This window comes from Acidovorax sp. GW101-11A03 (assembly GCF_059424825.1).
The window spans coordinates 1-56,084 of record NZ_JBWKZU010000008.1; the positions used below are offsets into that span (position 1 = coordinate 1).

Here is a 56,084-nt window from a genome sequence, read left to right on the forward strand (position 1 = left end):
ACCGGGCAGTGTCACCCCCCTGAGGCGCGGGGCGCCTCCCCCCCCCCCCCGCTCTCGCAACGCAGCGCGCTGCGGGCAGGGGGACACAGCCCTCGCTGCGGGGCGGCCCTTGCTTGGCTGCCCTGGCACTGGCAAGCGCCCGCATCTAGCGCCTGCGCCTGCACAATACTCCCGATTTGATAGCAAAAAGCGCTTATTGGGCGCGTGGAAAAGCCCATTTTTTCCACAAAAAAAGCCGACCTCACAGGGTCGGCTTTGTCTTGAGGCTTGTTGCGCGCCTCAGTGCATCATCTGCGGCTGCCCTTCGAACAGATGTTCGAACTGTGCCAGCCAGGGTTCGGCCAGGCTGCGGATCTGTGCGTCGTTGCGCAGGATGCGCTGCATGATGCGGGTCTTTTCGCGGCGGTGCTCGGGCAGCAGCTCGTGCTCCTGCGACTTGAAACGCAACTGCTCGATCAGCACCGCACAGGCGCCTTCGTAGCGCACCACGCCGTCCCAGTCCTTGAGTCGGGCAGCCTCCAGCATCTTGGCGCTGCTGTCTTCAATCGCCTTGTAATAGTCAATCAGCATGTGGGACATGGTTCAGGCCTCCACCAGCACGGGCTGGCCAGTGGCGGCAGGCGCGTCGGCAGAAGCCGCTGCAGCGCCGGATTTCTTGATGTCATTCCAGCCCTGGGCCACGGGCTCGATCAGGCGCATGACTTCCTGCATCATCGCGTCGTCGTTGCGGGCATTGGCCAGGATCAGGCGGCGCATGCAGTAGTCGTAGAGCGCGCCCAGGTTCTCGGCCAACTCACCGCCGTCCACCTTGTCCAGCGAAGTGCTCAGGCCTTCTTCAAGAATGCGCACCGCCTTGGAGATGGCATTGACCTTGCCCAGCACGTCACCCCGTGCCATGGCGCCACGCGCCGTGGCGATGGAGTTCAGAACGCCTTCATACAACAGGCTGACCAGCTGGTGCTGGTCGATCGTGTGCATGCTGGTCTCTACATTGATGCGCTGGTACGCGTTGGCTGCACGGGGGCTGTAGGCGCTGAACATGCTGACAATCCTTCCGAGGTATTACCTAAGTTATCGGCTCGCGCCAGAAAAACTGAAGCCTCTGTTTATTTAGCCCGTCGATTTGTTCCAGGCCGCCACCTGCTGCGAGATATAGGCGTTCAGGCCGTTCAGGCTGCTCAACTGGGTGTCCAGCGCGTTATAGCGCCGCGTGATGCGTTTTTCAAATGCGTCAACCTTTTCGTTCACGCGGGTTTGGTCCTGGGCATTGCGCTTGAGGCTCAGCTGCAGGGTGTCGTCCTTGGATTTGAAGAAACCATCGTTGGCCAGCAAATTGGTGGTCAGCGCCTTCAGCTGTACCGCAATGCCGTCGGCCGATCCGCCTCCGGTGTTGCGGAACAGGTTCTTCACGTCGTCGGGGTTCTCCGTCAGGGCCTTGTTCAGCTTGGTGGAGTCCACAGCCAGGTTCCCGCCCAGCTGCTGCGTGATGCCGACATCTGCCAGACGCTGGAAGGCCCCGCCGCCCGTCGAGATCGACTGGATCGCGTTGCGCAGAGAGTTCTGCAGCGCCACAGCGGTCGAATCCCCTTGCAAAAGCCCCGCCGAACCGGTCTTTGCGTCGTATTTGGTCGCCTCTTGAAGCAGCTCGTTGACGGCGTTGTAGGCCTTCACGAACCCGTCGATGTTGGACTTGATGGCCGACTCGTCCTTGCCCACGGTGATATCGATCGGCGCCGTGGTGATTTGCTCCGCCTTGAAAGTCACACCCGAAATCGTGGAAGCAAAGGTGTTGGTGGCAGAAGACACCGCAATACCGTTGACCGTGGCCTGGGCATTGGCTGCCGCCTGCGTGACCGTGGCGCCATTGACCAAACGCGACAGGCCGGTCGCATCGGTGTTGCCTGCGCTCTGGGGATCGGTGTCCCCATCTTCCATCACGCTCAGCCGGAAGCCGAACTCCTCACCGGTGCTCTTGCTGCGCAGCAACAAGCGCTCGCCGGAGGCATCCGAGAGGATCGAGGCCGTCACCCCTGCGTTGGAGCCATTGATCTTGCTGGCCACGTCCGAGAGCTTGTCGCTTGCGCTGATCGCGATATCCACCGGCTGACCGCTGCCCGGCGTGAAGGACGAGGGCGCCACACTCCACTTGCCCAGTTCCAGCCGCAGCGTCCCGGAGCCCAGCGCGCCGCCTACAGGCAAGAGCGCCGCCGACGCGGTGGCCTGCGCCTTGGCCAGGCCCTGCACCTCCACACTGAAGGTAGTTGGCAGGGTTCCTCCCACAGCAGTGGCGGAGACAAACTTGGAATCAGAGGAGGTGGTGGTCACACCATTCCAGCCGGTCACGCTGGTCAGCTTGCTGGCGGCGTCCTGCAGCGTGGAGACCAGCGACTTGATCTGCCCAAAGGCAGATATCTTGGTTTTGACCGTCGCGGCCTGCACCGTGAGCTTGTTCAGCGGCTCTTTTTCCAGTTCGACCAACTTGGCAATGATGTTTTTGACATCAAGCCCGTTTGTGCCGACACCTACGGATGAAATCGTGGCCATACCAACCTCCTGAACTGGTTCAACGGAAATTATCGCGCCGAACGGCGATCAAGAACGTCCGTAAACACGCCAGGAAACCCGTCTTATCCAGCGGTCCTGGCACCCGCTGCTCCAAAAAGCCAAAGGGCGGCGACAGAAACCTGCCGCCGCCTGGGCCACTTCAGGGCGCTGCAACGCCCTGACTGCCTTGCCCGCTGCTTGTTAACGCAGCAGGGCCAACACACCTTGCGGCAGCTGGTTGGCCTGGGCCACCATCGCCGTACCAGCCTGTTGCAGGATCTGCGAGCGCGACAGATTGGCGGTTTCTGCGGCGAAGTCGGCGTCCAGGATGCGCGAACGCGAGGAGGACAGGTTTTCCGACGTCACTTGCAGGTTGCTGATCGAGGTTTCAAAACGCGATTGCAGAGCACCGAGCTTGGCACGCTCACCGTTGATGAAGGCCAGGGCCGAGTCCACGGTCTTGAGCGCGTTGGTCGCGTTGCTGAACGTGGTCACATCCAGGTTGGCCACGGTTTGCAGGGCAGAACCACCATTGTCGAGTTGGTTGCTGGCCGAGCTCACTGCGAAGGACTTTTCCGAGTCCAGCGTGATGTAGCCGCCCGTGTTGACGAACTCCACCGAGGCAGCGGCAGAACTCAGCGTGGTCGTGGCACCGTTGGCTGCGCCAGCTGCGTCGTAGCCCGTCACGGTCACGTTGGCCGCGTTGGCATTGGCAGTGTCGCCCACCACGATGTTGTTGCCGGTGGCGTTGGTCAGGATGATCTGGCTACCGTCGGAGCTGAGCGAGGCATTGATACCGGTCTTGGCGGACTGGTCATTGATCGCGGACACGGCAGCCGACAGGCGGTCCGTACCCGTGGCAGAGGTCAGCGTGAAGGACACGGTGCGGGCGGCGCCCACGTTGTCGCCTTCCAGCGTCAGCGAGTACGAACCCGCCGCCGCCATGCCGCCCAGACGCACTTCGGTGCGGGCCGTGGCGGTCACGCCAGTGTCGGCCTTCAGTGCGTTGATCTGGTCTGCCGTGGCCTTGGCAGAGGCGCTCACAGCCACCGTCAGGGTGCCGGTGCCCAGGTAGCCAGCGATGGCCACGGAGCCCGTGGTCACACCGTTGGTGCCCGCCGTGGCCTGGGTGGCCGATGCACCGATGCCCGAACCGTTGGAGGCGACGTTCTGGTTGTTGCCATACACGCTGGTGCGCAGGTTGGCCGTGGCCGCCACGATGGTCTGGTTGGCGTTGGCGCCCACCTGGAACTGTTGCGTACCGAACGTGCCGTCCAGCAGCTTGGAGCCGTTGAATTCCGTGGTCTGCGAGATCCGGTCCAGTTCGGACACCAGCTGACCCACTTCCTGTTGCAGGGCCTGGCGGTCGCCAGCGCTGTTGGAGGCATTGGCCGACTGCACAGCCAGTTCACGCACACGCTGCAAGATGTCGCCGGAAGCCTTCAAGGCGCCTTCTGCGGTTTGCGCCAGGGAGATACCGTCATTGGCATTGCGAACCGCCTGGTTCAGGCCGCGGATCTGGCTGGTGAAACGCTCAGAAATGGCCAAGCCAGCAGCATCGTCCTTGGCGCTATTGATGCGCAGACCCGAAGACAGGCGCTGGATGGAGGTGTTCAGCGAAGTCTGGCTCATGCCCAGGTTGCGCTGGGCGGTAAGCGAGCTGATGTTGGTATTGATGGTGGAAGCCATTGCAAATCTCCAGAAAAGAACTGACTGAATATGGCGTTGCCGCCAGCCGGGGCGCCAGCACCACGCTGGCCTCCTGGGTTCCCAGCGCTGCAGGCCATCTGGTGAACGGCGGGCCACTCACGGTCCGTTGAGAGTGTTTTCGGGTGGCCGCCGGAAAACTTGAGGGGCAAACGCACAAGTTGTAGGACTTTTTGGCCGCTTATCCACCCAACACCAAAAAACGGCATCTCCACAATTCATCCATCGTTCCCCCATTGACAGCCGGACGGGTGCGCTTGAACCGGCAAACAGATCCGTCTCGCGACGTTAAGGAGTTTCGCCATGGCAGCAACCATCAACACCAACATCAGCTCGCTGACCGCGCAGCGCAATCTGGGCACCAGCCAGATGTCGCTCAACACCGCCATCCAGCGCCTGTCGTCGGGCCTGCGCATCAACAGCGCCAAGGACGATGCCGCCGGCCTGGCGATCTCCGAGCGCTTCACCAGCCAGATCCGGGGCCTGAACCAAGCTGTTCGCAATGCGAACGACGGGATTTCACTGGCCCAGGTGGCGGAAGGTGCGATGGGGTCGGCGGGCAACATCCTGCAACGGGTGCGGGAGCTGGCCGTGCAGTCGGCCAACGCCTCCAACAGCGCCGGCGACCGCCAGGCCCTGCAGCAGGAAGTCGGCCAATTGGTGGCAGAACTGGACCGGATTTCACAAACCACCGAGTTCAACGGCCAGAAACTGCTGGACGGCACCTTTGGTACGCAGCAGTTCCAAGTGGGCGCCAACGCCAACCAGACCATTGTGGCCGCCACAGCCAACCTGCGCACCAATGTCTATGGTAACAACCAGAACATTGCGTCCAACGGCTCGGGCATCGGCGCATCGGCCACCCAGGCCACGGCAGGCACCAACGGCGTGACCACCGGCACGGTGGCCATCAGCGGCTACCTGGGCACCGGCACCATGACGGTGGCCGCCAGCGCCACGGCCAAGGCCACAGCCGACCAGATCAACGCCTTGCAGTCCACCACCGGCGTCACGGCCACGGCCCGCACCGAAGTGCGTCTGGGCGGCATGGCCGCGGCGGGTTCGTACTCGCTGACACTGGAAGGCGACAACGTCGCCAGCCCCCGCACCATTTCCTTCACGCTGGTGGCTGGCACCGGTACCGACCGCCTCTCCCCCGCCGTGTCGGCCATCAATGAACAAGCGGCCAAGACGGGCATCAATGCCTCGCTCAACTCCGACGGCACGCAGATCATCCTGACCAACGCCACCGGCAACAACATTGTGATCGGCGACACCGTGAACGCCAATGCGGGTGCGGTCACCGTCACCGGCTACGACGCGGCAGGTGCCAGCAACGGCGCGACCCAGACGCTGGCGGCCGATGCGAACGTGGAATTCATCAATACCGGCGGCTACATCACGCTGGACTCCGAAAAGTCGTTCGCCGTGACCTCGGCCAGCAACCAGCTGGACAACGGGGGCTCCTCGCTGCACACCGTGGCCAATCTGGACGTGACCACTTTCACCAACGCCACCGACGCGCTCAAGACCGTGGATTCGGCCCTGGCCTTCATCAACGGCGAACGTGCCAAGCTGGGCGCCCTGCAATCGCGCTTCGAGACCAGCATCTCCAGCCTGCAGATCACCTCTGAGAACCTGTCCGCATCGCGCTCGCGCATCCAGGACGCAGACTTCGCGGCCGAAACCGCCAACCTGTCGCGCGCCCAGATCCTGCAGCAGGCCGGCACGGCGATGGTGGCCCAGGCCAACCAGATCCCGCAGGGCGTGCTGTCGCTGCTCAAGTAAACCATCTGCCCGGCCCACCGCTGCGCAGTGGAACAGCAAGACAAAGGGGCCCATCGGGCCCCTTTGCACATGGCACACTGCCACCACACCCTGCCCCTCTTTTTGCTCGTAGATCGGCGCCAACGTGCAATCCAAACACACTGAACAGGACACGCCCCGCCTGCAGGCAGCGCTGGCCGCTGCCGACTGGCCCCTTCTCACCCGCCTGTGCCGCCAGGTGCTGCGCAAGAACGGCCGCCACCTCAGCGCCCACCGGCTGCTGGGCTTCTCCCTGAACAAACAGCGCGAGTTCGATGCAGCGCTCCAGGCCTACCGGCAGGCCTATGTGTACTGGCCGGGCGACGCCGAGCTGCTGGTCAACTACGCCAACGTGCTGATCGAGCAGGCGCGCAACATCGACGCCCTGCCCCTGCTCGAAAAAGTGTGCGAGCTGCGCCCCCAGCAGGCCATTGGCTGGATCAAGCTGGCCGAGTGCTGCTACCTCCTGAGCCTGCACGACAAGGGGTTTGAGGCCAGCCAGAAGGCCGCCGCCCTGGCCGAGACTCTGCACGACCGCGTGGCCGCGCTCATGCAAAGCTCCATCCACCGGCGCGAGCTGGGCCAAGTGCGCGAGGCCGTCAAGGACTGCGAAACCGCCATCGGGCTGCGCCCCAACGACCCGGGCAACTACACCAACAAGCTGCTGTTCATGCTGGCCGACCCCGAGGTGGACGCCGCCCAGCTGTCGGCAGCGGCACGGCAGTACGGCGCCACCTTCGAGCCCCCGCTGCAGCCCGAATGGCCCAGTTTTGCCGAGCACCGGGGATCGCCCTGGAAGCGCCTGAAGATCGGTTTCCTCTCGCCCGACTTCCGCGTGCATTCGGTCATGTACTTTGTGGAGGGGCTGCTGGCGCAGCTGGACCGGCGGCAATTCGAGGTGTTTGCGTTCTACCTCTTCCCCCGCGACGACCATGTGACCGAGCGTGTGCAGCGCCACGCCGACCACTTTGTGCCCCTGGCGGGCTTCAGTCCCCAGCACCAGGCCGAGGCCATCCGCGCCGAAGGCGTTGACATCTTGATCGACCTGGCGGGCCACACCGGCAACAACGGCCTGCTGGCCCTGGCGCACAAGGCGGCGCCCGTGCAGGTGTCGTGGCTGGGGTTCCCGGCCACCACCGGGCTCACGGCCGTGGACTACAAGTTCACCGACGAGATCACCGACCCGCCCGGCGCCGAAGCGCAGTACACCGAGCAGCTCTACCGCCTGCCCACGCTGTTTGCCTGCTACCGCCCCATGAGCCGCAACCCGCTGTGGCGCTACCAGCCGCGCTACCAGGTGCGCCCTGCGCCCGCGCTCGCCAATGGTTTCATCACCTTCGGCTCGTGCAACAACCTGGGCAAACTCACCGACGAGGTGCTGGCCCTGTGGGGCCAAGTGCTGGCCGCCGTGCCAGGGTCGCGCCTGCTGATCGAAGGCAAGAACTTCGACCGCCCCGATTTTGCGCAAGCCTACCGAGAGCGCTGCGAGCGCCTGGGCCTGCCCCCGGCACAGCTGGACCTTGTGGCGCAGCGCACCGACAACCAGTACCTCACCTACCACCGCATCGACATTGCGCTGGACCCCTTCCCGCTCACGGGCGGCACCACCACCTTCGACGTGCTGTGGATGGGCCTGCCCATCGTGTCGATGGTGGGCGAAAGCTTCAAGAGCCGCATGGGCGTGGGCCTGCTGGCCTACCTGGGCCGCACCGAATGGCTGGCCGAGACGCCCGAGGACTATGTGCGCATCGCCACCAGCCTGGCGGCCGACGCACAGGCGCTGAACACCCTGCGGCAGGGGCTGCGCGCCGAGGTGGAGGCCTCCGCCCTGATGCGCGAGGACATCTTCAACCACCACTTTGCCGAAGGCCTGCGGGTGATGTGGCTGCAATGGCTGGCCCGCGCCGAACACCCGGACGACCCCGCCGCCCAGGCCCAGGCGATCCAGGACTGGCTGCCCCAGCTGCCCGAGGCCTGGACCCAGCCGCCCGTGCCCGGCGTGGGCCTGAAACCCGGCCAGCGCGTCAGCCTGCACGAGGCCCACCAGCGCCTGCAGGAGCTGGTGGACAAGGCCAAGGCCGCCCCGCCGCCCACACCCGCCACTGACTCAGACACCAGCGCGGGCCCGGCCCTCAAGGACCGCCACTGGATCGCTGTGACCGAACTGGCCGAAACCGTGCTCAGCGCCATGCCCAACGACCCGGTGGCCCTGGCCTGCCTGGCCGAGGTGGAACATGCCCACGGCCACACCGAGTTTGCCGTGACCTACCTGCGGCACGCCACGCAGGCGATGGGCCTGGACATGGGGGCGAGCCCCGCTGCGTGATGCCTTGGTGTGCAGCCATCGGGCTGCACTGCGTCATATGCTACTAAAAATATAGCAATAAATGCAAGCCTACCGCGCGAAAGGCAGCATTTTTATCCATATTTCCTGTACCCATCACCCCTTGCGCCGCAGAAACCCGTGTGGCGCCACCGTGACCTGCAGGCGCTGCTCCATCTCGGTGTCGATCTCGAACTCGGCGTGCCCGGCCAGCCACTGGTGCACTGCCGTCTTGGGGTTGTTGCCCACGTCCCAGGGGCGGTCGGCAAAGAACTTGGGCGGCATGTCTTCCACGAAGGTGTCAAACACCACGCAGTAGCTGCCGGGCGTGACCAGCGGCGCGTAGGCATTGAGTTCGCCCAGCACATGGTCGTGGGTGTGCATGGAATCCAGGCACACCAGCACACGCTGGTAGCCCTGGGCAAAGTCGCGCACCTGCTGCACCACCTCGGGTGCAATGGCCGATCCCTGGATCATCGCGATGCGGCTGGCCATGGGGTGGGCTTCGATGGCGGCGCGGTTGTGTGCGCGGATGTCGATGTCCACACCCAGCACCTTGCGGCGCGAGGCGCGCGGGTCGAGCGTGGTGCCCGCCTCGATGGCGTCGCTCATGTCCAGCAGCGCCAGCAGCGAGGCGCTGAGCACCAGCGAGCCGCCGTGGGCAATGCCGGTCTCGATGATCAGGTCCGGGCGCACGCGCCACACCAGCTCCTGCATGGCCACCATGTCCTGCGGGTACTGGATGATGGGCCGCCCCATCCAGTCGAAGTTGTAGACGTACTGCCGCTGCATCGAGGCCTGCAGCCAGTCGCGCGACAGGGTCTGGAAGGCGGTGTCCTGGGCATAGCCCGCGAGGCGGTCGCGGCGTTCCTGGGCGAATTGGTCAACGGGGTTCATGGCAGGTACTCCAACGGGGTCGTCATTCATTCAATAGCAGCCAGCAAGCTGTCGTCCCAGAGGGGGCGGGGCACAACGCCCCACTCGCCCTGCAGGCGCGACACGGCAATCGGGGGAAACGGCTGCAGCGGCCCGCCGGGCAACACCTCTACCGCGCAGCCGGTGCGGGCCTGCAGCCAGTCCAGCCACTGTGCATGGGAGGTCTGGCAGCCACTGGCCAGGTTGTAGACCGTGGCCCGGCCTTGCAGCGCAATGCGCGGCAACCAGTCCAGAACATCGGCCACCTGCACGTAGTCCTTGGCAGACTGCGGATCGGAACGCAGCACCACCCGGCCCTGCCGCGCCTGGTGCAGCAGGTCGGCCACCAGGTTGCCCGATGCGGAGTCCAAACCCGGCCCCACCACGTTCGACAGCCGCGCCACGCGCACCCCGGCGCGGCCGCTGGCGTGGCACAGCGATTCGCCGGTGAGCTTGGTGAGGTTGTACAGGTACGAGGGGTCGCCCGGCAGCACGGACAGGGGCGCGTCTTCGTCGGTGCGGGTAGCGCCCATGTAGACCCGGGTGGACGACAGGTATAGCAGCGAGTCGAACTGCGCGCGCCGCAGCACCTCGGCCAGCAGGCCCACATGGGCGTCCACCGTGTCGAACGGGCGCGTGCGGAAGTCGGCGGTGAGCCCCACGCAATAGATCACATGACCCAGCGGGCGGGCGAACACCTCGGCATCGCCGCGCGCAGGCGCCCACACGGTGTGGCCCTGGGCCTGCAGGTGCGCCACCAGGCGGCTGCCGATGTAGCCCGAGGCGCCGAGCACGGTGAACGTTGAAGGGGGCAAGCCCGTCACCGGCGCTCCCCCACGGCCGCCAGCGGTTGGCCCGCGTACACGGTGTACGCCAGCAGCTCACCGCGCACGATGGAGCCCGCGCCCACCACACAGCCGCGCCGCAGCACGGCGCCGTCCAGCAGCACGCAGTTGGCGCCGATCCACACGTCGTCCTCGATCACGATGCCGCCCTTGCTGGGCAGAAAGCCCTGCTCACGGATCAGGCGGTTGCGGTCGGCATAGGCATGGTTGACGGGCGCGAAGGTGCAGTTGGCGGCAATCGCCACGTAATTGCCGATGTGGATGCCGTTGCCCGTGTAGAGCACGCAGCCCGCGTTGATGACCACATGTTCGCCCACCACCAGGTCGCCGCTCCCACCCGCAGGCTTGACCTTGACGAAGCTGTCGATCACCGAATGCGCGCCCACCACGATGCGGGAGCCGCGCACCGAGTCTTCGATGTCGGCCAGGTGCGAGAGCTTCGAGGTGGGATGGATCTCGATCACCTAGAACACCTCCAGCCGGGGCACGGCCACCACCATCTGCGCGCCCCAGCTGCGCGTGTAGTCGAGCTGGTCGGCCACCTCGCTGCGCAGGTTCCAGGGCAGGATCAGGATGCGCTGCGGTTTGTGGGCGCGCAGGTGCGCTTCGCTCACGACTGGGATGTGGCTGCCGGGCAGGTATTGGCCCTGCTTGGCGGGGTTCTTGTCCACCACGTAGGGCAGCAAATCGGGCCGCACGCCCGCAAAGTTGAGCAGGGTGTTGCCCTTGGCGGCCGCACCGTAGGCGCCCACGGTGATGCCGTCGGCCTGGCACTGCAATAAAAAGGTGAGCAGCTCGCGCTTGACCCGTATGGCCTGGGCCTGGAAATTGCTGTAAAAACCGGCGCCCAGCAAACCCGCCGCTGCCTCGGTGGCCAGCAGTTGCTGCACGCGGGCAGCGCCTTCAACCCTGGCCTGCGGATGGTCCACCGAGTCGGCGCGGGCGGCAAACACGCGCAGGCTGCCGCCGTGGGTGGGCAACTCCTGCACGTCAATCACCGCCAGGCCATTGGCCGCAAAAATGCGCTGCACCGCCGTGAGAGACAGATAGGAGTAGTGCTCGTGGTAGGCCGTGTCGAACTGGCAGCCCTCCACCATGCGCAGCAGGTGCGGAAACTCGAAAGTGACCACACCATGGGGCTTGAGCAGCCGGGCAAAGCCGCCCACGAAATCATTGATGTCGGGCACATGGGCCAGCACATTGTTGGCGGCGATCAGGTCGGCCTGGCGGTCGGAGGCTGCCAGCTCGTCGGCCAGCGCCACGCCAAAGAACCGATCCACCACCTCAATGCCCTTGGCGCGGGCTGCGGCTGCCGTGCTGGCGGTGGGCTCCACGCCATAGCAAGGAATGCCCACAGCTTGCACGTACTGCAGCAGGTAACCATCGTTGGACGCGACCTCGACCACGCGGCTGGCGGCGGTCAGGCCCAGGCGTTCACGCATCGCCTCGACATAGGCCCGGGCATGGGCGAGCCACGAGGAGGAAAACGAACTGAAATACGCGTAGTCGTCGGTGAACAGCGCCTCGCGCCCGGCGTGGTCTTCGGTCTGCACCAGCCAGCAGGTTTCGCAGACCAAGAGGCGCAGCGGGAACCAGGTCTCGGGCGCGCGCAGCGCGGCCTCGCTCAGGTAGGCGTTGGACGGGGGCGCGCTGCCCAGGTCCAGGAACGAGCGTTGCAGCGGGCTGCCGCAGTGTCGGCACTTCACAGGCGCACTCCTTCGAATTCTTCGGTCATCCAGGGCTGGCCCGCGTCGCGCGGCGACATCTGGCCCGCTGGCAACGGCCAAGCAATGGCCAAGCGCGGGTCGAGCGGGTGCAGCCCCGCTTCGGCGGCGGGTGCATAGGCCGCCGAGTGGCAATACAGCAGCTCGGCATGGTCGGTCAGCGCCTGAAAGCCGTGCGCAAAACCGGGCGGGATGAGCAGCGCGCTGCCGTTGTCGGCCGACAGGTGCTCGGCGTGCCAGTGCAAAAAGGTGGGCGAGCCCTGGCGCAGGTCCACGGCCACATCCCAGACCTCGCCGCGCAGGCAGCTCACGAGCTTCATCTCGGCGTGTGGCGGCTTTTGGTAGTGCATGCCGCGCACAGTGCCTGTGAGCGCTGTGTAGCTCTGGTTGATCTGGGCGATGGGGCCCGTCCAGCCTGCACCCGCCAGTTCGTCGGCGCAGAACAGGCGCGAAAAAAAGCCGCGCTTGTCCACCAGCGGCTGGCGTTGCACGCGGAACAGCCCCGCCAGTGGCAGCGGCGCCAGGGCGAGGCGGCTCATGGCCGCGCCTCCCAGGCGTCAATGTCGGCCAGGCACAGCGCGCGAGCGTCGGCGCCGCCATGTTGCTGGCGGTACCAGTTCATGGTGCGGGCCACGGCGGTGTTCAGCGACCAGTGCGGGGCCACGCCCAGCACCTGGCGGGCATGGGCGGTTTCGAGCGCGAGCCAGCCGGCTTCGTGCGGGCCTTCGCTCTCGTTTTCATAGCTGATAGCGCTTGCTGGATAGGCAGCGGAGGCCAATTCAATGACATTTTTGACTGTGGCGGCCTCGTGCGGCAGAGGGCCGAAGTTGTAGGCACCGGCCAAGGCGGCCGAATCCCACAGGCGCTGGGCCAGGCGCAGGTAGGCGGCCAGCGGCTCCAGCACATGCTGCCAGGGGCGCGTGGCCTGGGGACGGCGGATGTGCAAGGTGGCGCCCTTCTCCCAGGCGCGCACGGCGTCGGGCAGCAGGCGGTCTTGCGCCCAGTCGCCACCGCCAATCACGTTGCCCGCGCGGGCGGTGGCCACGGCCACGCCTTGGGCGGCCAGAAAGGAATCGCGGTAGCTGGCCGTGACCAGCTCGGTGGCGGCCTTGCTGGCGCTGTAGGGGTCGTGCCCGCCCAGGGGGTCGTCCTCGCGGTAGGGGTAGGCCCATTCGCGGTTGCGGTAGACCTTGTCGGTGGTCACCACCAGGGCCACGCGCACTTCGGGCAGGCCGCGCAGCGCATCGAGCACATGGGCCGTGCCCATGATGTTGGTGGCAAAGGTGTCGAGCGGCGCCGCGTAGCCCGGACGCACCAGCGCCTGCGCGGCCAGGTGCAGCACCACCTCGGGCCGGGCGGTGCGCACGCGCATGGCCAGGGCCTGGGTATTGCGGATGTCGCAGAAATGGCTTTCCATGCCCGGGCCGCCCTGCCCCAGCTGGGCCAGGGTGAACAGGTTGGGCCCGGTAGCGGGCGGCAGCGCCACGCCGGTGACCTGGGCGCCCAGGCGTTGCAGCCACAGGGCCAGCCAAGCGCCCTTGAAGCCGGTGTGGCCGGTGAGCAACACGCGCTTGCCGCGCCAGAAGTCGGGATCAGGGCGCATCGTGCTTACCAGCATTTCCAGGGCGCGCGGCCCGATTGCCAGAGGTCTTCGAGCAGGTTTTTCTCGCGCAGTGTGTCCATGGGCTGCCAGAAGCCGGTGTGCTCAAAGGCGCGCAGCTGGTCGCTGCTGGCCAGGCGGGCCATGGGTTCCAGCTCCCAGCTGGTGGCGTCGCCGTCGATGTAGTCGATGACCTCGGGCTGCAGCACAAAAAAACCGCCGTTGATCCAGCCGCCGTCGCCACGGGGCTTTTCCACAAATCCGTCCACCCTGTCGCCGTCACGCATCAGGGCGCCATAGCGGCCTGGGGGCAACACGGCGGTCACCGTGGCCTGACGGCCGTGGGCGCGGTGGAAGGCAAACTGCGCGGTCATGTCCAGGTCGGCCACACCATCGCCATAGGTAAAGCAGAAGGGCTCGCCTTCGGGCAGGTACTCCTGCACACGGCGCAGGCGCCCGCCGGTCATGGTGCTTTCGCCGGTGTCCACCAGCGTCACGCGCCAGGGCTCGGCGTGGCGGTGGTGCACTTCCATGCGGTTGTTGGCCATGTCAAACGTTACGTCCGACATGTGCAGGAAGTAGTTGGCGAAGTATTCCTTGATGACGTAGCCCTTGTAGCCCAGGCAGATGATGAAGTCGTTGACGCCATGGGCGGCATACATCTTCATGATGTGCCACAGGATGGGCCGCCCCCCGATCTCGATCATGGGCTTGGGACGCAAGTGCGACTCTTCCGAGATGCGGGTGCCCAGGCCCCCCGCGAGCAGTACGGCTTTCATGCCCGCAGCATAGTCCAGCCCCCGTGCCGCCAAAAGGCCCTGTGGCTGCGGAAAAACGGGCCAAATGCAGCGATTGCCCCGACTGCGCGGCGCTGTGCGCGATGCGTGCAGACACCAAATTGCTACACATTAAATAGCAACAAATTCTTTTCCGTCAGGCGCAAACGACCTATTTGATGCCGAAATTGATGGCATGACACACCCGCCACCCAGCGAGTGCAGCGCCAAAGCCATTCCTCCAAGAAGCCCTGGTTTGGCCGCTCTCTTGTGGCATTTCGCGCTCAGCAATCCGATACATTTGCAGTAACCTTCGGTAAACCCGCGACTGCGGTCCTGGAACAAGCGCTGCCGTTCTTGCTCCGGTTACCGCCCAACACGTCTAAAGCATGTTCGTCATCATCGGTTACGTCGTCTGCCTGGGCTGCATCTTCGGTGTGTACATCATGCACGGCGGGAATATCAGCGTGATCCTCAAGGCCCTGCCCTTCGAGATCGTCACCATTCTGGGTGGCGCGCTGGGCGCCTTTGTGGTGAACAACCAGCCCAAGGTCATCAAGGCCACCCTGGCCGCACTGCCCATGGCGCTCAAGGGGTCCAAGTACACCAAGGCCCGCTACATGGAGCTGATGGCCATGCTCTACGACATCCTGCAGAAGGCCCGCAAGGAAGGGCTGATGGCGATCGAAAAGGATGTCGAGGCGCCCCACGAGTCCGAGATCTTCAAGAAATACCCCACGGTGGGCAACGATCACCATGTGATCGAGTTCACCACCGACTACCTGCGCATGATGGTGTCGGGCAACCTGAACTCGCATGAGATCGAAGCGCTGATGGACAGCGAGATCGACACCCACCACCAGGAGGCCCACGCCCCCGTGGCAGCGCTGGCCCGGCTGGCGGGCGCCCTGCCCGCGTTTGGCATTGTGGCCGCGGTGCTGGGCGTGGTGAACACCATGGGCTCGGTGGGCCAGCCGCCCTCAGTGCTGGGCGGCATGATCGGCTCGGCGCTGGTGGGCACGTTCCTCGGGATCTTGCTGGCCTACGGTGTGGTCGAACCCCTGGGCGGTCTGGTCGAGCAAAAGACCGAAGACGCAGCCAAGGAATTGCAGTGCATCAAATCCACCCTGCTGGCCAGCATGCAGGGCTACAACCCGGCCACCGCCATCGAATTTGGCCGCAAAGTGCTTTTCTCAGACGTCCGCCCCAGCTTCACCGAGCTGGAGGGGCATGTGAAAGGCAAGAAGTAGCGCCGCCAGCGCCCCTTGGCCCGCAACACCATGGCAGAAAAGAAACTCCAGCCCATCATCATCAAGCGCATCAAGAAAGGCGGTCATGCCGTGCACGGTGGCGCCTGGAAGATTGCCTATGCCGACTTCGTGACGGCCATGATGGCGTTCTTCCTGCTGATGTGGCTGCTGGGCTCCACGGCCAAGGGCGAGTTGCAGGGGATTGCGGCGTATTTCGCGTCGCCGCTCAAGGTGGCGATGACCGGCGGCGACGGGGCGGGCAACAGCTCCAGCGTGATCCCGGGCGGCGGCAACGATCTGTCGAAGGTGCATGGGCAGGTGCGGCGCTCTGACGTGGAAGAGGCCAAGCAGCGCCGCATGAGCATCGACGCCCAGCGCGCCGAGCGCGCCAAGCAGGACCTGGACCGCATCAAGGCGCTCGAAGCCAAGATCGATGCGCTCATCACCGAAAACCCGCGCCTGAACGAATACAAGTCGCAGATCCGCATCGACATCACGCCCGACGGGCTGCAGATCCAGATCATCGACGACCAGAACCGCCCCATGTTCGACAGTGGCAGCGCGTTGGTAAAACCCTACATGCGCGACATCCTGCGCGAAATCGGCTCCGCGCTCGGCGGGGTGGAAAACCGCATCAGCCTGGCAGGCCACACCGACGCCGTGCCCTATGGCAACAGCGAGCGCGGCTACAGCAACTGGGAGCTGTCGGCCGACCGCGCCAACGCCACGCGGCGCGAGCTGGTCTCGGCCGGCATGCCAGACGCTAAACTGGGCCGCGTGGTGGGCCTGGCGGCCAGCGACCTGCTGGAGCCAAACAACCCGCGCGCACCCGCCAACCGGCGCATCACCATCACGGTGCTGACCCGCGAGGCCGAAGAACGACTCATGGGCAAAGGGATCCCCGAAATCACTTCCACAGAACTGCTGAATGAAAAGCGGGAAAATCCCCCCCCAAGCAGGTAACAGTTACGACTTGTCACCTAACCTGCCACCCATGACAATGCCTACAGTAATTCTCGACCGAAAGGGTCCCAAGTGACCACAGCCCTTCGTTTTCTGATCGTTGACGACTTCTCCACCATGCGACGCATCGTGCGCAACCTGCTCAAGGAAAGCGGGTTCTCCGATGCCGACGAGGCGGAAGATGGCGTGGCAGCCCTCAACAAGCTGCGCAACAGCAAGTTCGACTTCGTGGTGACCGACATCAACATGCCCAACATGAACGGGTTCCAGTTGCTGGCCGAGATCAAGAAGGACGACAAGCTCAAACACCTGCCGGTGCTGATGGTGACCGCCGAGGCCCGCAAGGAAGACATCGTTGCCGCCGCCCAGGGCGGCGCTGCAGGCTACATCGTCAAACCCTTCACCAAGGCAACTCTCGAAGAGAAGGTGACCTTGATTCTGAAGAAGATGGGGTTATGAGACCATGGACGCCACACCGGACAACAGCCAGCCGGCCGACGTACACCACAAGATCGGCCAACTGACCCGCCAGCTGCACGACTCGCTGAACGAACTGGGCTACGCCGACAAGTTGCGGGGATCGATGGGCGAGCTGCCCGACGCCCAGAGCCGCCTGTCCTACATCGCCCGCCTGACCGGCGAAGCGGCCGAGAAGGTGCTGGGCCGTGTGGAACAGGCCAAGGCGCAGCACGACTACATTGCGGCCGAGACGCGCCGGGTGGTCAGTTCGCTGGTGGCCGACCCGGTGGCCGCCGTGGCCAAGGGCGAGATCTTCAACTTCCTGACCGATGTGGAGCGCGTGACCAAGGAGGCCGACGCGCACCTCACCGAGATCATGATGGCGCAGGACTTCCACGACCTCACCGGCCAGGTGATTGCGCGGGTGGTGAACCTGGCGGCCACCATCGAAGAGCAACTGGTGCAGCTGCTCATCCAGACCGCACCACCCAACGCCCATGTACCAGCGGTTGAAGCCAAGCCCGCCCATCTGCAAGGCCCGGTGGTAGACCCCGAGAACACGCCCGACGTGGTCACCGACCAGTCCCAGGTGGACGACCTGCTGGCCAGCCTGGGGTTCTGACCGCCTGCGGGCTTTTGGCCCAGCCCTCATGGTCAAAATGGCTGCTTGCGCGCGCCCACCAAGCGCTTTCAGCTATCATTTTTGAGAAAACCCTCCCTGCTTGAGCACCCCGCTGCGGGTGCCAGTGCGCCGCTGAAAACGCTGGCGGCAGCAGGGAAAAGAGGGGGCCGCAGCCCCCTTATCCAGCTTTAGATTTCCGGGTCGCTCACGACAATGGCATGACACCAGCGCCGTCATGCCACCATGGAATCCAGCCAAGAAAAAAGTCTCCCCGCGTCAGAGCGCAAGCTGCAGAAAGCGCGCGAAGACGGCCAAGGGGCACGCTCGCGCGACCTGTCGCACCTGGCCATCCTGGGGGCGGGTGCGGCCTGCATGCTCCTGCTGACACCCCAGCTCATGGACCACCTGCAAAAGGCCATGAGCCAGCAACTGGCCTTTGACTCCGCCACCGTCATGGCGCCGGGCACCATGCTCCAGCGCCTGCAGAGCATGGTGGTGGTGGGCGCGGCGGCCAGCGTGGCGTTTGCACTGCTCACCAGTGCTGCCGCACTCCTCAGCGCCATTGGCGCGGGCGGCTGGATCCTCAGCACCAAACCCATCGCCCCCCAGTTCAACCGCCTGAACCCTATCTCGGGCCTGGCCAACCTGTTCTCCAAGCAGCAGATGGCCAACGTGGCCAAGATGGTGCTCATGAGCGCGATCCTGACCTGGGTGGCCTGGAGGTTCATCGGCAACAGCATCGAGGCCGTGGCCATGCTGGTGTTGCAACCCTCGCCCCTGGCCCTGCGGCAGGTGGCCGACTGGCTGACCTCGGGCATGAGCCTCCTGCTGCTGGTCGTGTTCCTGGCCGCGCTGGTGGACGTGCCCCTGCAGGCGTTCTTCTTCAAGGACCGCCTGAAGATGTCGCACGAAGAGGTCAAGCAGGAACACAAGGAATCGGATGGCAACCCACACACCAAGGGCCGCATCCGCCAGAAGCAGCGCGAGATTGCCGACCGCGCCAGCGTGGCTGCCGTGCCCAAGGCCGACTTCGTGGTCATGAACCCCACCCACTATGCGGTGGCGCTCAAGTACGACGACAAGACCATGAGCGCCCCCCAGGTCATCTCACGCGGCACCGACCTCATCGCCATGAAGATCCGCGACGTGGCCCGGGAGCACAACGTGCCCGTGCTGCAGTCGCCCATGCTGGCCCGCGCGCTCTATGCCCACGCCGAGCTGGACCAGGCCATTCCCGCCACGCTCTATACCGCCGTGGCCCAGGTGCTGGCCTATGTGTACCGCCTCAAGGCCGCGCTGCGCGGCGAAGGCCGCATGCCCGACAGCCTGGTGGAGCCCTATGTGCCGCCTGAACTCGATCCGCTGAACCGCACTTCCGTGCAAGGTGCTGCCGTATGAACACCTCCGTAAAGTCTTTGCAGCAATGGGCGGGCTCCAATGCCGGCGCCCTCCAGGGGCTGTCGGCCCCGTTGCTGGTGGTGGCCATCCTGGCGCTCATGGTGCTGCCCATCCCGCCCTGGATGCTGGACGCGTTCTTCACGCTCAACATCGCGGTGGCGCTGATGGTGATGATGGTCGCGGCCTACATGCTGCGCCCGCTGGATTTCGCCGCGTTTCCTTCGGTGCTGCTGCTCACCACGCTGATGCGCCTGTCGCTGAACGTGGCTTCGACCCGTGTGGTGCTGCTGGAGGGCCACACCGGACCGGGCGCCGCCGGTGCAGTGATCGAGGCCTTCGGCCACTTCCTGATCGGCGGCAACTTTGCCGTGGGCCTGATCGTGTTCGCCATCCTGGTGGTGATCAACTTTGTGGTGATCACCAAGGGCGCCGAGCGCATTGCCGAGGTGTCGGCGCGCTTCACCCTGGACGCCATGCCCGGCAAGCAGATGGCCGTGGACGCCGACCTGAACGCAGGCCTGATCGATGAAAAAGAAGCCAAGCGCCGCCGCGCCGAGGTGGCGGAAGAAGCCAACTTCTTCGGCTCGATGGACGGTGCCTCCAAGTTCGTGCGCGGCGATGCCATCGCGGGCATCCTGATCCTGCTGATCAACATCGTGGGTGGCTTTGCCATCGGCATGCTGCAGCACGGCCTGTCGGCGGGCAAGGCGGCCGACAGCTACATCCTGCTGGCCGTGGGCGATGCGCTGGTGGCACAGATCCCCGGCCTGCTGATCTCGGTGGCGGCAGCCATGGTGATCTCGCGCGTGGGCAAGGACCACGACATGGGCCGCCAGATCGTGCAGCAGCTGTTCATGTCGCCCCGCGTGCTGGGCGTCACGGCGGGCATCCTGGTGCTGCTGGGCCTGATCCCCGGCATGCCTCACGTGGTGTTCCTGACCATGGGCGGCCTGCTGGGCTACGGCGCCTGGCTGCTGCACGAACGCCAGAAGGTACCGCCGGAAGTCGAAGCGCCCCCGGCCCCCGTGGGCGACGGCGAAGCCACCTGGGATGACCTGCAGCCCGTGGACCTGCTGGGCCTGGAGCTGGGCTACCGCCTCATCAGCCTGGTGGACAAGAGCCGCCAGGGCGACCTGCTGACCCGCATCAAGGGCGTGCGCCGCAAATTTGCGCAGGAGGTGGGCTTCCTGCCCCCCGCCGTGCATGTGCGCGACAACCTCGAACTCAAGCCCAGCGGCTACCGCATCACGCTGCGCGGTGTGGTGGTGGGCGAAGGCGAGGCCTTCCCCGGCATGTTCCTGGCCATCAACCCCGGCGGCATCACCACGCCGCTGATCGGCACACCCACCACCGACCCTGCATTTGGCCTGCCAGCACACTGGATCGACGACCGGCAGAAGGAAGCCGCACAAATGGCGGGTTTTACGGTCGTTGATTCCGAAACCGTGATGGCCACCCATTTGTCACACTTGATGCAAGTGCAGGCCGCCAAGCTCCTCAGTCGCACGGAAACGCAGCAACTGGTGGAACACGTGGCCAAGCTGGCTCCCAAGCTCATCGAAGAAGTGGTCCCGAAAATGGTCTCCATCGCAACGTTCCAGAAGGTCCTCCAGCTGCTGCTGGAAGAGTCTGTGCACATCCGCGATATCCGCACCATCATCGAGACGCTGGCCGAGCATGCCGGTGCGGTCTCCGACCCGGTCGAGCTGGCCCGCCGCGTGCGCATTGCGCTCTCGCCCGCCATCGTTCAGCAGATCTACGGCCCCACGCGCGAACTCAACGTCATTGCCATCGAACCCGGCCTGGAGCGCCTTCTGGTGCAGGCCCTGGGCAACACGGCAGGCCCTGCGCTCGACCCCGGTGTGGCCGACATCCTCACGCAGAAGGCCGCCGAAGTGGCCCTCAAGCAGGAAGAGATGGGCTTGCCCGCCTGCCTGCTGGTTCCCGACCAGATCCGCAACGCCATCTCCCGCCTGGTGCGCCGCGTCGCACCCCGCCTGCAGGTGCTTGCGCACAGTGAAATCCCAGAGACCCACACCATCCGTATTGGGCCGATCCTTAAAGGTGCATCAGCATGAACATCAAACGCTTTACCGCCCCCACCTCCCGGGAGGCTCTGGCCAAGGCGCGCATGGCCTTTGGCGACGGCACACTGATCCTGTCCAACCGCCCGACCGCCAACGGCGTCGAAGTGGTGGCGACGGCCGAAGACACGCTCTCGGCGCTGGACGGCGGTGGTGCAGGCAACAACACCTCCAGCGCACCGCTGCTGGCACCCAGCGCCCCACGCAGCAGCGCGCAGCCCGCCCGCTCCAGCCTGGCGAGCCAGGCGGCGGCAGGCCTGGGCCGCAACCCGGTGGAGGAAGACACCGAGCAGCTGGCGATGAGCACGCTGTCGTTCCAGGACTATGTGCGCGAGCGCATGCTGCGCCGCCGCCACGAGGCCCTGCACGGCGCGGCGGAAGCCCCGACGCTGTCGGAGCGCAGCCGCGACCAGGAACCTGAACGGGAGCGCGAACGCATGCCCGCCCCGGCCGTGGCCGTGGCGCGCCACAACCCGCTGCGCACCATCCCCATGGACATCCCGCCCGAGCCCCCGCGCCGTCGGCAGGAAGCGGCCAGCGCCCACCTGATTCAGTCGAACAACCAGCAAAGCCTGATGAACGAGCTGCACTCCATGAAGGAGCTGATCGAAGACCGCTTCAACACGCTGGCCTGGCTGGGCCAGGCGCGCCAAAACCCGATCCAGTCCAACCTGATGCTCAAGATGATCCGCGCGGGCTACTCGCCCTCGCTGGCCCGTGCTGTACTCGAACGCATGCCCGAGGATCTGTCGGCGGGCGAATCGGTGCGCTGGTTGATGGAAGTGCTCGAACGCAACCTCAAGACCGACCAGGCCGAGCCCCCGCTGTACGAACAAGGCGGCATCTTTGCCATGGTGGGCTCCACCGGCGTCGGCAAGACCACCACCACGGCCAAGCTGGCCGCCATGTGCGCGCGCATCCACGGCCCCGGCAGCGTGGGCCTGATCACACTCGACACCTACCGCGTGGGTGCCCACGAACAGCTGCGCACCTACGGCCGCATGCTGGGCATCGTGGCCCACCTGGCGCACGACCGCGCCGCACTGCAGGACCTGCTGGGCCTGCTCAGCGGCAAGAAAATGGTCCTGATCGACACCACCGGCGTGGCCCCCCGCGACCCGCGCAAGCGCGACATGCTGGACGTGCTGGACCTGCCCCACGTGAACCGCCTCCTGGTGCTCAACGCGGGCTGCCATGGCGACACGCTGGACGACGTGCTCACCGCGTTCAAGACCGACGGCTCGCAGCAGGCCATCCTGTCCAAGGTGGACGAGGCCGTGAAGCTCGGCCCCGCGATCGATGCGCTGATCCGCCACCAGATGGTGCTGCGCGGCGTGACCAACGGCCAGCGTGTGCCCGAGGACTGGGAGCGCGCCAATGCGCACCAGCTCATCAGCACGTCGATGCGCGCCCCTGCCAAGTCGGCGTTCGACCCCAAGGCCACCGACCTGAATTTCTTCTTCTCGCACTCCCCCGACACCATCACCGAAGGGGGGCTGGTCGATGCTTGATCTGGGTTTTCACCAGGCCGCTGGCCTGCACAGTTTCACGCCACAGGCCGAGTTGCGCATGCTGGCGGTGGTGAGCCAGGGCAACGCCGGCAGTGGGCTGGAAACGCTCTGGCAGATCTGTGCCAGCCTGCAGCGGCTGGGCTACCCCGTGGTGGTGCTGGACGGCACGGCGCAGGAGACAGACAACAGCCCGGGCCTGTTGCACCTGCTGCAGCACGCCTCGTGGAACGACGGTGCGCAACTGAACCTGGGAGCCACCGCGTCCTCGCTGGCCGTGATCCCAGCCGCCAAGGGCCTGCAGCACCTCAGCCGCAAGGCGGGCGACACCACGCGCTCCCCTATGGAGAACCTGCTGCCCTACTTCAGGACCTACGGCCTGATGGTGATCCACGCGCCCGCTTCCACACTGGGGCCCTTGCTGACCCATACGGCCACAGTGCCCCTGGTGGTCATGGGTGGCGGTTCCGCGGGCGTGATGACCAGCTACAAGAGCCTCAAGCAGATTGCCCTGCACACCGGGCTGCCCTGCATGGTGGCCGCTTTGCTGCACAGCAACACGGCAACCGAGCGCCACAAGGCCCAGTCGCAGTTGATGGCGCTGCAGGCCTGTGCCGAGCGCCATTTGGGGGGGCCGGTGCGGACCACCACCATCGCCACGCAGAACCCTCAGGAGCTTCAGCGCCTGGCCTTGCAACTGCTGGAAAATGCGGGCACCATGAACGGATCGCTGAGTGCGCTGCCATCCAGCACCTTGGCAGACATGCCTGCACATTTTGTCCGGAGCCATTGAGTTGATTTTTCCGGAGAAGTTGATCTGATGTACACCGCCAAAGGCCAGCTCGATCGTGACGCGATGATCCGCCAGCATGTGCCGCTGGTCCGGAGAATTGCGCACCACATGATCGCCAAGCTGCCGCCCAATGTGGAGCTGGACGACTTGATCCAGGTCGGGATGATGGGCCTGGCCGATGCGCTCTCGCGCTATGAAGTGGCCCAGGGTGTGCAGTTCGAGACCTTTGCCACCCAGCGCATCCGGGGCGCCATGCTCGACGAGCTGCGCGAGGGCGACTGGATGAGCCGCAGCTCGCGCAAGAGCCAGAAAGACATCGAGCATGCCGTGCACCGGCTGGAGCAGAAGCTGGGCCGCAGCCCGCTCGAATCAGAAATCGCCAGCGAAATGGGCATGAGCCTGCCCGACTACCAGAACCTGCTGGGGAAGGTGCGGGGCACCCAGCTGGTGTACCTGGAGGACATGACCCACGGCAACGACGACGAGGACGGGTTTCTGGACCGCCATGTTGCCGACGCCGACGCTGATCCGGTCGAACTGCTGCGCGACCACCGCCTCAAGACCTCACTGGTCAATGCCATCAAGAGCCTGCCCGAACGCGAGCAGCACATCATGGGCATGTACTACGAGCACGACATGAATCTCAAAGAGATCGCGGCCGTGCTGGGCGTGACGGAGTCACGGGTGTGCCAGCTGCACAGCCAATCCATCGCCCGCCTGCGCGCCAAGATGCGCGCGCATTGACCTTGCATTGACCTTGTTTTCCCGCCGCCCTACAAGGCGCGCCGGGCCAAGGTCTCCCCCCAAGTCAGCCTGCAGAACGGTAGATGCGCGCCACGCCCGGTTTGGCCGCGCGCGTTGACAGCCCGTCGCCGTAGGTCGATGCGGCATTGGAGGGCGGCAGCAGGCCCGCAGCCTGGCGGTCAGTCACGGCCGACAGGCGAGCAAGGTTGTCGCGCTGCACCGCCAGCATGCCGCTGATGGTTTCCACCCGCTTTTGCACCGCAGCAGGCAAAGGCATCCCGTGCGCCGTGGATTGCTCCAGCGCGCGCGCAAACAGGGCCGCTGCGTCACGCAGGGCCACACTGTGTTGTTCCAGGGATTGGGGGTCTGCCGCGAGAAGGGCGGCGGTGACTTTATCGATCAGCTGCTCGACAGCCGAGAGGGATTCTTCCAGCGACATGGCGCATTGTGCGATGGATCGCGCCAGTCTGCAAAGCGGGTTCAACCCCGCGAACGGGTCAGGATCTCCTGGGCGTTGGACAGCATCTTGTCGGCGATGGCTTCGGCATCGACAGAAAACTCACCCTTTTCGATGGCAGCGCGGACTGCCTTGACCTTGCCGGCATCAAAATCACCAGCCACACGGGAGGCAGGGTTCAGGCTTTGGGCGGCGATCGAGACCGTGACGGGCACACCGGCGGTTGACGCTGCAGCCAGGGCGTCCTTGGTGGCTCCTTCAGCAGCGCTGGCAGGCGTCTTGGCTTGCTTGGCAAGCCCCGTCTGCGGCAATGCGCCCGGGAGTTCCGGTTTTTGACCTATCTTCATCGCTCTCTCCACCACCCCGCATGATGTGGGGCACAGTAGCAATGTTTTCGACCCGTTTGGCCCGGACTTTAGCCATTTATCACCAGGGCGTCATCAAAGAGTGACGTCTACTGCTCCGCTTTCGTTCACTATTCCACTGACAATACGACCATTATCCATGCGGATACGCACAGTTTGCCCTACGGCCCCGGCCGACAGCGCCTGCCCTGCCGACGTGACCGCGTAGCCGGGCCCCTGGGCCACCACCTTCACCTGGGCCCCTGCGCGGAACAGCTGCGGGGCCCGCACCATGCTCTGGCGCAATGCCTGGCCCGCCACCAGCTGGCGCGCGGCTACCTGCCCGACCCACAGGTCTGGGTTCGCCATGACAGGAGCGGTCTCGGCGGCCCAGTCCACCTCGGCCTCGGTGGCATCGCTGGCGGTCAGGACAGCGCCGGGCGCCAAATTGCCGGTCAGCACCCAGGCCGGGCCAAACGCCTTGACGGTGACTGGCAGGAACACATTCCAGGCGGTGGGCCCCTCAACACAACGCAGCCCGAGGCGGGTGCGGCCCCACAGGCGGGAACCCACCGGCAAATAGGGCTCCACGCGCGCGCAAGGCGCCAGCCGCAATCGCGAATCCAGTGAGCCAACACTCACTTCCATGCGCAAGGGGAGCCCGGTGGGGGCGCTGCGCGCCAGGGTGTCATCCAGCCAGCGCTGCGTCAGCGGACCCAGGTCCACCGAGGGATCGCCCGCCGCCTGGGCCCGGGCCGTGCCACTGGCGCCCACAGCCAGCGCGCCCAGCACCACCAGGCACAGGGCCCGCCAAGCGGCACCTGCGGGGCGCTGCGCGGGGGAGCGGCCGGACACAACCGGGAGGGAAAACAAGAAACGGGGGGAAGTGGACATGGGACCTCCTGGGCATCGGGTGGCTGGCCCGCAGGGGGCAAGGGCCATTTCACACCAATAACTATAGGCAGGCAGCGCCCGCCCAAAACCCGGAACTGCCCATCCATTTCCACGCTCTTTGCGCTTTAGAAAAAAGCAGCGGTTTCCATAATCAGGCAACGCCAAAAAAGCCCCTGGGGCTGGCGACTTTGCAAACAACGGTGTGAGGCAAACATGCTTGACAAGATGACCAACCAGCTGAGTTTTCACAGCAACGCCTTGGTGCTGCGTGCGGAACGTCAGCGCGCCATCGCCAGCAACATTGCCAATGCCGACACCCCCGGCTATGTGGCGCGCGACTTCAAGTTTGGCGATGCGCTGCGGGAAGCCACAGGCATAGGATTCTCGGGCACGGGTTCGGGTGTCACCCGCCTGGCCACCGGCGGGTCGCATGGCACGGCAGGCACCACCGATCCGCGCCACATTCCCTTGCCCACGGTGCCCACCACCGCCAGCATCGACCGGCAGGGCGCCCTGGGCTACACGGTGCAGACGCAGCCCAGCCTGGACAACAACTCGGTGGACCTGGACCGCGAACGCGCGAACTTCGTGGACAACTCCGTGCGGTATGAGGCCACGCTGCGCTTCATCAACGGCGGCGCCAAAACCATGCTCAGCGCCATCCAGGGGCAGTAAGCCAGCAGCGCAGCATAGAAAGCGAGCCACACCATGTCCATGTTCTCCATCTTCAACGTCTCCGGCAGCGCCATCAGCGCGCAGTCGCAGCGGCTCAACGTGGTGGCCAGCAACCTGGCCAACGTCGATGCGGTGGCAGGCCCCGATGGCAAGGCCTACAAGGCCCGCCAGGTGATTTTCCAGACGGCCGAGATGGGTGCAGAAAGCGCTGCCGGCGTGCGCGTGAGCGGGATGAGCGAGAGCAACGTGCCCGGCCGCCGTGTGCACGACCCCGCCCACCCCTCGGCCGACGAGCAGGGCTATGTCACGCATTCGAACGTGAACGCGGTCGAGGAGATGGTCAACATGATCTCGGCCTCTCGCTCGTACCAGAACAACGTCGAGGTCATGAACACGGCCAAGTCGCTGCTCCTCAAGACCCTGCAGATGGGCCAATAACTTCAGGACGGACTCCACCATGATTCTCAACTCCGCCACCAGCGCCCCCACGGTCACGGACGCGACCGGCACAAAAGCCAACGCTGCCACCGACCCCGCTGCCGCGCAAGACCGGTTCCTGAAGCTGCTCGTTGCGCAGCTCAACAACCAGGACCCGATGAACCCGCTGGACAACGCCCAGATGACCTCGCAAATTGCGCAGATCAACACGGTGACCGGCATCCAGCAGCTCAACCAGACCATGCAGAGCATGGCCGAGCAGTTCAACTCGCTGCAGGTCATGCAGGGCACGGCACTCATCGGGCGCAATGTGATGACCGAAGGCTCCAGCCTGGCCGTGGCCGACAAGGCGGGCAAGGGCGGCTTCGAGCTGCCGTCTGCCGCCACCAACGTGAAGATCGAGGTCACGACCGCAGGCGGCCAGGTGGTGGACACCATCGACCTGGGCGCCAAGGCCGCAGGCCGCCACACCTTCGAGTGGGACGCCAGCAAGTACACCGGCACCACCGATGCACTGCAGTTCCGCGTCACAGCCGTCAACGGCTCCACCAAGCTGTCGAGCACGCCGCTGGCCCTGTCCAAGGTCACGGCCGCAGGCGCCGAAGACGGCCAGCTCAAGCTGACGCTGGCCAACGGCAAAACCATCAACTACAGCCAGATCAAGGCCCTGGTCTAAACCGGCCGAACCCTTTCCTCGCCCCCATCAGGAGAACACCATGAGTTTTCAGCAAGGCCTGTCGGGCTTGAACGCCGCCAGCAAGAACCTCGACGTCATCGGGCACAACATTGCCAACTCCAACACCGTGGGGTTCAAGGCCTCGCGGGCCGAGTTTGCGGAGATGGTGGCCTCGGCCATTGGCTCCTCCGGCGGCACCAACGCCGGCATCGGCGTGGAAGTGGCTGCGGTGGCGCAGCAGTTCACCCAGGGCAACCTCACGATCACGGGCAACAGCCTGGACGTGGCCATCAACGGCAACGGCTTCTTCACGCTCACGCTGCCCGATGGCACGCCTGCCTACACCCGCTCCGGCAACTTCAAGCTGGACAAGGAAGGCAACATGATCACCAACGACAACGCCTCGGTGATGGGCTACCCGGTGGACCCCGTCACGGGCCTGCGCACGGGCACCGACCCCATCCCCATGGTGTTCCCGACGGCCGAGCCCATCCCCGCCAAGCAGACCACCACCATCACGGCGGCGTTCAACCTGGATGCGCGCGCCACCGATGCAGCGGGCGACCCCACGGCCACGCCCCCCATCCCGGCCACCCCCCGTGCCACCTATGGCACCTCGATCAACGTGTTCGACAGCCAGGGCGTGGCCAAGCCTGTGAGTCTTTACTTCCAGAAGACCGCCACCGCCAACACCTGGGACGTGTACGACCAGCTGGACGACCCCACGGCCGTGCCGCCCGTGGTGGCCACGCCCATCGGCCAGATCACGTTTGACAACAACGGCGCCATCACCGGCCCGGTGGCCACGCCACCTGCCACAGGCTTCTCGCTGCCACTCACCGTCAACCCCACGCCGCCCAACCCCAACAACCTGCCCACCTACACCGTGGACGTGAACCTGGACAAGGTGACGCAGTTCGGCACCAAATTTGCCGTCTCCAACCTGAGCCAGGACGGCTACACCTCGGGCGAACTCACGGGCATCAACATCGAGAACAACGGGATGATCATGACCCGTTACTCCAATGGCGTGACCCGTGCCGAAGGCCAGCTGGCGCTGTCGAGCTTCCGCAACACGCAAGGCCTGGCCTCGGTGGGCAGCAACAACTGGGTGGCCACGTTCGAATCGGGCCAGCCCGTGGCGGGCACCGCCACCGACGGCAACTTCGGCTCGCTGCGCTCGGGGGCGCTGGAGGACTCCAACGTGGACCTCACCGCCGAGCTGGTCAACATGATGACCGCCCAGCGCGCCTACCAGGCCAACGCCCAGACCATCAAGACGCAAGACCAGGTGATGTCCACCCTGGTGAACCTGCGCTGATGCGCGCCTGAATCTTCACTGACCCCACCCAGGACCCCGGAGAGCCCCCATGGACCGCATCATCTACACCGCGATGACGGGCGCAAACGCTGCCGCCCACCGGCAGGCCGTGCTGTCCAACAACCTGGCCAACGCGTCCACGGGCGGGTTCCGTGCCGAGATGTCCACCTTCCGGTCCGTGCCGCTGCAGGGCGACGGCGCCAAGACCCGCGTGTTCGCGCTGGAGGCCACCTCCGGCTACGTCAACACCCCCGGCCCCGTGCAGCGCACCGGCCGCAACCTCGATGCGATGGCTGCGGGCAACGCCTGGTTTGCCGTGCAGGGCCTGGACGGCACCGAGGCCTACACCCGCGCGGGGAGCTTCGAGGTGTCGGCGGGCGGCCAGCTGCTCACGCCCACCGGCCTGCCGGTGTTGTCCGATGGCGGGGCCCCCATCGATGTACCCCCCGGGGCCGATGTCTCGCTGGGCTCCGATGGCACCATCACCGCCAAGACTGCAGGCCAGCCTGCGCAGGCAATTGGCCGCCTGAAACTCGCCACCCCCACCGCCGAAGACCCGCTCAAGCGCGGCGACGACGGCCTGTTCCGTACCGCGTCGGGCGACCCCATGCCCAACGACGCCAACGCCCGCATGCTGTCGGGCGCGCTGGAGGGCTCCAACGTGAACCCAGTGGAAAGCATGGTGGGGATGATTGCCGCAGCGCGGCAGTTCGAGCAGCAGATGCGCCTGCTGCAGAACGCCGAGACCAATGACAAGACCGCCAGCCAGTTGCTGAGCATGAACGGCTGAGGCCGCGCCCCACGCTGCCACGCCAAAAGGAAGCACCATGATCAACTCCCTCTGGATCGCCAAGACCGGCATGTCTGCGCAGCAGACCCAGCTCGACGTCATCTCGCACAACCTGGCCAACGTCTCCACCACCGGCTACAAGCGCAACAACGCGGTGTTCGAAGACCTGATCTACCAGAACCTGCGCCAGGTGGGCGCCAACACCACCGAGCAAAACCAGCTGCCCACCGGCCTGCACCTGGGCCTGGGCGTGCGCACCGTGGCCACCAGCCGCAACTTCGTGCAGGGCAGCCTGCAGGAATCCAAGAACAACCTGGACGTGGCCATCAACGGCAATGGCTTCCTGGAAGTGACCATGCCCGACGGCACCATCGGCTACACGCGCGACGGATCGTTCCAGGTCGATGCCCAGGGCCGCCTGGTCAACTCCAGCGGCCTGCCCGTGGCCAACGGCATCACCGTGCCCGCCAACGCCACCAGCGTGAGCATCAGCGCCGACGGCGTGGTGTCAGCCACCGTGCCGGGCAACACCCAGCCCCAGCCGCTGGGCAACCTGGCCATGTCGTCGTTCATCAACCCGGCGGGCCTGGAGCCCATCGGCCAGAACCTGTTCAAGGAATCGGCCGCCTCGGGCCAGCCCCAGCAGGGCACGCCCGGCACCAACGGCCTGGGCATCCTCAAGCAGGGTTTTCTGGAAGCCTCGAACGTGAACGTGGTGGAAGAGTTGGTCACCATGATCCAGACCCAGCGCGCTTACGAGATGAATTCCAAGGCCATCCAGACCTCGGACCAGATGCTGGCCAAGCTGTCGCAACTGTGATGGCCAGGAAGGACACCGCCATGAAGCACCTGATCGCCTCTACCGCCCTGGCCTTGCTGGCCACGGGCTGCGCCACCCTGTCGCCGCCGCCGCCCGTGGACATCCTGCCCACCACGCCACCCCCCATTGCCACCACCACGCCGCGCACACCACCGCCGGTCACCGGCAGCCTGTTCCACAACGCCAGCTACCGCCCCGCATTCGAGGACCGCCGCGCGCGCATGGTGGGCGACAACGTGACCATCAATATCGTGGAGAACGTCACGGCCAGCCAGAAGTCTTCGTCCACGGTGGACCGCACCTCCGAAGCCTCGGGCGGCATCACCAGCCTGCCGTTTGTGAAACGCTCGCTGGCCGACCGCACCACCCTCGCGGCGGGCTCGGAAAGCACCTTCTCGGGCAAGGGTGGCACCGAAAGTACCAACACTTTCACCGGCTCGATCACGACCACCGTGGTGGACGTGCTGCCCAATGGCCACCTGGTCGTGACCGGCGAGAAGCAGATCGGCGTGAACCAGAACGTGGACGTGCTGCGCTTCTCGGGCACCGTCGATCCGCGCGTGATGCAGCCCGGCAGCATCGTCAACTCCACCCAGGTCGCCAATGTGCGGGTCGAGTCGCGGGGCCGGGGCGCCCAGAACGAGGCCCAGGCCATGGGCTGGATGAACCGGTTCTTCAACACCATCACGCCGTTCTAGGCTCCCCCCTGAGGCGCTGCGCGCCTTCCCCCCCGAGGGGGGACGCCGCCAGCGCGGCGGGGCGGCCCTTGCGCGGCGGCCCGCGCCGGGGCCGCGCCAGTTTTGACGGACACCGGGCTCTGGGACGGTTGTGGCTGCAGTAGCAGCCTGAGTCAATTGCTATATTGTTTATAGCAATAAACACTTACCGATAGCGCGGTAACGGCCATTTTTGCTTATATTTTTCGCAGCAGAACAGCCTTGACGCCTGTCCGGCGCGCTGCAGGCTGCCGGCCGCTTTCCCTCTGCCCCGAAACTCACGCAATAAGCTGGTGAACCGGCTGCTTTTCGGGTTTTAGTTTCTGGCGGGGCCGCCCACAATCGGTGCCATGAAAGCCTTGTCCCACTCCCCCCTGCAGCGCATGGTGCGCGCGCTGTGGCTGCTGCTGGCCCTGGGGGCCGCCTGCCTGGCCGGGCCCGCACAGGCCCTGCGCATCAAGGAAGTGGCGGCCGTGCAGGGTGTGCGCTCCAACCAGCTGACGGGCTATGGTCTGATCGTGGGCCTGGACGGCACGGGCGACCAGACGACGCAGATGCCCTACACCACGCAGGCGATGTCGAACTACCTGCAGCAGATGGGCATCAGCCTGCCGCCGGGCTCGGCGAACCAGCTGCAACTCAAGAACGTGGCGGCGGTGATCGTCACCGCCCAGCTCCCCGCATTTGCCCAGCCCGGGCAACTGATCGATGTGAACGTGTCCTCCATGGGCAACGCCAAGTCGCTCAAGGGCGGCACGCTCATCGTCACCCCGCTGCGCGGCGCCGATGGCGAGATCTATGCGCTGGCCCAGGGCAATGTGGTGGTGGGCGGCGCAGGCGCGTCGTCCGGCGGCAGCAAGGTGCAGATCAACCACCTGAGCGCAGGCCGCGTTCCGCAGGGCGCGCAGGTCGAGCGCGCCGTGCCCACGCCGCTCAACGAAGGCGACACCATCAGCCTGGGCCTGAACGCCTCCGACTTCCAGACCGCGCGGCGCGTGGTGCAGGCCATCAACACCAAGCTGGGCAATGGCGTGGCCACCGCGCTGGACGGCCGCACCGTGCAGGTGCGTGCCCCCACCGACCCCGGCGCCCGCGTGGGCTTTATCGCCGACCTGGAGGAGCTGCAGCTGGACGCCATGACCCCGGCGGCCAAGGTGGTCATCAATGCCCGCACCGGCTCGGTGGTGCTGAACCAGGCCGTCACGCTGGGGCCGTGCGCCATTGCGCACGGCAACCTGTCCATCACCATCAGCAGCACGCCCGTCATCAGCCAGCCCGCGCCGTTCTCGCAGGGGCAGACGGTGGTGGCGCAGCAAAGCGACATCCGCATCAACCAGGAGCCGGGCAACATCATCCAGGTGCCGGCCTCGCCCCAGCTGGCCGACGTGGTCAAGGCGCTCAACGCGCTGGGGGCCACGCCGGGCGACCTGCTGGCCATCCTGCAGGCCATCAAGGCCGCCGGCGCGCTCAACGCCGAACTGGAAGTGATCTGACCCGGAGGCGCAACCATGGCCCTCACCCTGCCTTCATCCAGCACCACCAGCAGCACCTCGAATGCGCTGGCGGTGGACATCCGCTCGCTCAATGCGCTCAAGTACGACGCGGGCACGGCCAACAACGCGCAGACCACGCGCGAGGTGGCCAAGCAGTTCGAATCGCTGTTCATGCGCGAGCTGATCAAGAGCATGCGTGACGCCACGATGAAATCCGGCCTCATGGAAGGCGAGCAGGCCAACCTGGGCCAGGACCTGCTTGACCAGCAGCTGTCGGTGAACATGGCGGGCCAGCAGGGCGGGCTGTCTGAAGCCATTGCACGCCAGCTCTCGCGCCAGATGGGCGGTGCGGACACCACGTTCTCGGTGCCCTCGACCCTGAGCCTGCAGTCCGCCCTGCCCCGCGCCACGGCACCAGCGGCCAGCGGCAGCGCGCTCCCCGAAGCCACCCAGCAAGCCCCCAAGGGCCGCGACGGCTTTGTGCAGCACCTCTCTGGCACCGCCGAACGGGTGGCGCAGGAAAGCGGCATCCCCGCCAGCTTCATGCTGGGCCAGGCGGGCCACGAAACCGGCTGGGGCAAGAGCGAGATCAAGCACAAGGACGGATCCAACTCGTTCAACCTGTTCGGCATCAAGGCGGGCAAGGGCTGGACGGGCAAGGTGGCCGAGATCACCACCACCGAGTACATCAACGGCAAGGCCCAGAAAGTGACGGCGAAGTTCCGCGCCTACGACTCGTACGAGGATTCGTTCCGCGACTACGCAAAGCTCATCAAGGAAAGCCCGCGCTACGAGCAGGCCGAATCCGTCGCCCAGTCCGGCTCGGCCATGGCCTACGCCTCTGCGCTGCAAAAGGCGGGCTACGCCACCGACCCCGAATACGCCAAGAAGCTCAGTGGCGCCATCAACAGCGTGCTGCGCACCCAGCGTGCGCAGGCCTGAGAACGCGAGGTAAGCCATGAGTCTCCTCAACGTCGGCGCCCGCGCCCTGCTGGCCAACCAGGTGGCCCTGCAGACGGCAGGCCACAACATTGCCAATGTCAACACGCCCGGCTATTCGCGCCAGACGGTGGTGCTGCAGACCGTGCAGGGCCAATTCACGGGCGGCGGCTACATCGGCCAGGGTGTGGATGTGCAGACCATCCTGCGCAACCAGAGCGAGCTGCTCACGCGCCAGTCGGCCGCGGCAGGTTCGACCCAGGCCGCAGACATCGTGCGGTCCGAGCGCCTGCGGCAACTGCAGGAGGTCTTCAGCGGCGGCACGGCCGGGCTGGGTGCGGCCATCAACGACATGATGAACGCGTTCTCGGACGTGGTGAGCTCGCCCACCGACATCACGGCACGCACGGTGGTGCTCACCCGCCTGGACGAAACCGCCGCCCGCATGCGCACGGCCGGGGAACGCCTCAACGAGCTGCAGTACACCGTCACCGAGCAGCTGGAAAGCAGCGTCACGGCCATCAACAGCCTGGCCAAGCAGATGGCGAACATCAACGAGCAGATCGCGCGCGCCAACGGCAATGGCCAGAGCCCCAATGATCTGCTGGACCAGCGCGACCAGATCATCCGCGAGATCAACCAGTATGTGCAGACCACGCAGATCCCCGCCGACGATGGCACGGTGGGCCTGTTCGTGGCAGGCAGCCAGCCGCTGGTGCTGGGCACGACAGCCTCCAGCCTGTCCATCGACGATGCCACCCAGTTCCCTGCCAGCGGCCAGATCAAGCTGTTCTTCAACCGCCCGGGCGCGCCTCCGGTGGAGATGGACGAGAACGTGCTCGGCGGCGGCTCGGTCTCGGGCCTGCTGCGCTTCAACAACAACGACCTGACCGAAGGGCGCAACCTGCTCGGCCGCATGGCCATGGCCATTGGCATGACCATGAACGACCAGCAGAACCTGGGCCTGACGCTCGACGGCGTGCCGGGCAAGGACCTGTTTGCGCTGCCCACCAGCATGCCGGGCTACACCAATGGCGCGGGCGTTGGCACCGTCTCGTTCACGGGTCCCACGCAGTTTGCAGCCTCGGACTACGAGATCCGCTTCACCACCGGCACGGCAGGCCAGGTCGTGCGCCTGTCCGATGGCAAGGCCACCCCGTTCACCAGCGCCGCCAACCTGGCCACGCTGCAGATCGACGGGCTCAACTTCAACCTGACCACGCCCGGCAACCCGGGCGAGCGCATGCTGTTCAAGCCGTTCAGCACGGCGGCCAACAATATCCAGGCGCTGGTGTATTCGCCGCGCGACCTGGCCGTGGCCAACCCCATCAACGCGGCCATGGGCACCGCCAACGGCGGCACCATGCAGCTGGCAGGACTCAAGGCCACGGGTTTGCCCAACCCGCCCGGCCTGGTGCTGCCCGCCAATGCCAACCCCGCCGCCCTTCCGCCCATCCTGGGGGGCGTGCAGCTGCAGTTCACCGCCGGCCCACCCACCACCTACGACGTGCTCGACCGGGGCACGGCACCGCCAACCGTGCTGGCCGCCGCGCAGCCCTATACCTCGGGCGCGCCGATTTCCATCAACGGGTGGGAGATCAAGCTGCAGGGCAGCCCCAAGACGGGCGACACCGTGGTCATCGGCAATGCGCTGGACCCCCAGTACGGTGACGCCTTCACCCGCAACGCGGGCAATGCCAGCGCGCTGATGAGCCTGCGCGACGTGAAGATGTTCGACGAGTCCACGCTCTCTGACGGTTATGCCAGCGCGATTGCCCAGGTGGGCACACGCACGCAGAGTGCGCTGTTTGCGGCCGAAATGTCCACCACCATCGCCGCCAACCTGGAGCGCGACCGCACGGCCGTGTCGGGCGTGAACCTGGACGAAGAGGCCGCCCGCCTGATCCAATACCAGCAGGCTTACCAGGCATCATCCAAAATGATCCAGATTGCGCAGAACATCTTTGACTCGCTGCTGCAAGGCATGGGCCGCTGACCGCCGTTCAGGCGCTAGGAGTTCGACATGAGCAACAGCATCTACCGCCTTGGCACTGCCAATATGTACGACAACGCCCTGCGCAACCTGGGCGCGCGGCAGACCAACCTGTCCAACCTGCAGGAGAACCTCACCTCGGGCAAACGGGTGGTGCGGGCCAGCGACGACCCCGTGTCGGCCGCGCAGGCCGAGCGGGCGCTCAACCGCCTGGCGCGCATCCAGACCGAGCAGCGTGCGCTGGAGACCCAGCGCAACGCCATCGTCCAGGGCGAATCCTCGCTGGGCGATGCGGTGGACCTGGTCCAGAGATTCCGCGAGCTGGTGGTGAGCGCCGGTGACGCCGCCATGACGCCCAACGACCGCGTCACGGTAGCCAACCAGTTGCAGGGCCTGCGCGAGCAGCTGCTGGAGGTGGCCAACCGCAAGGACACCAATGGCATTCCGTTGCTGAGTGCACTGGGCAGCGCGCTGGCCCCCTTCCTGGGCCCGCTCAGTGGCTCGCCCGACTACAGCTTCCAGGGCCTGCCCGGCCAGACTGCCAGCACCGGCGTGACCGTGCCCGGCGCGCTGGATGGCGATTCGGCCTTCATGTTCGACCCCAACCGCGATGGCGTCTACACCGCCGGTGTGAGCGCCATTCCGGTAGGCCGCCAGCTCACCACCACCGCCATCACCCCGGCCAACCTGGCCCTGGTGACGGGCGACAACTACAGCATCGCCTTCAGCGCCGTGGGCCCGGGCGCCACGCCCGGCACCAGCACGGCCACCTACACCATCACCAACACCACCACCGGCGCCGTGTCCGCCCCTGTGGTGGTGCCTGACTACCCCAGCGACAAGCCGGTGACCATCTCCGTCGCGGGCATTCCGGGGCTGACCTTCGACATCAAGGGCAACCCCGCCAACGGCGACACCATCACCCTGCAACCCAGCGCCAGCATGTTCAGCACGCTGGACAGCGCGATCAACGGCATCCGCAATGCCCCCAACAACAACGCAGCCATCCAGGCTGTTGGGCAGGCGCTGGCCAATATCGATATCGGGCTGGAGCGCGTGCACAACATGCGCAGCTATGCCGGTGAGCTGCTCAACCGTGCCGACCGCATCACGGGCGACCAGGAAAAGCGCTCCATCCAGCTCGAAGGCGACCGCTCGCGCGCCGAGGATCTCGATATGATCAAGGGCATTTCGGACTTCCAGAACCAGCAGGTGGGCTACGAGGCAGCACTCAAGTCCTATGCCCAGGTTCAGAAGTTGTCGCTGTTCAATTTCATCAGTTGAAGCGGGTCTTCCCACGCCGCGCAGCCCAGGCGGGGCAGGCCCTAACGACGAGACAACCGCCTGAGAGCACATGGTCCAATCTGTCCTTGGCAGCCTGATTCTGGGCTACCGCCCTTTGTGGAACCGGGCCCGCAAGCTCGCGGGCGTCCAGCTGTATGCGCACAACGAGGCCACAGCGGTGGTCGATGCCGGTCACCTGCTGCGCACCCTGCAGGAGCTGTGGTCTGCCAGCTCCCCGCCCCTGCTGATCTCGGCCCAGACGCGCCAGCTGCTGTGCGACCTGCTCGAACACGCACCACGTGGCGCGCCCTGGATCGAGGTGCGTGGCGACTGGCTTTCGGACTCGGCCATCTATGCACGCGTCAAGGCCGCGCACCAGCGCGGCCTCAAGCTGGTGTGGCGCGGCGATGCCAGCAAGCTCCCAGAACCCGAGATTGCGCGCTGTTTTGACAACAGCCTGCTGACCCTGCGCCCCGAAGACGCAGTGGCGGCCCTGCAGACAGCCCCCGCGCGCCCCGGCGCCCCGGCCACCCCGGCGCCCCGAGCCACCAGCCCCGTGCTGGCCGGGCAGATGTACGAAAACGTGGCCAGCCGCGCGCTCATGGAACATTGCCTGGACCAGGGCAACGCCATGGCCCTGGCGGGCTGGCCGTCGGAAGACGTGCTTTACAGCCTCCGCCACCATCCACAGCAGCCCTCGCACGCCGTGATCTTCAAGCTCATGAAGGCCATCGATGCGGAGCAGTCGCTGGAGACCTTCGAAGACATCATGGGCGAAGACCCGCTGCTCGCCTACCGCTTCATGGTCTATACCAACTCGGCCGCTCTGGGCCTGCGCACCGGCATCGACTCGCTGCGCCGGGGCCTGGTGATGATGGGCTACAGCTCCATCAAGCGCTGGCTGTCCGACCAGTTGCCGCACGCCAGCACCGACCCCAACATGCTGCCCGTGCGCGCCGCCATGCTGATCCGCGCGCAGCTCACCGCCCACCTGCTGGACGCAGGCATCGAGAACGACTTGCGCCGTGAGATCTACCTGTGTGGCCTGTTCTCGCAGCTCGATGACCTGCTGGGCGAGCCCCTGGGCACCATCCTGCGCCGCCTGCCGCTGTCCGAGCGCATTTACGACGCCACGGTGCTGCGCACCGGCCCTTACACCAGCGGCCTGCAGATGGCCTGTGCGCTGGAAACCGACGACGCCAGCGCGATCCGCCAGCTCTGCGAGACCTATGAGATGGACCTGGAGGAGGTCAACCGCGCGCTGCTGCGGGTGTTGGCCGACCTGGAAGTGGAACGCCCTGCTGCCGGGCGCTGAGCCCCCTAGTCGCCGCGCCTGCTCACCGCTCCTGCTCAGCCCGCACGCGCTCAAAGATGCGCCAGAACGCTGCGTCCTGCGTGGTCGCAAAGTTGATGCGCATGAGCGTGCTGGGCTTGCGCTCGGCATGGAACAAGGCGCCGGGCGCGAGCAGGTAGCCCTCGTCCAGCATGCGCTGCGACAGCGCATCGGTGTCCACCCCCGTCTCCACCCAGCCAAACAGGCCCACGGGCTCGGCCGCGAAGCTGCAGCCCGCAGCCAGCGCCAGCTTGACGCTGCGCGCGCGCGCCGCATCCAGCCGGGTGCGGATGCGCTCGGAATGGCGGCGCAGCTGGCCCTGCTCGATGCACAGGGCCAGGGCCTTTTCGAGCAGCGCGGGGGTGGTGAGCGTGGCCAGCAGCTTGGTGTCCAGCAACTGCTCCACCAGCGTGGGCGGCGCGGCCAGGTAGCCAATGCGCCAGTTGGGCGCGAGGATCTTGGCAAAGCCGCTCACGTAGATGGTGCGCTGCAGGCCATCGAGCGCGGTGAGGCGCGTGGCATGCTCGGGCGCGATGTGGCTGTAGGTGTCGTCTTCCACCACATGGAAGTTGTGCTGGTTGGCCAGTTGCAGGATGCGGTGGGCGCTGCCCGGCGTGAGGCAGTAGCCCGTGGGGTTGTGGAACACGCTCACGCTCACATAGAGCTTGGGCTTGTGCACCTCGCAATACCGGGCCATCACCTCCAGATCCGGCCCGTCCGCGCGGCGCGGCACGGGCAGGATGTGCATGCCCAGGGCGGCCAGGCGCGCAAACTCCACGGCCCAGCCGGGCTCTTCCACCATCACCGGGTCGCCCGGGCGCAGCAAGGTGCGGCTCACGATATCGAGCGCATGCGTGGCGCCCACGGTGGTGATGATGTGCTCGGGCGCAGTATGCACATTGAGCGTGGCCAGCTTCTTGGCCAGCAAGCGGCGCAGGCCTGCGTCGCCCAGGGGTTCGCCGTACTGCAGTGAAAAATCCTGCAGGCTGCGCGAGCTGGTCACCTTGCGCACGGCTGCGGGCATGAACGTGGACTCCAGCCAGTCCGGCGGAAACACGCCCATGCCGGGCTGGGGCTTGTCGCTGACCTTGTGGAACATGCCGCGGATCAGCGCCGTGGCGTTGACGGGCGACACCCCTCTGCGCCCAGCGGCCCGCGCGGCGAACCAGTGGGCCGTGCTCCAGTTGGCGGCGGCGCTCTCCAGCCCGGGGTCCACGGGGGGGGCGTCCTCTTCGTCTGCAGCAGCGGCCGAGCGGCCACTTTCGCGCACGAAGAAGCCCCGGTTCTTGCGCGCCTCCACCAGCCCCTGTGCCAGCAGCTGGTCATAGGCCGCCACCACGGTGGACGGGCTCACCCCGTTTTGCTGCGCGCACTGGCGCACCGACGGCAGGCGCGCTCCCGGCGCCAGCAGGCGGTTGCGGATGCGCTCGGAGATCCTGGCCGACAACTGCTCTGTGAGCGACTGGGTAGAAGATTTCATCAGCATGGCAAGGCCCTGGGCGGTGTACTGTCTTCGCAACCAATACAGTTTCAACACTGCGCTGACTGACTGTACTGGTGATGTACTGGTTTGCAAGATTACATTGAACCCACACAACCGACAAGAACCCCCTGCAAATCCCCATGAGCGCTGCCGAACTCACTGCCCTGCTGCTGTTTTGCACCGCCATGAGCTTTTCGCCGGGGCCCAACACCACCCTGTCGACCGCGCTGGCCGCCAACCTGGGCCTCAAGCGCGCGCTGCGCTTTTGCTTCGCCGTCCCTGCGGGCTGGACGCTGCTCATGCTGGGCAGCGGCCTGGGCCTGGGCGCCCTCATCACCGGCGTGCCCGCCCTGCGCTGGGCCGTGACATTGCTGGGCGTGACCTACATGCTCTGGCTGGCTTTCAAGCTCAGTCGCGCCGGGCAGCTGACCGAAGTGGACAGCAACCGCCTGAACGTGACCTTCTGGCAGGGCGTGGGCCTGCAGTTCGTGAACATCAAGGCCTGGATGCTGGCGCTCACGCTCAGCGCAGGCTGGGTGGTCAATGCCGCCGGACAGCCCGCCGCCAACCCGGGCGAGCGGCTGGCCATCATCTGCGGCGTGATGATGGTGTTTGCCTTCACCAGCAACTTTGTCTATGCGCTGGTGGGCTCGCTGCTGCGCCAGTGGCTGGCTCAAGGCGCACGCCTGCTGTGGTTCAACCGCGCGCTCGCGCTCGTGCTGGTGCTCACTGCGTATTGGATGCTCACCCTATGAACCGCTCACAGGAAAAAGAAGCCCTGCTCTGGGGCCTGGTCGGCGTCACGCTGTTTGCCGCCACCCTGCCCATGACACGGCTGGCGGTGGGCTCCACCGACGCGCCCCAGCTGTCCCCCTGGTTCGTCACCTTCGGGCGCGCCGCCGTGGCGGGCTTGCTGTCCATCGGCTACCTGTGGTGGCAGCGCGCGCAAGGGCGTCTGAACCTGCCCACCCGCGCCGAATGGCCCCTGCTGGGCATCACGGCCTTTGGCGTGATCGTGGGCTTCCCGCTGTTCCTGGCGCTGGCACTGCGCCATGTGCCCAGCACCCACGGCGCCGTGGTCACCGCCCTGCTGCCGCTGTCCACCGCCCTGCTTGGCGCGCTGTGGTACCGGCAGCGGCCCTCGGCAGGCTTCTGGGCCTGCGCCGTGCTGGGCAGCGGGCTGGTGGTGGGTTTCATGGTGTGGCGCGCGGGAGGGCTGTACCTGGGCGCGGCCAACATCTATCTGCTGATCGCCATGACCACGGGCGCCCTGGGCTACATCGGCGGCGCCCGCCTCACGCCCCGCCTGGGGGCTGAGCAGGTCATCTGCTGGGTGCTGGTGTGCAGCCTGCCGCTGACTTTGCCCGTGGCTTGGTGGTTTGCCCCGGCAGAGCCGTCCCGCATTGGCGCGATGAGCTGGGTCGGCTTCCTGTACGTAGCCCTGTTCTCGATGTGGATCGGCTTTTTTGCGTGGTACCGCGCCTTGGCGCTGGGGGCCGTGCGGGTCAGCCAGATCCAGCTCATCCAGCCTTTTTTGAGCCTGCTGTTTGCCGTGCCGCTGCTGGGTGAACACCTGGATGCGGGCACCCTGGTGTTTGCTGTGGCCGTGATTGCCACGGTGTTCGTTGGGAAGCGCATGCCCATTCAACAAGGAGCCCCCGCATGAATGCCACCACCCCGGAGCAGCGACTACAACAGCTGGGCCTGGTACTGCCCGCCGTGGTTGCCCCGCGCGGCAACTTCGATGCCTATGTGCTGGACGGGAATACCCTGTACCTGTCGGGCAAGGGGTCTCCCCTGCGCAACGACATGGCGGTGGTGCCCAAGGTGGGCCGCGAGATCAGCGCCGACGAGGCTCGCCAGCATGCGCGCGACGTGGGCCTGCACCTGATTGCCACCATGCAGGCAGCACTGGGCGACCTGTCGCGCGTGCGCCGCGTGGTCAAGGTGCTGGGCATGGTGAACGCGGTGCCCGACTTCATGCAGCACACCGAGGTCATCAACGGCTGCTCCGACCTGTTGGTGGAAGTGTTTGGCGACACGGGGCGGCATGCGCGCTCGGCCGTCGGCGTCGGCTCCTTGCCGCGCGGCTTCGCGGTCGAGATCGAGGCCGTGGTGTCGATCAAGGACTGAAAACCATGCATTTGCAGAACATCCCCTTTGCCACCACCGACTGGGCCAGCATTCCGCGCGAAGAAAAAAGCGCCGAAGCGGGCCAGGCTTTCTGGCGCACCCAGACATTTGGTGACGTGCGTGTGCGCATGGTCGAGTACACGCCCGGTTACGTGTCAGACCACTGGTGCGTCAAAGGCCATGTGCTGCTGTGCCTGAGTGGCGAGCTGCACACCGAGCTGCAGGATGGCCGCCAGTTCACCCTGACGCCCGGCATGAGCTACCAGGTGGCGGACAATGCGGAACCCCATCGATCCACCTCACCACAGGGTGCCACCCTGTTTGTGGTGGACTGAAGGAACCCCATGCACACCTCTGTGGAACGAGGAATGCGGCAACTGCCCGGCCCGGACGGCGAACGCTTTGCAGCGCTGATGGCGCATGGCAGCATGCGCACCGAGCTGTATGCGCCGCGCGGCCACGACCCGCAGCAGCCCCATGCGCAGGATGAGCTGTATTTCATCCAGTGCGGCCAGGGCGAGTTTGTGCAAGGCGACACACGCCGCCGCTTTCAGGCGGGGGATGCGTTTTTTGTGCCTGCGGGGCAAGTGCACCGCTTTGAGCATTTTTCGGACGATTTTGTAACGTGGGTGGTCTTTTGGGGACCATCCGGAGGAGAACGAGAGTGAAACTGAACGACCTTCCACAGACCAGCACCTGGACCCTGGCACGCCGTGCCGAGCGCATGAACCCCTCGGTCATCCGCGAAATCCTGAAGGTCACGGAGAAGCCCGGCATCATCAGCCTGGCAGGGGGCCTGCCCTCGCCCAAGACTTTCCCGGTGTCGGCCTTTGCCGCCGCTTCGGCCGCCGTGCTGGCCCAGGACGGCCCCGGCGCCCTGCAATACGCCGCCAGCGAAGGCTACGGCCCGCTGCGCCAGGCGATTGCCGACTTCCTGCCCTGGGATGTGAACCCCGACCAGATCCTGATCACCACCGGCTCGCAGCAGGCGCTGGACCTGATTGCCAAGGTGCTCATCGACGAAAACAGCCGCGTGCTGGTCGAAACCCCCACCTACCTGGGCGCGCTGCAGGCCTTCACCCCCATGGAACCCAGCGTGGTGGCCGTGGCCAGCGACGACGAAGGCGTGCTCATCGACGACCTGCGCGCCAAGGTGGGCACGGGCGCCGACAAGGCGCGCTTCCTGTACGTGCTGCCCAACTTCCAGAACCCCACGGGCCGCACCATGAGCGAAGCCCGCCGCGCCGCGCTGGTCAAGGCTGCTGCCGAGCTGAACCTGCCGCTGGTGGAAGACAACCCCTACGGCGACCTGTGGTTTGACAACCCGCCGCCCGCACCGCTCACGGCCCGCAACCCCGAAGGCTGCATCTACATGGGCTCGTTCTCCAAGGTGCTGGCCCCCGGCCTGCGCCTGGGCTTTGTGGTGGCCCCCAAGGCCGTGTACCCCAAGCTGCTGCAGGCCAAGCAGGCGGCCGACCTGCACACCCCCGGCTACAACCAGCGCCTGGTGGCCGAGGTGATGAAGGGCAACTTCCTGGACCGCCATGTGCCCACCATCCGCGCGCTGTACAAGCAGCAGTGCGAAGCCATGCTGGCCGCGTTGACCAAGGAAATGGCGGGCCTGGGCGTCGAATGGAACCGCCCCGACGGCGGCATGTTCCTGTGGGTTCGCCTGCCCGAAGGCATGAGCGCCATCGAGTTGCTGCCCAAGGCCGTGGAGCGCAACGTGGCCTTTGTGCCCGGCGCGGCCTTCTATGCCGACAACGCCGACCCGCGCACCCTGCGCCTGTCATTCGTGACCTCCACCGTCGAGCAGATCGCCACCGGTATCGCCGCGCTGGCAGCAGCCATCCGTGAGAGCAAGGGCTGATTCACCATGCTGAGGCTCTGGGGTCGGCTGTCGTCCATCAACGTGCGCAAGGTCGTGTGGGCCGTGCAGGAGCTGGGCCTGCCTTCTGTGCAGCGTACCGACGCGGGCGGCCAGTACGGCATCGTGCGCGAGGCGCGCTTTCTGGGCCTCAACCCGAACGGCCTGGTGCCGCTGATCGAGGACGGGGACACGGGCGTGACGCTGTGGGAGTCCAACGCCATCGTGCGTTACCTGTGCGCCCGGCATTCGCTGGGCAACCTGTACCCCGAAGACCTGCCCACGCGTTTTGCCGCCGAGCAGTGGATGGACTGGCAGCAGACCACGCTGAACCCCGCCGGGCGCGACGCGTTCCTGCAGTGGGTCCGCACGCCTGCCACGCAGCGCAATGAGGCGCTCATCGCCGCATCGGTCGCCCTGACCGAGCCGCTGATGGCGATGCTGGACGCGCACCTGGCGCGCCAGCCCTTCATGGCGGGCGAGCGCTTCACCATGGCCGACATCCCGGTGGGCTGCGAAATCCACCGCTGGTGGGGTCTGCCCCAGGCGCGCCCGGCAAGGCCGCACCTGGAGCGGTGGTACAACACGGTCAGCACCCGTCCCGGCGCCCGGGGCGTGTTGGACCAGCCCCTTGCGTGAGCCTCACCATGCACCAGCGCCCCTTCAAGCAGATCGACGTTTTCAGCGACCGCCCCGGCTACGGCAACCCTGTGGCCGTGGTGCTGGATGCCGATGGCCTGAGCGACAGCGACATGCGCCGCTTTGCGGCGTGGACCAACCTGTCGGAAACCACCTTTCTGATGCCGCCCACCGACGCAGGGCGCGCTGCCGGAGCCGACTACCGCCTGCGCATCTTCAGCCCCAATGGAGAGCTGCCTTTTGCGGGCCACCCCACCCTGGGCACCTGCCATGCCTGGCTGCAGGCGGGCAACGCCCCCCGCCAAGGTGGCATGGTGATACAGGAATGTGCACTGGGCTTGGTACGCATTGCACATGCCAACGGCACCCTGGCCTTTGCCGCGCCGCCGCTCAAGCGCAGCGCCCCCAGCCCTGCGCTGGTGCCGCTGATCGCGAGCGCCCTGGGCCTGCGCCCGCAACAGATTCTGGGCGCGCAGTTGCTCGACAACGGCCCCGTGTGGCTGGGCCTGCTGCTCGACAGCGCCGACACCGTGCTGGGCCTGCACCCCGACCACGCACGCCTGAAGGACCTGGGCCAGGACGTGGGCGTGATCCACGTGAGCCCCACGGCCAGCAACACCAGCCAGCCCGGGGCCGTGGTGCGCGCGTTTGCCGCGCCCATGGGCAACCCCGAAGACCCGGTGACGGGCACCCTCAACGCCAGCTTGGCCGAATGGCTGATTGCCGACGGTCTGGCCCCCCGCAGCTACCTGGTGGCCCAGGGCGAATGCCTGGGCCGCGCGGGCCGCGTGCACATCCGCCAGGACGACGACCACCAGCTGTGGGTGGGCGGGCACGCAGTGACCTGCATCGAAGGCACGGTGCTGCTATGAACCTGCGCTGCCCTGCCCCGCGCCCCAGCGGCTGATTTCCCCCTCGGCCTCGCCAGAGCGCCGTGCCACAACAACCCATTTACCCACCGGTCCATACCCCGGTGAGCCCCCGGCGTGCCCAACCGCCGCCACCTTCGCCACCATTTTTGACCTCAAGGACCTAACCACCATGCACCAGCGCCCCTTCCAGCAAGTCGATGTGTTCACCGCCACGCCCTACCGTGGCAACCCCCTGGCCGTGGTGCTGGACGGCTCCGGCCTCAGCACCGAAGCCATGCAGGACTTCACCAACTGGACCAACCTGTCCGAAGCCACCTTCCTGCTGCCCCCCACACCCGAAGGCCGCGCCGCCGGGGCCGACTACCGCGTGCGCATCTTCTGCCCCGGGCGCGAGCTGCCCTTTGCAGGCCACCCCACACTGGGCAGCTGCCACGCCTGGCTGAAGGCCGACGGCCAGCCCCAGGTGGCGGGCAGGGTCGTGCAGGAATGTGGCGTGGGCCTGGTCACGCTGCGGCAGGACGGCGAGCGCCTGGCCTTTGCCGCGCCGCCCCTGATCAAGAGCGGCCCCCTCGCGGAAGAGGACGTCGTGCTGATCGCCAAGGGCCTGGGGGTGGCACGCAGCGACATCCTGCACCACGCCTGGTGCGACAACGGCCCCAACTGGCGCGGCGTGATGCTGGCGAGCAGCGAGCAGGTGCTGGCGCTCCAACCCGACGCCAGCATCCTCGGCCAGCTGGACGTGGGCGTGGTGGGCCCGCGTGGCAAGGTGGGCGTCATCGGCAGCACCGATGCCGACGGCATTGCGTTTGAAGTGCGCGCCTTTTTCCCCGGCAACAACGGCCTGGCCGAAGACCCCGTGACCGGCAGCCTGAACGCCGCGCTGGCCCAGTGGCTCATCGGCGCCGGGCTGGCCCCCACGCAGTACGTGGCCAGCCAGGGCACCCGCCTGGGCCGCGCGGGGCGCGTGTTTGTGGAGCAGGACGGCGACACCATCTGGGTGGGCGGCAGCAGCGTGACCTGCATTGCGGGCGAGGTGCTGCTGTGACCAGCGCCCCCCACGCGCCCTGCGTGGACCACCTGGTGGTGCTGGCGACCGACCTGGCCAGCGGCGTGGCCTGGTGCGAACGCATGCTGGGCGTGGCCCCCACCGCAGGCGGCGAACACCCGCTGATGGGCACGCACAACCGCATCTTCAACATCTCCGGTCCCGCGCACCCCCGCGCCTACCTGGAGATCATTGCTATTAACTCAATAGCTACCCCCGCAATACCAGCAGGCGCAAGGCGCTGGTTTGACATGGATGATGCCGCCCTGCAGCAGCAAGTGGCGCAGCACGGGCCCCAGCTCATCCACTGGGTGGCCAGCGTGCCCGATGTGGCCGAGCGCTGCGCCGCCCTGGCGGCGCTGGACGTAGAGCGCGGCGCCGTGATCACCGCCAGCCGCCCCACGCCGAACGGCCTGCTGCAGTGGCAGATCACGGTGCGCAGCGACGGCCTGCGCCTGATGGACGGCTGCCTGCCCACCCTCATCCAGTGGGGCCCCGTGCACCCCTGCGACAGCCTGCCCGCCAGCGGCGTGCAGCTGCAGCGGCTCGCGCTGCAGCACCCCCAGGCCGCCACGTTGCTAACGGTCTGCGAGGCCATCGGCGTAGCGGACAAGGTGGCCATTGCGGCGGGCGACGCCCCCAACCTCACCGCACAGCTCATCACCCCCCGCGGCCCTGTCGCCCTGTCGTCACGCACCCCGGAGTAAGCACCATGCTGTTTTCACCGCAAGAACTGGCCCTCTTTGCCATCGCCGCTCTGGTGCTGGTGCTCACCCCCGGGCCCAACATGGTGTACTGCGTCTCGCGCAGCCTCACCCAGGGACCACGCGCCGGACTGATTTCGCTTTCAGGCGTGGTGTTGGGTTTTGTCGTGCACCTGCTGGCGGCAGCCCTCGGCCTCACCGCATTGCTGGCGGCCGTTCCGCTCGCGTTTGACGCCATCCGCTACGCCGGCGCCGCCTACCTGCTGTGGATGGCCTGGCAGGCCGTCAAACCCGGGGGCGCCGCGCCGTTTGAAGCGCGCAACCTGCCGCACGACAGCCCGCGCACGCTGTTCCTCATGGGCTTCATGACCAACCTGCTCAACCCCAAGGTGGCCATGTTCTACCTGTCGTTCTTCCCGCAGTTCCTGCACCCCGAGCGCGGCCAGCTGCTGCAACAAAGCCTGACGCTGGGCGCCGTGCAGATCAGCACCAGCGCCGCCGTCAACGCCCTGCTGGTGCTGGGCGCCGCACGTGTGGCGCTGCTCCTCAACCGCAATGCCGCATGGATGCGCGCCCAGCGCTACTTCATGGGCACCGTCCTGGGTCTGCTCGCCCTCAAACTGTTGACTGAAAAGAAAGCCGCCGCATGAACACCCGCCTCGACCCCACCGCCCTGCTGCCCACCCTGGCCGACATCGAAGCCGCTGCCGAGGTGGTGTACCGCGACTTCGCCGCCACGCCCCAGTACCGCTGGGGCCTGCTCAGCCAGCGCCTGGGCACCGACTGCTGGCTCAAGCACGAGAACCACACCCCCGTGGGCGCATTCAAGATTCGCGGCGGCCTGACCTACTTCGACCAGCTCGCCCAGCGCGGTGCCCTGCCCATGGAAGTGATCAGCGCCACACGCGGCAACCACGGCCAAAGCATGGGCTGGGCTGCGCGCCGCCACGGCGTGGCCTGCACCATCGTCGTGCCGCGCGGCAACTCGCTGGAGAAGAACGCGGCCATGCGCGCTTTAGGCGTCACGCTCATCGAACACGGCGACGACTTCCAGGAAGCGCGCGAACACGCCATCCAGCTCGCGGCCCAGCGCGGCGCCCACATGGTGCCCAGCTTCCACCCCGACCTGCTGCGCGGCGTGAGCACGTATTGGTGGGAATTTTTGCGCGCCGTGCCGCAGCTCGACGTGGTGTACGTGCCCATCGGCCAAGGCTCGGGCGCGTGCTCGGCCATTGCGGCCAAACTGGCGCTACAGCACCCCGTGCGCGTGGTCGGCGTGGTCAGCCGCCACGCCACCACCTATGCCGATTCACTGGCCGCTGGTCATGTGGTGGAAGCACCCGTCACCACCCAGCTCGCCGACGGCATGGCCTGCCGCGTGGCCGACGCCGAGGCGCTGGCCGTGATGGCCCCGCACATCGACCACATCGTGCAGGTGAGCGACGCCGAGGTGGCCGACGCCATGCGCGCCCTGTTCACCGACACGCACAACGTGGCCGAAGGCGCGGGCGCAGCTGCCCTGGCGGCGGCGCTGCAGGAGCGCAATGCCCTGAAGGGCCAGAACGTGGGCCTGGCGTTGACGGGTGGCAACGTCGATGCGCCCATGTTTGCAAACACTCTCGCCATGCACTGACAGTCTGCTGGACAATGCCCCTCGCACGGCCACCACCACGGCGGCCGTGACAACACAAAAAACTGAGGGAGTGTCCATGGCAAGCCAAGCACCGTCCGGCTACCGCTGGGGCCTGCGCGCAGTCATCGCGTTGCAGTGCCTGCTGATTCTCGCGTTCGTGTACCGGGGGCTGTCCGCCCCCGGCCCTTTCGGGCCCCGCCTGCCCGCCGTGCAGGGCGAGACGCTCTGGCTCGAAAGCCATGGCACCCTCCACCAGTTCGATGCCGCAGGCCGGCGGCTGCAGCAGATCCCCCTGGGCGCGCTGAAGATTTCCGACAGCCCCACCAGCCTGCAGTTCACGCAGGAGCAGGTGGCCTGGGTGCACGACGAAAGCCGCGTGGTCCGCTGCGACCTGCAACAGCGCCAGTGCCTGCCGATAGAGCTGGAGGGGCTGGACACCCGCCGGGGCTACCGCTGGGTGCGGGTGAATGCGGACGAGTCGGAAATCACCGTCTCCGATGCCTCGGAGCACCGCGTGCTCGTGTACCGGCGCGACCCCATCACCGCGCGCTACACGCTGGCACGCACCGAGGCGCAGGGCATGCGCTTCCCCAACCAGACCTTGCAGGTGGGCGACGCGATGTGGGTGGCCAACACCAACCGCCACCAGATCGTGCAGCTGCGCACCGGCCCGGACGGCAAGACCGTGCGGCAGCAGCACCCCATCGCCCACCCCGACCTGCGACCCGGGCGCGCGTTCCCATTCGCCATGGCGCAGGACCCGCGCGGGCAGCTGTGGGTGCTGGTAGCCAGTGTGGACATGCAAAACGCCGACCTGTTGTTGATGAGCCCGCAGCTCCAGCCCGACCGCGTGATTCCTCTCGCCGCCAAACAGGACCCCAACGCCATCACCCTGTTCCAGCAGCACATGCTGCTCACCGACATGAGCAACTTCCTGGTGCGCAGGCTGGACCTGCATGGCCGCGTGCTGGGGCCCTTTGGTGACGCGGCCTTCCAGGCTGAACTGGCGGCGGCACGCAACCAGGCCACCTGGTCGCGGCGCATGCCCGCGCTGCTGCTGGGCAGCGTGGCCGTGCTGATGCTGGTGGCCCTGTGGCTGGCCTGGAAGGCGGGCGAACTGCGGCAGCTGCGCGGCGCCGCATGGCGGGCCGAGCCCGAGGACAGCCCGCAGGACGAGACGGCCCCTGCGCCTGCGCCCACGACCAACTCCACTGCCGCCAAGGATGCAGCGGCCGCCGCTTTCGCTGGCGCGGCACTCCCCATCCCGCCCGGCCGGGTGACCATGGTCAAAGCGCTGCCCGGCAGCACCCGCACGCGGCGGCGCCTGCTGCTGGCCACCAGCGCCCTGGCGCTGTTGGTCATGAGCGCCCTGCTGTACTGGATATGGCCCATGTTCTACCAGCACGACTGCGCCCCGGGCGCCGCCTGCCCAGCGTGGCTGCCGTATGGCCTGGCAGTGCTGGCCCTGGTGCCGATGATCCTGCCCCTGGTTCTGTGGCGCAGGCTGAAGGCGCTGGAAAACATCCGCATCGGCACCGATGGCCAACAGGTGCAGGCCCGGGTGGGCAACAGGCGCTACCAGGCTCCCGCGCACCAGGTCACCTGCACGCGCCAGCAGCTGCTGATCGGCCTGGGGGTGGTGCCACTGCGCCTCAACGGCGAAGCCCTGTTTGACGAAGCACTGCTGCGCCGCGACTTCATCCACCGCTTGCCCCAGATGCAAATGCACAACAGCCCCTGGAGCGCCGGGCTGCTGGGCCACTGGTGGAAAAACGGCGGCTGGCAGGGGCGTGCCATCGTGATCGGGTTCGGCGCTCTGTTTGCGCTGCTGGCGTGGTTGCTGGTAGGGCTGCTGGTGCTGCGCGGGCTGTTCTTCTGGCTGACAACGCTGGTCTGAGCCAAACACCGCCCCGCTGCTGCAACGCTGCATCATCAACTCTCAAATTGATAGCGCCGGTCGCACTAGCGACAAGCGCGCTGCGCCGGGTTGATCACAATCCGGCGCATGGGAACCCTCTACCTCGTGCGCCATGGCCAGGCCTCGTTTGGCGCAGAAAACTACGACCAGCTCAGCCCCGTCGGCCACCAGCAGGCGGTGCGGCTGGGCCAGTTCTGGCGCGAACGTGGCCAGCGCTTTGACGCCGTGATCACCGGCACGCTGCAGCGCCATGTGCAGACGTTGGACGGCATCGTGGACGGCCTGGGCGCGGCCCCCGAGGCGCTGCGCCTGCCCGGCCTCAACGAGTACGACAGCCACGCGCTGATTGCCGCCATCCACCCCCAGCCGCTGGGCCCCGCCGACACACCCGAGCGCTACCGCGCGCATTTCCGCATCCTGTGCGACGCGCTGGCGCAGTGGATGGCCGGTGTCATCAGCCCCCAGGGCATGCCCAGCTGGAACGATTTTTCCGCCGGTGTGCGCAGCGCGCTCGACCATGTGCGCCACCACCACGCAGGCCAGAACGTGTTGCTGGTGAGCAGCGGCGGCCCCATCTCCACGGCAGTAGGCGAGGTGCTGGGCACCGCGCCCGAGGTGACGATCGCGCTGAACATGCGCATTCGCAACAGCGCGGTGACCGAGTTCTCCATCTCGCCCAAGCGGTTGATGCTGCAGACGTTCAACACGCTGCCGCACCTGAACGAGGTGGAGCATGCGGACTGGGTGACACACGCCTGAAAATTTGAGATTTTTTGGCCGTTACCGCTCTATGGACAAGCCTTTATAGCTATATTTTTATAGCAAATCAACCATTCACTGTGCAGCCACCGCCCGAACGCGCGGCCGCCGATGCCGTGGCGGCGGTGGCATGACCCCACCGTGCGCTATGGTGGGTGTTTTAAGCCGCTCGCTGCCACCCCATGCGCTTCACCACCCCACCCGTTCTCGCCCTGCTGGCAGTCCTCTGGATGCCAGCGCCAGCACTCGCGCAGGATGAACCTCCGTCCAAGGCCGCGCAGAACCTCCTCTGGAAAGGCATGGACGCAGTGCTGGCAGGCTGCGTCGGCGCCCGCCCCGCCCCGCAGCAGTGCCCGGCCGGGCGCGTTGCCAAGGCATCCAGGCCCCAGACAATGGAGCGCTCCGATGGCAGCGGCAAGATCACCCTGCAGGCGGTGGAGTACCCGGGCCTGTCCATGTCGCTGCGCAACCGGCAGGTGGTGGGGCTGGAGGTCACCCAGGCATCTTGGCCCGTGCCCCACGATTTGCGCGTGGGCACGGCCGCATCCAGGGTGCGCCAGGTGTTGGGCGCCCCCACGATGGAGGGCCCGGGGCCGGACGGGGTCCAGGGGCTGTCGTACTGCGAGAAGGAAAATTGCGTGCAGTTTCTGGTGCACGTCCCTACCGGGACAATCCGCCGGGTCCGGTGGAGCTTCTACTACGACTGACAGCGGCTGACCGCCACTGACAGGACGGTGGCCACCGGCACCGCTGCCAGGGGCGAACGGCTCAGCGCAGCGGATGCTCGCGCAAGGTGCTGAGCGGCAGCGCCTGCAGCTCCTGCAGCAGCGCCACCAATTGCTGCGCTGCGGCCTGCACCACCGCCTGCCCCTTGCTGGCCGTGGCGGCGGCGGCATCGCCCACGGCACCAGCCGGGTGGTAGTCCTGCATCTGCCAGCCCAGCTTGGCGGTCTTGCCGTTGCCCAGGATGGCGTAGCGCTCGGCGCGGTCCTGCGAGGCGGAGCGGAAGTTCTGCGCATGCGCCATGTGCACCGTGGCGGGCGCGAGGTGCAGCATCATGGATGTCTCGATCTCGCCCGCGTGGATGCCAAAGCGGTGCTCCTGCGCGCTGAACTGCCCCGCCACCGCGTCGGGCAGCGGCAGGCTGAACCAGCTGGCGCTGTAGACGATAAGGTCGCAGCGCGTGCGCAGCTCGCGCGCCACGATGTCCATCACACTCACCTGGCCGCCGTGGCCATTGAACAGCAGCAGCTTCTTGACGCCCGCACGGGCCACACATTCACCGATCTCGGTCCACAACGCGATCACCGTGGCGGGCGACAGCGTGAGCGTGCCGGGGAAACGGATGTGCTCCGGGCTCAGACCCACGTTCTGCGGGGGCAAAAACAACACAGGCAAATCGGCAGGCAGCTGCGGCAGCGCGGCGTCGATCACCCCCTGCAGCAGCGTCGCATCCACCGACAACGGCAGGTGCGGGCCATGCTGCTCAACGGCCGCCACAGGCAGCACGGCCACCACTTGGTCGGCCTGGCCCGCGCCTTGCAGCGCGGCAAAGTCGCGGGTGGAGAGGTCGGCCCAGAAGCGCGATGGCAAGGTGGGGCTGGCGGGTGGGGGCGCAATGGCAGCGGTCATGGCGTGATGGTAGTCGCAGCAGGCCGCACCACCCAGAGGCACCTAACGCAGGACTGTATTGACCAGCCAATAAAACACATGCCCGGCGCCCATCAGCGACATCAGTGCGAACGCCAGATCGCTGGCACGGGTCCCGAGGCCACGGCGGCGCTGCCACACGCGCACCACCAGCGCTACCAACCAGCCCACGGTGGCAAACACGGCCCACAGCATCCACATCAGCCCCACGCCGATGCAGCCGAAGCTCTCGCAATGCAGCGTGAAGCTGTAGTACGACAGTGCCACCAGCAGCGCGCACAGGCCCAGCAGCAACACGTTGAACAGGCGCGATGCCCAGACCGCCGCGCGCGAGATCGGTGCCGGAGATGGCAACAACGAAGATGAAGGCAAAGGCGTATCCATGGCAAGCCGTGGGCAGAGTAGTGCGGGATGGGAAGCTGGACCTCAGCGGCCCAGCATAGCGCCCGCCCCTGCCTCGCGAGCTGCCGTCCATCCCGCTACCATCACCGCATGACCCACGACCTCTTCCGCCAAGACGCCTACCTGCGCGAATGCAGCGCCCACATCACTGCCACCGCCGATGCCGGCATCGTGCTGGACCAGACCGTGTTCTACCCCCTGGGCGGCGGCCAGGCGGGCGACAGCGGCGTGCTGGTGCTGGCTGACGGCACGCAGATCACCATTGCCGACACCCGCAAGGGCAAGGACGCCGACGGCAACCCCACCAGCGATATCGTGCACATCCCCGCCCCCGGGCAAGAAGACCGCGTGGCGCAGCTCACGCCCGGCACCACCGTCACGGCCTGCATCGACTGGGAGCGCCGCCACCGCATGATGCGCCTGCACACCACCAGCCACCTGCTGTGCCACGTGGTGCCTCAGCTGGTCAACGGCTGCTCCATCACGCCCGACTACGCGCGGCTGGACTTTGCAATGACCGACCCGCTGGACAAGGAGCAACTGACCGCCGCCATCGCCACCCTGGTGGCCGCCGCGCACCCGCTCACCGTGGCCTCGATCAGCGACGAAGAACTGGACGCGAACCCCGCGCTGGTCAAAAGCATGAGCGTGCAGCCCCCGCGCGGCACCGGGCGCATCCGCACCATCCGCATCGGCGGTGACGGCGACGCGCCACTGATCGACCTGCAGCCCTGTGGTGGCACGCATGTGGCCAATACGTCGGAGATTGGCGGTATCGTCGTCACAAAGATCGAGAAAAAAAGCGCCACCACCCGCAGGGTGGTGCTCGGCTTCGCCCCGTGAGCGCAGCGCAAAGCGCCGCACCTCACTGTCAACAATCTTGAACCACCGTCCCCCACCTGTTGCAATGGCTTACCTCGGCTGACGCACAACGGGGACAATAGCGGCTCGCGCGCGACCCCTCTGGTTTTTCGCCAGCCCTCCCGGGGCCGCAGCGCCCACCCCTTGCCTGCCGCCATGCCGATCTCCCTGCGCTCCGTCTCTTTCGCCTCCCTGCGCCAGCACCGCTGGTTCCGTCCTGCTGCCCGCGCCCTGGCAGGCTTGATCGGTTTGTGGCTGCTCACCTGGCTCGCTGTCCCGCCGCTGCTCAAGGGCCCGCTGGAGCGCATCGCGTCCGAGCAACTGGGCCGCACCGTGACCGTGGGCGGCATCGACTTCCAGCCCTGGAGCCTGGAATTTGCCCTGCGCGACGTGGCCGTGGCGGGTGCCAACGGCGCCCCCCCGCAGCTCACCATTGGCCGCATCTACGCCGATGGCGAGCTGCAGTCGCTGCTGCGCCTGGCGCCCGTGGTGGACGCCTTCACCATCGACAACCCCATGCTGCGCATCACCCACCTGGGCGACGGCCGCTACGACGTGGACGACATCATCGCCAAGGTCACCGCGCCCAAGAGTGAACCCGAGCCCGACCAAGGCCCAGCGCGCCTGGCGCTGTACAACCTGGCGCTCACGGGCGGCAGCATCGACTTCATCGACAACACCGTCAGCGAGACCCACGAGGTGCGCGCGCTGGCGCTGAAAGTGCCGTTCATCAGCACCCTGCCTTCGCAGCGCGAGGTGAAGGTCGAGCCCCACCTGGCGTTCACGCTCGACGGCAGCCGGTTTGACTCCTCCGCCCAGGGCACGCCGTTTGCACAGACCGGCAAAACCGACGCGCAGATCCGGCTGGATGGCCTGAACCTTGCGCCCTACCTGGGCTACCTGCCCGCCAATTTGCCTGTCAAGGTGTTGGGCGCCACGCTGGATGCAGATGTGAAAGTCGCCTTTGAGCAGCACCCGCGCATGGCCGTGAAGCTGAGCGGCACCGTGCAGGCCAGCGGGGTGCACATTGCCGACCGCCAGGGCGCCGACCTGCTGAGCTACGAGCGCCTGAAGATCGACATGGCCGATGTGCGCCCGCTGGAGCAGATCGTGCGCCTGCAGCATGTGGAGCTGACAGCGCCGGTGGTCACGGCAACACGCGATGCGGCAGGCCAGATCAACCTGGCACAGCTGGCAGCGCCCACCCCGCAGCCCTCGGCGGCCCAGGGCAAGGCCACCGCGCCTGCGGCGCCCGCGTCGTCGGCAGAAACTGCGTCTTCCTCAGCACCAGCCAGCGCCAGTGCAGCACCCGCCTCCGCAATCAAAGCCAAGGGCAAGGCCGCTGCTCCCGACTGGGTCGTGGAAGTCGCCACCGCCGCCGTGCGCGGCGGCACTCTGCGCTGGGCCGACGCCACCATGCGGCCCGCCGCCGCCTTGCAGGCCACCGAATTCGCGCTGGACGCCGCCGACATCGCCCTGCCCTTTGCCAAGGACAACGCCAAGCCGTTCACCTTCAAGGGCGGGCTCAACCTGCAGGGCAGCACGCTCAGCTTCACCGGCGAAGCCACGGACCAGAAAGCCCAGGTCAACACCACCCTGAACGCCCTGGCCTTGCAACTGGCCGCGCCCTACCTGGCCCAGACGCTGGAGCCCACGGTGACCGGCCAGCTCAGTGGCGATGTGGGCGTGCTGTGGCAAGCCCCCACCGCAGCGGCCGCGCAGGCAGGCGCCACGGGCGTCACCCTCAAGGCAGGCCCCCTGGCGCTGGAGCAGCTCGCCGTCAAGCAGGGCAAGACCACCTTGGCCAGCCTGGGCAAGCTGGAGATTGCAGGTGCCGAAGTGCCCCTGGACGCGCGCAGCGCCACGCTGGAGCGCCTGGCCATC

General features: G+C 66.6%; 57 protein-coding genes (1 of these 57 running past the window's edge). 40 read left to right on the forward strand and 17 right to left on the reverse strand.

Annotated features, from left to right (window positions below; genetic code table 11):
• Window positions 1-279 precede the first annotated feature (279 nt).
• The 4 genes from AC07Z7_RS05465 to AC07Z7_RS05480 all read right to left on the reverse strand — a co-directional run bounded on the left by AC07Z7_RS05465 (window position 280) and on the right by AC07Z7_RS05480 (window position 4,233).
• Complete coding sequence (locus AC07Z7_RS05465) at window positions 280-579, reverse strand: flagellar protein FliT (RefSeq protein ID WP_494765595.1); 300 nt, start codon at window positions 577-579, stop codon at window positions 280-282.
• A 3-nt stretch (window positions 580-582) separates the two neighbouring features.
• Window positions 583-1,041, reverse strand: a complete 459-nt coding sequence (gene fliS, locus AC07Z7_RS05470; RefSeq protein WP_094290253.1) for a flagellar export chaperone FliS — start codon at window positions 1,039-1,041, stop codon at window positions 583-585.
• 69 nt (window positions 1,042-1,110) lie between these two features.
• Window positions 1,111-2,544, reverse strand: coding sequence for a flagellar filament capping protein FliD (gene fliD / locus AC07Z7_RS05475; RefSeq protein WP_494765596.1), 1,434 nt, complete (start codon window positions 2,542-2,544; stop codon window positions 1,111-1,113).
• A 201-nt stretch (window positions 2,545-2,745) separates the two neighbouring features.
• Window positions 2,746-4,233 carry a flagellin N-terminal helical domain-containing protein gene (locus AC07Z7_RS05480; protein ID WP_252658749.1) on the reverse strand — a complete coding sequence of 496 codons (1,488 nt, stop codon included), beginning with the start codon at window positions 4,231-4,233 and terminating at the stop codon, window positions 2,746-2,748.
• A 321-nt stretch (window positions 4,234-4,554) separates the two neighbouring features.
• Between AC07Z7_RS05480 and AC07Z7_RS05485 the strand changes: the two genes are divergently transcribed.
• Together AC07Z7_RS05485 and AC07Z7_RS05490 are read left to right on the forward strand one after the other, a co-directional pair.
• Window positions 4,555-6,039, forward strand: coding sequence for a flagellin N-terminal helical domain-containing protein (locus tag AC07Z7_RS05485; protein WP_094290256.1), 1,485 nt, complete (start codon window positions 4,555-4,557; stop codon window positions 6,037-6,039).
• 124 nt (window positions 6,040-6,163) lie between these two features.
• The gene (locus AC07Z7_RS05490; protein WP_494765597.1) at window positions 6,164-8,383 is read left to right on the forward strand and encodes an O-linked N-acetylglucosamine transferase, SPINDLY family protein; all 2,220 of its coding nucleotides are present in this window, start codon (window positions 6,164-6,166) and stop codon (window positions 8,381-8,383) included.
• Window positions 8,384-8,497: 114 nt separating this feature from the next.
• Here AC07Z7_RS05490 and AC07Z7_RS05495 read toward each other — a convergent pair whose 3' ends face one another.
• Genes AC07Z7_RS05495 through rfbF form a run of 7 tightly spaced genes read right to left on the reverse strand, consistent with a single transcriptional unit; the run spans window position 8,498 to window position 14,243 of the window.
• A complete protein-coding gene (locus AC07Z7_RS05495; RefSeq protein WP_094290258.1) occupies window positions 8,498-9,277 on the reverse strand; it encodes a cephalosporin hydroxylase family protein in 780 nt (259 codons plus the stop codon).
• A gap of 26 nt (window positions 9,278-9,303) precedes the next feature.
• Window positions 9,304-10,119 carry an NAD-dependent epimerase/dehydratase family protein gene (locus AC07Z7_RS05500; protein WP_494765598.1) on the reverse strand — a complete coding sequence of 272 codons (816 nt, stop codon included), beginning with the start codon at window positions 10,117-10,119 and terminating at the stop codon, window positions 9,304-9,306.
• A complete protein-coding gene (locus AC07Z7_RS05505; RefSeq protein WP_494765599.1) occupies window positions 10,116-10,604 on the reverse strand; it encodes an acyltransferase in 489 nt (162 codons plus the stop codon). The genes AC07Z7_RS05500 and AC07Z7_RS05505 overlap by 4 nt, the downstream gene beginning before the upstream one ends.
• Entirely contained in the window at window positions 10,605-11,846 is a 1,242-nt protein-coding gene (locus tag AC07Z7_RS05510; RefSeq protein WP_494765600.1) for a class I SAM-dependent methyltransferase, read from the reverse strand.
• A complete protein-coding gene (locus tag AC07Z7_RS05515; RefSeq protein WP_494765601.1) occupies window positions 11,843-12,403 on the reverse strand; it encodes a dTDP-4-dehydrorhamnose 3,5-epimerase family protein in 561 nt (186 codons plus the stop codon). The genes AC07Z7_RS05510 and AC07Z7_RS05515 overlap by 4 nt, the downstream gene beginning before the upstream one ends.
• A complete protein-coding gene (rfbG, locus tag AC07Z7_RS05520; RefSeq protein ID WP_494765602.1) occupies window positions 12,400-13,467 on the reverse strand; it encodes a CDP-glucose 4,6-dehydratase in 1,068 nt (355 codons plus the stop codon). The genes AC07Z7_RS05515 and rfbG overlap by 4 nt, the downstream gene beginning before the upstream one ends.
• A 5-nt stretch (window positions 13,468-13,472) precedes the next feature.
• A complete protein-coding gene (gene rfbF, locus AC07Z7_RS05525) occupies window positions 13,473-14,243 on the reverse strand; it encodes a glucose-1-phosphate cytidylyltransferase (protein ID WP_476018227.1) in 771 nt (256 codons plus the stop codon).
• A gap of 386 nt (window positions 14,244-14,629) precedes the next feature.
• On the opposite strand from rfbF, the gene motA reads away from it, so the two are divergent.
• The 9 genes from motA to AC07Z7_RS05570 all read left to right on the forward strand — a co-directional run bounded on the left by motA (window position 14,630) and on the right by AC07Z7_RS05570 (window position 24,061).
• Window positions 14,630-15,490: a flagellar motor stator protein MotA gene (gene motA, locus AC07Z7_RS05530; RefSeq protein ID WP_094290264.1), complete on the forward strand. Its 861-nt coding sequence runs from the start codon at window positions 14,630-14,632 to the stop codon at window positions 15,488-15,490.
• Window positions 15,491-15,520: 30 nt separating this feature from the next.
• A complete protein-coding gene (gene motB, locus AC07Z7_RS05535) occupies window positions 15,521-16,453 on the forward strand; it encodes a flagellar motor protein MotB (protein ID WP_094290437.1) in 933 nt (310 codons plus the stop codon).
• A gap of 72 nt (window positions 16,454-16,525) precedes the next feature.
• A complete protein-coding gene (gene cheY, locus AC07Z7_RS05540; RefSeq protein ID WP_015015821.1) occupies window positions 16,526-16,912 on the forward strand; it encodes a chemotaxis response regulator CheY in 387 nt (128 codons plus the stop codon).
• Between the two features lie 4 nt (window positions 16,913-16,916).
• A complete protein-coding gene (locus tag AC07Z7_RS05545) occupies window positions 16,917-17,534 on the forward strand; it encodes a protein phosphatase CheZ (protein WP_094290265.1) in 618 nt (205 codons plus the stop codon).
• Window positions 17,535-17,777: 243 nt separating this feature from the next.
• The gene (locus AC07Z7_RS05550) at window positions 17,778-18,932 is read left to right on the forward strand and encodes an EscU/YscU/HrcU family type III secretion system export apparatus switch protein (RefSeq protein ID WP_094290266.1); all 1,155 of its coding nucleotides are present in this window, start codon (window positions 17,778-17,780) and stop codon (window positions 18,930-18,932) included.
• Entirely contained in the window at window positions 18,929-21,010 is a 2,082-nt protein-coding gene (gene flhA, locus AC07Z7_RS05555) for a flagellar biosynthesis protein FlhA (protein WP_094290267.1), read from the forward strand. Before AC07Z7_RS05550 ends, flhA begins: the two co-directional genes overlap by 4 nt.
• Window positions 21,007-22,527: a flagellar biosynthesis GTPase FlhF gene (gene flhF / locus AC07Z7_RS05560; protein ID WP_494765603.1), complete on the forward strand. Its 1,521-nt coding sequence runs from the start codon at window positions 21,007-21,009 to the stop codon at window positions 22,525-22,527. The genes flhA and flhF overlap by 4 nt, the downstream gene beginning before the upstream one ends.
• Window positions 22,520-23,317 carry a hypothetical protein gene (locus AC07Z7_RS05565; protein WP_094290269.1) on the forward strand — a complete coding sequence of 266 codons (798 nt, stop codon included), beginning with the start codon at window positions 22,520-22,522 and terminating at the stop codon, window positions 23,315-23,317. The genes flhF and AC07Z7_RS05565 overlap by 8 nt, the downstream gene beginning before the upstream one ends.
• A 27-nt stretch (window positions 23,318-23,344) precedes the next feature.
• Window positions 23,345-24,061, forward strand: a complete 717-nt coding sequence (locus AC07Z7_RS05570; protein WP_494765604.1) for an RNA polymerase sigma factor FliA — start codon at window positions 23,345-23,347, stop codon at window positions 24,059-24,061.
• A 64-nt stretch (window positions 24,062-24,125) separates the two neighbouring features.
• On the opposite strand, the gene AC07Z7_RS05575 is transcribed toward AC07Z7_RS05570, so the two are convergent.
• From AC07Z7_RS05575 to flgA, 3 genes are all read right to left on the reverse strand, one after another.
• Complete coding sequence (locus tag AC07Z7_RS05575) at window positions 24,126-24,500, reverse strand: hypothetical protein (RefSeq protein WP_494765605.1); 375 nt, start codon at window positions 24,498-24,500, stop codon at window positions 24,126-24,128.
• Between the two features lie 41 nt (window positions 24,501-24,541).
• Window positions 24,542-24,865, reverse strand: a complete 324-nt coding sequence (gene flgM, locus AC07Z7_RS05580) for a flagellar biosynthesis anti-sigma factor FlgM (RefSeq protein ID WP_063461638.1) — start codon at window positions 24,863-24,865, stop codon at window positions 24,542-24,544.
• Window positions 24,866-24,958: 93 nt separating this feature from the next.
• Window positions 24,959-25,756 (reverse strand): flagellar basal body P-ring formation chaperone FlgA, encoded by a 798-nt coding sequence (gene flgA, locus AC07Z7_RS05585; RefSeq protein WP_494765606.1) that lies wholly within the window; start codon window positions 25,754-25,756, stop codon window positions 24,959-24,961.
• 213 nt (window positions 25,757-25,969) lie between these two features.
• Between flgA and flgB the strand changes: the two genes are divergently transcribed.
• The 12 genes from flgB to AC07Z7_RS05645 all read left to right on the forward strand — a co-directional run bounded on the left by flgB (window position 25,970) and on the right by AC07Z7_RS05645 (window position 38,216).
• Window positions 25,970-26,431, forward strand: a complete 462-nt coding sequence (flgB, locus tag AC07Z7_RS05590) for a flagellar basal body rod protein FlgB (RefSeq protein ID WP_494765607.1) — start codon at window positions 25,970-25,972, stop codon at window positions 26,429-26,431.
• 33 nt (window positions 26,432-26,464) lie between these two features.
• Window positions 26,465-26,869, forward strand: a complete 405-nt coding sequence (flgC, locus tag AC07Z7_RS05595) for a flagellar basal body rod protein FlgC (protein ID WP_094290274.1) — start codon at window positions 26,465-26,467, stop codon at window positions 26,867-26,869.
• Between the two features lie 19 nt (window positions 26,870-26,888).
• Window positions 26,889-27,545: a flagellar hook assembly protein FlgD gene (locus AC07Z7_RS05600; RefSeq protein WP_094290275.1), complete on the forward strand. Its 657-nt coding sequence runs from the start codon at window positions 26,889-26,891 to the stop codon at window positions 27,543-27,545.
• A gap of 40 nt (window positions 27,546-27,585) precedes the next feature.
• Window positions 27,586-28,866 (forward strand): flagellar hook protein FlgE, encoded by a 1,281-nt coding sequence (flgE, locus tag AC07Z7_RS05605; RefSeq protein ID WP_094290276.1) that lies wholly within the window; start codon window positions 27,586-27,588, stop codon window positions 28,864-28,866.
• 49 nt (window positions 28,867-28,915) lie between these two features.
• Window positions 28,916-29,656: a flagellar basal-body rod protein FlgF gene (flgF, locus tag AC07Z7_RS05610; protein ID WP_094290277.1), complete on the forward strand. Its 741-nt coding sequence runs from the start codon at window positions 28,916-28,918 to the stop codon at window positions 29,654-29,656.
• 37 nt (window positions 29,657-29,693) lie between these two features.
• A complete protein-coding gene (gene flgG, locus AC07Z7_RS05615; RefSeq protein WP_063461631.1) occupies window positions 29,694-30,476 on the forward strand; it encodes a flagellar basal-body rod protein FlgG in 783 nt (260 codons plus the stop codon).
• A gap of 20 nt (window positions 30,477-30,496) precedes the next feature.
• Window positions 30,497-31,174 carry a flagellar basal body L-ring protein FlgH gene (locus AC07Z7_RS05620; protein ID WP_094290438.1) on the forward strand — a complete coding sequence of 226 codons (678 nt, stop codon included), beginning with the start codon at window positions 30,497-30,499 and terminating at the stop codon, window positions 31,172-31,174.
• A gap of 368 nt (window positions 31,175-31,542) precedes the next feature.
• On the forward strand, window positions 31,543-32,685 hold the full coding sequence (locus AC07Z7_RS05625) for a flagellar basal body P-ring protein FlgI (protein ID WP_494765608.1): 1,143 nt from the start codon (window positions 31,543-31,545) through the stop codon (window positions 32,683-32,685).
• Window positions 32,686-32,700: 15 nt separating this feature from the next.
• Window positions 32,701-33,627: a flagellar assembly peptidoglycan hydrolase FlgJ gene (gene flgJ / locus AC07Z7_RS05630; RefSeq protein ID WP_094290279.1), complete on the forward strand. Its 927-nt coding sequence runs from the start codon at window positions 32,701-32,703 to the stop codon at window positions 33,625-33,627.
• Window positions 33,628-33,643: 16 nt separating this feature from the next.
• On the forward strand, window positions 33,644-35,620 hold the full coding sequence (flgK, locus tag AC07Z7_RS05635) for a flagellar hook-associated protein FlgK (protein WP_494765609.1): 1,977 nt from the start codon (window positions 33,644-33,646) through the stop codon (window positions 35,618-35,620).
• Window positions 35,621-35,647: 27 nt separating this feature from the next.
• Window positions 35,648-36,901: a flagellar hook-associated protein FlgL gene (gene flgL, locus AC07Z7_RS05640; protein WP_094290281.1), complete on the forward strand. Its 1,254-nt coding sequence runs from the start codon at window positions 35,648-35,650 to the stop codon at window positions 36,899-36,901.
• Between the two features lie 70 nt (window positions 36,902-36,971).
• Complete coding sequence (locus tag AC07Z7_RS05645) at window positions 36,972-38,216, forward strand: HDOD domain-containing protein (RefSeq protein WP_494765610.1); 1,245 nt, start codon at window positions 36,972-36,974, stop codon at window positions 38,214-38,216.
• Window positions 38,217-38,238: 22 nt separating this feature from the next.
• On the opposite strand, the gene AC07Z7_RS05650 is transcribed toward AC07Z7_RS05645, so the two are convergent.
• Window positions 38,239-39,720 (reverse strand): aminotransferase-like domain-containing protein, encoded by a 1,482-nt coding sequence (locus tag AC07Z7_RS05650; RefSeq protein ID WP_494765611.1) that lies wholly within the window; start codon window positions 39,718-39,720, stop codon window positions 38,239-38,241.
• Between the two features lie 137 nt (window positions 39,721-39,857).
• Between AC07Z7_RS05650 and AC07Z7_RS05655 the strand changes: the two genes are divergently transcribed.
• The 15 genes from AC07Z7_RS05655 (at window position 39,858) to AC07Z7_RS05725 (ending at window position 51,994) form a co-directional block, all read left to right on the forward strand.
• The gene (locus tag AC07Z7_RS05655) at window positions 39,858-40,472 is read left to right on the forward strand and encodes a LysE family translocator (protein ID WP_494765612.1); all 615 of its coding nucleotides are present in this window, start codon (window positions 39,858-39,860) and stop codon (window positions 40,470-40,472) included.
• Complete coding sequence (locus AC07Z7_RS05660) at window positions 40,469-41,383, forward strand: DMT family transporter (protein ID WP_494765613.1); 915 nt, start codon at window positions 40,469-40,471, stop codon at window positions 41,381-41,383. Before AC07Z7_RS05655 ends, AC07Z7_RS05660 begins: the two co-directional genes overlap by 4 nt.
• Window positions 41,380-41,850: a RidA family protein gene (locus tag AC07Z7_RS05665; RefSeq protein ID WP_494765614.1), complete on the forward strand. Its 471-nt coding sequence runs from the start codon at window positions 41,380-41,382 to the stop codon at window positions 41,848-41,850. The genes AC07Z7_RS05660 and AC07Z7_RS05665 overlap by 4 nt, the downstream gene beginning before the upstream one ends.
• Window positions 41,851-41,855: 5 nt before the next feature.
• The gene (locus AC07Z7_RS05670) at window positions 41,856-42,185 is read left to right on the forward strand and encodes a DHCW motif cupin fold protein (protein WP_494765615.1); all 330 of its coding nucleotides are present in this window, start codon (window positions 41,856-41,858) and stop codon (window positions 42,183-42,185) included.
• Between the two features lie 9 nt (window positions 42,186-42,194).
• Complete coding sequence (locus AC07Z7_RS05675) at window positions 42,195-42,518, forward strand: cupin domain-containing protein (RefSeq protein ID WP_494765616.1); 324 nt, start codon at window positions 42,195-42,197, stop codon at window positions 42,516-42,518.
• Window positions 42,515-43,720: an aminotransferase-like domain-containing protein gene (locus AC07Z7_RS05680; protein WP_252658772.1), complete on the forward strand. Its 1,206-nt coding sequence runs from the start codon at window positions 42,515-42,517 to the stop codon at window positions 43,718-43,720. The genes AC07Z7_RS05675 and AC07Z7_RS05680 overlap by 4 nt, the downstream gene beginning before the upstream one ends.
• Before the next feature lie 6 nt (window positions 43,721-43,726).
• Window positions 43,727-44,356, forward strand: a complete 630-nt coding sequence (locus AC07Z7_RS05685; protein ID WP_494765617.1) for a glutathione S-transferase — start codon at window positions 43,727-43,729, stop codon at window positions 44,354-44,356.
• 8 nt (window positions 44,357-44,364) lie between these two features.
• Window positions 44,365-45,228 (forward strand): PhzF family phenazine biosynthesis protein, encoded by an 864-nt coding sequence (locus AC07Z7_RS05690; RefSeq protein ID WP_094290439.1) that lies wholly within the window; start codon window positions 44,365-44,367, stop codon window positions 45,226-45,228.
• 169 nt (window positions 45,229-45,397) lie between these two features.
• A complete protein-coding gene (locus AC07Z7_RS05695; protein WP_494765618.1) occupies window positions 45,398-46,273 on the forward strand; it encodes a PhzF family phenazine biosynthesis protein in 876 nt (291 codons plus the stop codon).
• Window positions 46,270-46,980 (forward strand): VOC family protein, encoded by a 711-nt coding sequence (locus AC07Z7_RS05700; protein WP_494765619.1) that lies wholly within the window; start codon window positions 46,270-46,272, stop codon window positions 46,978-46,980. The genes AC07Z7_RS05695 and AC07Z7_RS05700 overlap by 4 nt, the downstream gene beginning before the upstream one ends.
• Before the next feature lie 5 nt (window positions 46,981-46,985).
• The gene (locus AC07Z7_RS05705; protein WP_094290292.1) at window positions 46,986-47,627 is read left to right on the forward strand and encodes a LysE family translocator; all 642 of its coding nucleotides are present in this window, start codon (window positions 46,986-46,988) and stop codon (window positions 47,625-47,627) included.
• The gene (locus AC07Z7_RS05710; RefSeq protein ID WP_494765620.1) at window positions 47,624-48,610 is read left to right on the forward strand and encodes a threonine dehydratase; all 987 of its coding nucleotides are present in this window, start codon (window positions 47,624-47,626) and stop codon (window positions 48,608-48,610) included. Before AC07Z7_RS05705 ends, AC07Z7_RS05710 begins: the two co-directional genes overlap by 4 nt.
• Window positions 48,611-48,686: 76 nt before the next feature.
• Window positions 48,687-50,507 carry a hypothetical protein gene (locus AC07Z7_RS05715; protein ID WP_494765621.1) on the forward strand — a complete coding sequence of 607 codons (1,821 nt, stop codon included), beginning with the start codon at window positions 48,687-48,689 and terminating at the stop codon, window positions 50,505-50,507.
• 108 nt (window positions 50,508-50,615) lie between these two features.
• Window positions 50,616-51,287, forward strand: coding sequence for a histidine phosphatase family protein (locus tag AC07Z7_RS05720; RefSeq protein WP_494765622.1), 672 nt, complete (start codon window positions 50,616-50,618; stop codon window positions 51,285-51,287).
• Window positions 51,288-51,469: 182 nt separating this feature from the next.
• Window positions 51,470-51,994 (forward strand): hypothetical protein, encoded by a 525-nt coding sequence (locus tag AC07Z7_RS05725; RefSeq protein ID WP_494765623.1) that lies wholly within the window; start codon window positions 51,470-51,472, stop codon window positions 51,992-51,994.
• A gap of 61 nt (window positions 51,995-52,055) precedes the next feature.
• On the opposite strand, the gene AC07Z7_RS05730 is transcribed toward AC07Z7_RS05725, so the two are convergent.
• A complete protein-coding gene (locus AC07Z7_RS05730; protein WP_494765624.1) occupies window positions 52,056-52,919 on the reverse strand; it encodes a creatininase family protein in 864 nt (287 codons plus the stop codon).
• A gap of 42 nt (window positions 52,920-52,961) precedes the next feature.
• Entirely contained in the window at window positions 52,962-53,321 is a 360-nt protein-coding gene (locus tag AC07Z7_RS05735; RefSeq protein WP_094290297.1) for a hypothetical protein, read from the reverse strand.
• Between the two features lie 108 nt (window positions 53,322-53,429).
• On the opposite strand from AC07Z7_RS05735, the gene AC07Z7_RS05740 reads away from it, so the two are divergent.
• Window positions 53,430-54,182, forward strand: a complete 753-nt coding sequence (locus AC07Z7_RS05740; protein ID WP_094290298.1) for an alanyl-tRNA editing protein — start codon at window positions 53,430-53,432, stop codon at window positions 54,180-54,182.
• Window positions 54,183-54,356: 174 nt separating this feature from the next.
• On the forward strand, window positions 54,357-56,084 hold the start of the coding sequence (locus tag AC07Z7_RS05745; protein WP_494765625.1) for a DUF748 domain-containing protein. 2,127 nt of this gene lie beyond the right edge of the window; 1,728 of the gene's 3,855 nt are visible here — the first part of the coding sequence; it begins with the start codon at window positions 54,357-54,359; its stop codon lies beyond the right edge, outside the window.

Coding starts and splice junctions, on each gene's coding strand:
- AC07Z7_RS05465 (WP_494765595.1), bottom strand. CDS start 579: ATGTCCCACATGCTGATTGACTATTACAAGGCGATTGAAGACAGCAGC.
- fliS (WP_094290253.1), bottom strand. CDS start 1,041: ATGTTCAGCGCCTACAGCCCCCGTGCAGCCAACGCGTACCAGCGCATC.
- fliD (WP_494765596.1), bottom strand. CDS start 2,544: ATGGCCACGATTTCATCCGTAGGTGTCGGCACAAACGGGCTTGATGTC.
- AC07Z7_RS05480 (WP_252658749.1), bottom strand. CDS start 4,233: ATGGCTTCCACCATCAATACCAACATCAGCTCGCTTACCGCCCAGCGC.
- AC07Z7_RS05485 (WP_094290256.1), top strand. CDS start 4,555: ATGGCAGCAACCATCAACACCAACATCAGCTCGCTGACCGCGCAGCGC.
- AC07Z7_RS05495 (WP_094290258.1), bottom strand. CDS start 9,277: ATGAACCCCGTTGACCAATTCGCCCAGGAACGCCGCGACCGCCTCGCG.
- AC07Z7_RS05515 (WP_494765601.1), bottom strand. CDS start 12,403: ATGAGCCGCCTCGCCCTGGCGCCGCTGCCACTGGCGGGGCTGTTCCGC.
- rfbG (WP_494765602.1), bottom strand. CDS start 13,467: ATGCGCCCTGATCCCGACTTCTGGCGCGGCAAGCGCGTGTTGCTCACC.
- rfbF (WP_476018227.1), bottom strand. CDS start 14,243: ATGAAAGCCGTACTGCTCGCGGGGGGCCTGGGCACCCGCATCTCGGAA.
- motA (WP_094290264.1), top strand. CDS start 14,630: ATGTTCGTCATCATCGGTTACGTCGTCTGCCTGGGCTGCATCTTCGGT.
- motB (WP_094290437.1), top strand. CDS start 15,521: ATGGCAGAAAAGAAACTCCAGCCCATCATCATCAAGCGCATCAAGAAA.
- AC07Z7_RS05545 (WP_094290265.1), top strand. CDS start 16,917: ATGGACGCCACACCGGACAACAGCCAGCCGGCCGACGTACACCACAAG.
- AC07Z7_RS05550 (WP_094290266.1), top strand. CDS start 17,778: ATGGAATCCAGCCAAGAAAAAAGTCTCCCCGCGTCAGAGCGCAAGCTG.
- flhA (WP_094290267.1), top strand. CDS start 18,929: ATGAACACCTCCGTAAAGTCTTTGCAGCAATGGGCGGGCTCCAATGCC.
- flhF (WP_494765603.1), top strand. CDS start 21,007: ATGAACATCAAACGCTTTACCGCCCCCACCTCCCGGGAGGCTCTGGCC.
- AC07Z7_RS05565 (WP_094290269.1), top strand. CDS start 22,520: ATGCTTGATCTGGGTTTTCACCAGGCCGCTGGCCTGCACAGTTTCACG.
- AC07Z7_RS05570 (WP_494765604.1), top strand. CDS start 23,345: ATGTACACCGCCAAAGGCCAGCTCGATCGTGACGCGATGATCCGCCAG.
- AC07Z7_RS05575 (WP_494765605.1), bottom strand. CDS start 24,500: ATGTCGCTGGAAGAATCCCTCTCGGCTGTCGAGCAGCTGATCGATAAA.
- flgM (WP_063461638.1), bottom strand. CDS start 24,865: ATGAAGATAGGTCAAAAACCGGAACTCCCGGGCGCATTGCCGCAGACG.
- flgA (WP_494765606.1), bottom strand. CDS start 25,756: ATGTCCACTTCCCCCCGTTTCTTGTTTTCCCTCCCGGTTGTGTCCGGC.
- flgB (WP_494765607.1), top strand. CDS start 25,970: ATGCTTGACAAGATGACCAACCAGCTGAGTTTTCACAGCAACGCCTTG.
- flgC (WP_094290274.1), top strand. CDS start 26,465: ATGTCCATGTTCTCCATCTTCAACGTCTCCGGCAGCGCCATCAGCGCG.
- AC07Z7_RS05600 (WP_094290275.1), top strand. CDS start 26,889: ATGATTCTCAACTCCGCCACCAGCGCCCCCACGGTCACGGACGCGACC.
- flgE (WP_094290276.1), top strand. CDS start 27,586: ATGAGTTTTCAGCAAGGCCTGTCGGGCTTGAACGCCGCCAGCAAGAAC.
- flgF (WP_094290277.1), top strand. CDS start 28,916: ATGGACCGCATCATCTACACCGCGATGACGGGCGCAAACGCTGCCGCC.
- flgG (WP_063461631.1), top strand. CDS start 29,694: ATGATCAACTCCCTCTGGATCGCCAAGACCGGCATGTCTGCGCAGCAG.
- AC07Z7_RS05620 (WP_094290438.1), top strand. CDS start 30,497: ATGAAGCACCTGATCGCCTCTACCGCCCTGGCCTTGCTGGCCACGGGC.
- AC07Z7_RS05625 (WP_494765608.1), top strand. CDS start 31,543: ATGAAAGCCTTGTCCCACTCCCCCCTGCAGCGCATGGTGCGCGCGCTG.
- flgJ (WP_094290279.1), top strand. CDS start 32,701: ATGGCCCTCACCCTGCCTTCATCCAGCACCACCAGCAGCACCTCGAAT.
- flgK (WP_494765609.1), top strand. CDS start 33,644: ATGAGTCTCCTCAACGTCGGCGCCCGCGCCCTGCTGGCCAACCAGGTG.
- flgL (WP_094290281.1), top strand. CDS start 35,648: ATGAGCAACAGCATCTACCGCCTTGGCACTGCCAATATGTACGACAAC.
- AC07Z7_RS05645 (WP_494765610.1), top strand. CDS start 36,972: ATGGTCCAATCTGTCCTTGGCAGCCTGATTCTGGGCTACCGCCCTTTG.
- AC07Z7_RS05650 (WP_494765611.1), bottom strand. CDS start 39,720: ATGCTGATGAAATCTTCTACCCAGTCGCTCACAGAGCAGTTGTCGGCC.
- AC07Z7_RS05655 (WP_494765612.1), top strand. CDS start 39,858: ATGAGCGCTGCCGAACTCACTGCCCTGCTGCTGTTTTGCACCGCCATG.
- AC07Z7_RS05660 (WP_494765613.1), top strand. CDS start 40,469: ATGAACCGCTCACAGGAAAAAGAAGCCCTGCTCTGGGGCCTGGTCGGC.
- AC07Z7_RS05665 (WP_494765614.1), top strand. CDS start 41,380: ATGAATGCCACCACCCCGGAGCAGCGACTACAACAGCTGGGCCTGGTA.
- AC07Z7_RS05670 (WP_494765615.1), top strand. CDS start 41,856: ATGCATTTGCAGAACATCCCCTTTGCCACCACCGACTGGGCCAGCATT.
- AC07Z7_RS05675 (WP_494765616.1), top strand. CDS start 42,195: ATGCACACCTCTGTGGAACGAGGAATGCGGCAACTGCCCGGCCCGGAC.
- AC07Z7_RS05685 (WP_494765617.1), top strand. CDS start 43,727: ATGCTGAGGCTCTGGGGTCGGCTGTCGTCCATCAACGTGCGCAAGGTC.
- AC07Z7_RS05690 (WP_094290439.1), top strand. CDS start 44,365: ATGCACCAGCGCCCCTTCAAGCAGATCGACGTTTTCAGCGACCGCCCC.
- AC07Z7_RS05695 (WP_494765618.1), top strand. CDS start 45,398: ATGCACCAGCGCCCCTTCCAGCAAGTCGATGTGTTCACCGCCACGCCC.
- AC07Z7_RS05705 (WP_094290292.1), top strand. CDS start 46,986: ATGCTGTTTTCACCGCAAGAACTGGCCCTCTTTGCCATCGCCGCTCTG.
- AC07Z7_RS05710 (WP_494765620.1), top strand. CDS start 47,624: ATGAACACCCGCCTCGACCCCACCGCCCTGCTGCCCACCCTGGCCGAC.
- AC07Z7_RS05715 (WP_494765621.1), top strand. CDS start 48,687: ATGGCAAGCCAAGCACCGTCCGGCTACCGCTGGGGCCTGCGCGCAGTC.
- AC07Z7_RS05720 (WP_494765622.1), top strand. CDS start 50,616: ATGGGAACCCTCTACCTCGTGCGCCATGGCCAGGCCTCGTTTGGCGCA.
- AC07Z7_RS05725 (WP_494765623.1), top strand. CDS start 51,470: ATGCGCTTCACCACCCCACCCGTTCTCGCCCTGCTGGCAGTCCTCTGG.
- AC07Z7_RS05730 (WP_494765624.1), bottom strand. CDS start 52,919: ATGACCGCTGCCATTGCGCCCCCACCCGCCAGCCCCACCTTGCCATCG.
- AC07Z7_RS05735 (WP_094290297.1), bottom strand. CDS start 53,321: ATGGATACGCCTTTGCCTTCATCTTCGTTGTTGCCATCTCCGGCACCG.
- AC07Z7_RS05740 (WP_094290298.1), top strand. CDS start 53,430: ATGACCCACGACCTCTTCCGCCAAGACGCCTACCTGCGCGAATGCAGC.